The 57671-nt window shown below is 68.0% G+C and carries 51 protein-coding genes (2 of these 51 cut by a window edge); 35 read left to right on the forward strand and 16 right to left on the reverse strand.

Going from position 1 to position 57671, the window contains the following annotated elements:
* The 3 genes from BEP68_RS05945 to BEP68_RS05955 all read left to right on the forward strand — a co-directional run.
* A protein-coding gene (locus BEP68_RS05945; protein ID WP_157538147.1) for a DUF5684 domain-containing protein crosses the window boundary here: on the forward strand, positions 1-588 show its 3' portion. The gene continues 192 nt to the left of window position 1, outside the view; 588 of the gene's 780 nt are visible here — the last part of the coding sequence; its start codon lies off the left edge, out of view; the stop codon is at positions 586-588.
* Positions 589-830: 242 nt separating this feature from the next.
* Positions 831-1649: a PP2C family protein-serine/threonine phosphatase gene (locus BEP68_RS05950; RefSeq protein ID WP_053095767.1), complete on the forward strand. Its 819-nt coding sequence runs from the start codon at positions 831-833 to the stop codon at positions 1647-1649.
* A 57-nt stretch (positions 1650-1706) separates the two neighbouring features.
* Entirely contained in the window at positions 1707-4481 is a 2775-nt protein-coding gene (locus BEP68_RS05955; RefSeq protein ID WP_187249491.1) for an FtsK/SpoIIIE domain-containing protein, read from the forward strand.
* 19 nt (positions 4482-4500) lie between these two features.
* On the opposite strand, the gene BEP68_RS05960 is transcribed toward BEP68_RS05955, so the two are convergent.
* The gene (locus tag BEP68_RS05960; RefSeq protein WP_187249492.1) at positions 4501-5496 is read right to left on the reverse strand and encodes an asparaginase; all 996 of its coding nucleotides are present in this window, start codon (positions 5494-5496) and stop codon (positions 4501-4503) included.
* A 79-nt stretch (positions 5497-5575) separates the two neighbouring features.
* On the opposite strand from BEP68_RS05960, the gene BEP68_RS05965 reads away from it, so the two are divergent.
* Positions 5576-6070 (forward strand): OsmC family protein, encoded by a 495-nt coding sequence (locus BEP68_RS05965; protein WP_187249493.1) that lies wholly within the window; start codon positions 5576-5578, stop codon positions 6068-6070.
* A 12-nt stretch (positions 6071-6082) separates the two neighbouring features.
* Here BEP68_RS05965 and BEP68_RS05970 read toward each other — a convergent pair whose 3' ends face one another.
* On the reverse strand, positions 6083-6862 hold the full coding sequence (locus BEP68_RS05970) for a lysophospholipid acyltransferase family protein (RefSeq protein ID WP_187249494.1): 780 nt from the start codon (positions 6860-6862) through the stop codon (positions 6083-6085).
* Positions 6863-6985: 123 nt separating this feature from the next.
* On the opposite strand from BEP68_RS05970, the gene BEP68_RS05975 reads away from it, so the two are divergent.
* Positions 6986-7975: an FKBP-type peptidyl-prolyl cis-trans isomerase gene (locus tag BEP68_RS05975; protein ID WP_056278410.1), complete on the forward strand. Its 990-nt coding sequence runs from the start codon at positions 6986-6988 to the stop codon at positions 7973-7975.
* 36 nt (positions 7976-8011) lie between these two features.
* On the forward strand, positions 8012-9094 hold the full coding sequence (gene dxr / locus BEP68_RS05980; RefSeq protein WP_187249495.1) for a 1-deoxy-D-xylulose-5-phosphate reductoisomerase: 1083 nt from the start codon (positions 8012-8014) through the stop codon (positions 9092-9094).
* An 84-nt stretch (positions 9095-9178) separates the two neighbouring features.
* Here the strand turns inward: dxr and BEP68_RS05985 are convergent, their stop codons facing one another.
* From BEP68_RS05985 to BEP68_RS05995, 3 genes are all read right to left on the reverse strand, one after another.
* Positions 9179-10801, reverse strand: coding sequence for a Mur ligase family protein (locus BEP68_RS05985; protein WP_187249496.1), 1623 nt, complete (start codon positions 10799-10801; stop codon positions 9179-9181).
* Positions 10802-10890: 89 nt separating this feature from the next.
* Complete coding sequence (locus tag BEP68_RS05990; protein ID WP_187249497.1) at positions 10891-11586, reverse strand: YcnI family protein; 696 nt, start codon at positions 11584-11586, stop codon at positions 10891-10893.
* A gap of 88 nt (positions 11587-11674) precedes the next feature.
* A complete protein-coding gene (locus BEP68_RS05995) occupies positions 11675-12247 on the reverse strand; it encodes a hypothetical protein (protein WP_056278422.1) in 573 nt (190 codons plus the stop codon).
* A gap of 82 nt (positions 12248-12329) precedes the next feature.
* Here BEP68_RS05995 and BEP68_RS06000 point away from each other — a divergent pair, with 82 nt between their 5' ends.
* On the forward strand, positions 12330-13646 hold the full coding sequence (locus BEP68_RS06000) for a M50 family metallopeptidase (protein WP_150115054.1): 1317 nt from the start codon (positions 12330-12332) through the stop codon (positions 13644-13646).
* Positions 13647-13689: 43 nt separating this feature from the next.
* Here the strand turns inward: BEP68_RS06000 and BEP68_RS06005 are convergent, their stop codons facing one another.
* Positions 13690-15573, reverse strand: coding sequence for a chorismate-binding protein (locus BEP68_RS06005; protein ID WP_053095777.1), 1884 nt, complete (start codon positions 15571-15573; stop codon positions 13690-13692).
* Positions 15574-15803: 230 nt separating this feature from the next.
* Here BEP68_RS06005 and ispG point away from each other — a divergent pair, with 230 nt between their 5' ends.
* Both ispG and BEP68_RS06015 read left to right on the forward strand, forming a co-directional pair.
* Positions 15804-16955, forward strand: a complete 1152-nt coding sequence (gene ispG / locus BEP68_RS06010) for a flavodoxin-dependent (E)-4-hydroxy-3-methylbut-2-enyl-diphosphate synthase (RefSeq protein WP_187249498.1) — start codon at positions 15804-15806, stop codon at positions 16953-16955.
* Between the two features lie 83 nt (positions 16956-17038).
* Positions 17039-17905: a hypothetical protein gene (locus tag BEP68_RS06015; protein ID WP_187249499.1), complete on the forward strand. Its 867-nt coding sequence runs from the start codon at positions 17039-17041 to the stop codon at positions 17903-17905.
* A gap of 7 nt (positions 17906-17912) precedes the next feature.
* On the opposite strand, the gene BEP68_RS06020 is transcribed toward BEP68_RS06015, so the two are convergent.
* Positions 17913-18605 (reverse strand): nucleotidyltransferase domain-containing protein, encoded by a 693-nt coding sequence (locus BEP68_RS06020; protein WP_187249500.1) that lies wholly within the window; start codon positions 18603-18605, stop codon positions 17913-17915.
* 40 nt (positions 18606-18645) lie between these two features.
* Entirely contained in the window at positions 18646-20061 is a 1416-nt protein-coding gene (locus tag BEP68_RS06025; protein WP_187249501.1) for an RNB domain-containing ribonuclease, read from the reverse strand.
* Positions 20062-20224: 163 nt separating this feature from the next.
* Between BEP68_RS06025 and BEP68_RS06030 the strand changes: the two genes are divergently transcribed.
* Both BEP68_RS06030 and BEP68_RS06035 read left to right on the forward strand, forming a co-directional pair.
* Entirely contained in the window at positions 20225-20995 is a 771-nt protein-coding gene (locus BEP68_RS06030) for an isocitrate lyase/phosphoenolpyruvate mutase family protein (RefSeq protein ID WP_053095782.1), read from the forward strand.
* A gap of 43 nt (positions 20996-21038) precedes the next feature.
* Entirely contained in the window at positions 21039-22796 is a 1758-nt protein-coding gene (locus BEP68_RS06035) for a proline--tRNA ligase (protein ID WP_187249502.1), read from the forward strand.
* A gap of 63 nt (positions 22797-22859) precedes the next feature.
* On the opposite strand, the gene BEP68_RS06040 is transcribed toward BEP68_RS06035, so the two are convergent.
* Entirely contained in the window at positions 22860-23363 is a 504-nt protein-coding gene (locus BEP68_RS06040; RefSeq protein WP_053095784.1) for a pyridoxamine 5'-phosphate oxidase family protein, read from the reverse strand.
* A 124-nt stretch (positions 23364-23487) separates the two neighbouring features.
* On the opposite strand from BEP68_RS06040, the gene BEP68_RS06045 reads away from it, so the two are divergent.
* On the forward strand, positions 23488-24528 hold the full coding sequence (locus BEP68_RS06045) for a TIGR00730 family Rossman fold protein (RefSeq protein WP_053095785.1): 1041 nt from the start codon (positions 23488-23490) through the stop codon (positions 24526-24528).
* Here the strand turns inward: BEP68_RS06045 and BEP68_RS06050 are convergent.
* Entirely contained in the window at positions 24497-25852 is a 1356-nt protein-coding gene (locus BEP68_RS06050; protein ID WP_082586622.1) for a flavin monoamine oxidase family protein, read from the reverse strand. The two genes, BEP68_RS06045 and BEP68_RS06050, sit on opposite strands and share 32 nt — an antisense overlap.
* A 131-nt stretch (positions 25853-25983) precedes the next feature.
* Here BEP68_RS06050 and nusA point away from each other — a divergent pair, with 131 nt between their 5' ends.
* The 5 genes from nusA (at position 25984) to BEP68_RS18360 (ending at position 32953) form a co-directional block, all read left to right on the forward strand.
* On the forward strand, positions 25984-26967 hold the full coding sequence (nusA, locus tag BEP68_RS06055) for a transcription termination factor NusA (RefSeq protein WP_187249503.1): 984 nt from the start codon (positions 25984-25986) through the stop codon (positions 26965-26967).
* Positions 26968-27026: 59 nt separating this feature from the next.
* Positions 27027-27281, forward strand: a complete 255-nt coding sequence (locus BEP68_RS06060; RefSeq protein ID WP_072591126.1) for a YlxR family protein — start codon at positions 27027-27029, stop codon at positions 27279-27281.
* A gap of 95 nt (positions 27282-27376) precedes the next feature.
* Entirely contained in the window at positions 27377-30184 is a 2808-nt protein-coding gene (gene infB / locus BEP68_RS06065; protein ID WP_187249504.1) for a translation initiation factor IF-2, read from the forward strand.
* Positions 30185-30255: 71 nt separating this feature from the next.
* Positions 30256-30690 (forward strand): 30S ribosome-binding factor RbfA, encoded by a 435-nt coding sequence (gene rbfA, locus BEP68_RS06070; RefSeq protein ID WP_053095788.1) that lies wholly within the window; start codon positions 30256-30258, stop codon positions 30688-30690.
* Between the two features lie 64 nt (positions 30691-30754).
* The gene (locus BEP68_RS18360) at positions 30755-32953 is read left to right on the forward strand and encodes a helix-turn-helix transcriptional regulator (protein WP_187249505.1); all 2199 of its coding nucleotides are present in this window, start codon (positions 30755-30757) and stop codon (positions 32951-32953) included.
* A gap of 9 nt (positions 32954-32962) precedes the next feature.
* On the opposite strand, the gene BEP68_RS06080 is transcribed toward BEP68_RS18360, so the two are convergent.
* The gene (locus BEP68_RS06080) at positions 32963-33862 is read right to left on the reverse strand and encodes an A/G-specific adenine glycosylase (protein ID WP_187249506.1); all 900 of its coding nucleotides are present in this window, start codon (positions 33860-33862) and stop codon (positions 32963-32965) included.
* A 104-nt stretch (positions 33863-33966) separates the two neighbouring features.
* Between BEP68_RS06080 and truB the strand changes: the two genes are divergently transcribed.
* From truB to BEP68_RS06110, 6 genes are all read left to right on the forward strand, one after another.
* On the forward strand, positions 33967-34860 hold the full coding sequence (gene truB, locus BEP68_RS06085; RefSeq protein ID WP_187249507.1) for a tRNA pseudouridine(55) synthase TruB: 894 nt from the start codon (positions 33967-33969) through the stop codon (positions 34858-34860).
* The gene (locus BEP68_RS06090; protein ID WP_187249508.1) at positions 34857-35225 is read left to right on the forward strand and encodes a hypothetical protein; all 369 of its coding nucleotides are present in this window, start codon (positions 34857-34859) and stop codon (positions 35223-35225) included. Before truB ends, BEP68_RS06090 begins: the two co-directional genes overlap by 4 nt.
* Positions 35226-35278: 53 nt before the next feature.
* Positions 35279-35725, forward strand: coding sequence for a hypothetical protein (locus BEP68_RS06095; RefSeq protein ID WP_261987734.1), 447 nt, complete (start codon positions 35279-35281; stop codon positions 35723-35725).
* Positions 35722-36675 (forward strand): bifunctional riboflavin kinase/FAD synthetase, encoded by a 954-nt coding sequence (locus tag BEP68_RS06100; protein ID WP_053095794.1) that lies wholly within the window; start codon positions 35722-35724, stop codon positions 36673-36675. The genes BEP68_RS06095 and BEP68_RS06100 overlap by 4 nt, the downstream gene beginning before the upstream one ends.
* A gap of 209 nt (positions 36676-36884) precedes the next feature.
* Complete coding sequence (locus BEP68_RS06105; RefSeq protein ID WP_053095795.1) at positions 36885-39029, forward strand: DEAD/DEAH box helicase; 2145 nt, start codon at positions 36885-36887, stop codon at positions 39027-39029.
* Between the two features lie 222 nt (positions 39030-39251).
* Entirely contained in the window at positions 39252-40280 is a 1029-nt protein-coding gene (locus BEP68_RS06110) for an ATP-dependent 6-phosphofructokinase (RefSeq protein ID WP_053095796.1), read from the forward strand.
* Between the two features lie 73 nt (positions 40281-40353).
* On the opposite strand, the gene BEP68_RS06115 is transcribed toward BEP68_RS06110, so the two are convergent.
* Positions 40354-42453: a S9 family peptidase gene (locus BEP68_RS06115; protein WP_187249509.1), complete on the reverse strand. Its 2100-nt coding sequence runs from the start codon at positions 42451-42453 to the stop codon at positions 40354-40356.
* Between the two features lie 159 nt (positions 42454-42612).
* On the opposite strand from BEP68_RS06115, the gene BEP68_RS06120 reads away from it, so the two are divergent.
* Positions 42613-43992: an inorganic phosphate transporter gene (locus tag BEP68_RS06120; RefSeq protein WP_187249510.1), complete on the forward strand. Its 1380-nt coding sequence runs from the start codon at positions 42613-42615 to the stop codon at positions 43990-43992.
* Entirely contained in the window at positions 43989-44324 is a 336-nt protein-coding gene (locus BEP68_RS06125) for a peptidase (RefSeq protein WP_187249511.1), read from the forward strand. The genes BEP68_RS06120 and BEP68_RS06125 overlap by 4 nt, the downstream gene beginning before the upstream one ends.
* 25 nt (positions 44325-44349) lie before the next feature.
* Here the strand turns inward: BEP68_RS06125 and BEP68_RS06130 are convergent, their stop codons facing one another.
* Positions 44350-44916, reverse strand: a complete 567-nt coding sequence (locus BEP68_RS06130; RefSeq protein WP_053095799.1) for a TetR/AcrR family transcriptional regulator — start codon at positions 44914-44916, stop codon at positions 44350-44352.
* Between the two features lie 80 nt (positions 44917-44996).
* On the opposite strand from BEP68_RS06130, the gene BEP68_RS06135 reads away from it, so the two are divergent.
* Together BEP68_RS06135 and BEP68_RS06140 are read left to right on the forward strand one after the other, a co-directional pair.
* Positions 44997-45911, forward strand: coding sequence for a metallophosphoesterase (locus BEP68_RS06135; protein ID WP_187249512.1), 915 nt, complete (start codon positions 44997-44999; stop codon positions 45909-45911).
* Positions 45912-46004: 93 nt separating this feature from the next.
* Positions 46005-47465 (forward strand): aspartate ammonia-lyase, encoded by a 1461-nt coding sequence (locus BEP68_RS06140; protein ID WP_053095801.1) that lies wholly within the window; start codon positions 46005-46007, stop codon positions 47463-47465.
* A 72-nt stretch (positions 47466-47537) separates the two neighbouring features.
* Here BEP68_RS06140 and BEP68_RS06145 read toward each other — a convergent pair whose 3' ends face one another.
* Complete coding sequence (locus tag BEP68_RS06145; RefSeq protein ID WP_053095802.1) at positions 47538-48404, reverse strand: fumarylacetoacetate hydrolase family protein; 867 nt, start codon at positions 48402-48404, stop codon at positions 47538-47540.
* Between the two features lie 88 nt (positions 48405-48492).
* Between BEP68_RS06145 and BEP68_RS06150 the strand changes: the two genes are divergently transcribed.
* The 4 genes from BEP68_RS06150 (at position 48493) to BEP68_RS06165 (ending at position 51866) form a co-directional block, all read left to right on the forward strand.
* Positions 48493-49833, forward strand: a complete 1341-nt coding sequence (locus BEP68_RS06150; protein ID WP_083569320.1) for a PrsW family intramembrane metalloprotease — start codon at positions 48493-48495, stop codon at positions 49831-49833.
* A 12-nt stretch (positions 49834-49845) separates the two neighbouring features.
* Entirely contained in the window at positions 49846-50541 is a 696-nt protein-coding gene (locus BEP68_RS06155; RefSeq protein ID WP_187249513.1) for an alpha/beta fold hydrolase, read from the forward strand.
* Positions 50542-50761: 220 nt separating this feature from the next.
* A complete protein-coding gene (locus BEP68_RS06160) occupies positions 50762-51130 on the forward strand; it encodes an FKBP-type peptidyl-prolyl cis-trans isomerase (protein ID WP_053095804.1) in 369 nt (122 codons plus the stop codon).
* Between the two features lie 181 nt (positions 51131-51311).
* Complete coding sequence (locus tag BEP68_RS06165; protein WP_187249514.1) at positions 51312-51866, forward strand: YceI family protein; 555 nt, start codon at positions 51312-51314, stop codon at positions 51864-51866.
* Between the two features lie 27 nt (positions 51867-51893).
* Here BEP68_RS06165 and BEP68_RS06170 read toward each other — a convergent pair whose 3' ends face one another.
* Positions 51894-53186 carry an MFS transporter gene (locus BEP68_RS06170; RefSeq protein ID WP_187249515.1) on the reverse strand — a complete coding sequence of 431 codons (1293 nt, stop codon included), beginning with the start codon at positions 53184-53186 and terminating at the stop codon, positions 51894-51896.
* A gap of 185 nt (positions 53187-53371) precedes the next feature.
* On the opposite strand from BEP68_RS06170, the gene rpsO reads away from it, so the two are divergent.
* Positions 53372-53641, forward strand: coding sequence for a 30S ribosomal protein S15 (rpsO, locus tag BEP68_RS06175; protein WP_017203073.1), 270 nt, complete (start codon positions 53372-53374; stop codon positions 53639-53641).
* Between the two features lie 108 nt (positions 53642-53749).
* Here the strand turns inward: rpsO and BEP68_RS06180 are convergent, their stop codons facing one another.
* On the reverse strand, positions 53750-54754 hold the full coding sequence (locus tag BEP68_RS06180; protein WP_187249516.1) for an isopenicillin N synthase family dioxygenase: 1005 nt from the start codon (positions 54752-54754) through the stop codon (positions 53750-53752).
* Between the two features lie 155 nt (positions 54755-54909).
* Between BEP68_RS06180 and efeU the strand changes: the two genes are divergently transcribed.
* The 3 genes in view from efeU to efeB are tightly spaced (at most 22 nt apart) and all read left to right on the forward strand, a layout consistent with a single transcriptional unit that may run on beyond the window.
* Entirely contained in the window at positions 54910-55860 is a 951-nt protein-coding gene (gene efeU / locus BEP68_RS06185; RefSeq protein WP_082297787.1) for an iron uptake transporter permease EfeU, read from the forward strand.
* Positions 55857-57089 (forward strand): iron uptake system protein EfeO, encoded by a 1233-nt coding sequence (efeO, locus tag BEP68_RS06190; RefSeq protein WP_187249517.1) that lies wholly within the window; start codon positions 55857-55859, stop codon positions 57087-57089. The genes efeU and efeO overlap by 4 nt, the downstream gene beginning before the upstream one ends.
* A gap of 22 nt (positions 57090-57111) precedes the next feature.
* Positions 57112-57671, forward strand: the start of a protein-coding gene (gene efeB, locus BEP68_RS06195) for an iron uptake transporter deferrochelatase/peroxidase subunit (RefSeq protein ID WP_053095810.1). The gene runs 754 nt beyond the window's last position; only the first 560 of its 1314 coding nucleotides appear in the window; it begins with the start codon at positions 57112-57114; its stop codon lies beyond the right edge, outside the window.

Here is a 57671-nt window from a genome sequence, read left to right on the forward strand (position 1 = left end):
CTGGGTGACATCTCGCCGTGGGTCGTCCTCATCGGCATCGGTCTCTCGTTCATTCCGTACCTCAACTTCCTGACCGGCATCGCTCTCGCCGTGGTGCTCGCTCTGGCCGCATGGCGGGTCGGACTGAAGCTGCAGAAGGATGCCGTCTGGGTGGTCCTGTTCGTTCTGCTCTCGATCGTCTGGTACGGCATCAACGCGTTCGACAAGTCGCGCTGGAACCCGAACATCGTTCCCGCACCGTGGGCAGGAAACAGCTTCCTCGCCGATTCCACCGTCTGGGATGGCGTTCCTGTGCAGCCGCGTCCGGCAGCAGGTCCCGGCTACGGCGCTCCGCAGGGCTACGGCGCTCCTCAGCAGGGCTATGCACCCCCCGCTCCGCAGGGATACGCACCGCCCGCGCAGCCCGGCTACGCTCCGCCCGCGCAGCCCGGTTACGCTCCGCCCGCGGCCCCGTCGACCACCGGTGCTCCGCCGGCTGCTCCGTCGACGCCGCCCACGGCACCGCCCACCGCTCCGCCGGCTCCGCCCGCAGCGCCTCCGGCCGCTCCGCAGGTTCCGCCCACGGATCCCACGCAGCCTCCGGCCTGATCGCATACCGCACAGAGCCCTCGACTTCGGTCGGGGGCTCTGTGCTGTATGGGGCGCTCGCGGCGTGGTGAAGAGCAACGGTGGAAGACGATAACGTGGAGGCATGCTCATGTCGCAGCCCAGAGTCGGCGCCGCAGGACTCCGCGTGATGGCCGGGGGTGCGCGTGCGGCCGTCGCGGCGTCCACTACGATATGTGAGTGTCCTGGGGTAGCCCGAACCGCAGGAAATCCGGAGGCGACGAGTGGCTGAGACGACGACGAAGACGCGCCGCGTCACGGTTGCGCAGCGTCAGCTGCTCCTTTCCTGGGCAGGCGTCACCGACGTGGGTCGGCGACGTGAGACGAACCAGGACGCGTTCTTCGCGGACTATCCGCTCTTCATCGTCGCGGATGGCATGGGTGGCCATGCGGGCGGCGAGATCGCGAGCCGCAGCACGGTGAAGCGGCTCGACGCCGTGGTCGCTGCCGGCGCGGTCGATCGCGGCGCAATCGAGGGTGCGTTGGAGATGGCGGTGGCCGACATCGCCGACCATCCGGAGACCACGGACGAGGGTACAGGGACGACGCTCACCGGAGTCTTCCTCGAGTTCGAGGGCGACGAGCCGCATTGGACGTCGCTCAACATCGGCGACTCGCGCGTGTACCTCCTCAGGGACGACCGCCTGGTTCAGATCACCACCGACCACTCGGTCGTGCAGGAACTCATCGCGGCAGGCAAGATCAGCCCTGAAGAGGCCGAAGGTCATCCGTACAGCAACGTGATCACACGAGCGGTCGGGGCGAGCGAGCTCACCGCTCCCGACTACGTCACGCTCGATGTGCGCCCGGGAGATCGTTTCGTGATCTGCTCTGATGGACTCACGAAGGAGCTGACCGACTACGGCATCCAGCATTTCCTCCGCGAGAACGCCGATCCGGCTGCCGCCGTCGATGCGATGCTCGCTGCGGCACTCGAGAATGGCGGTCGCGACAACGTGACGCTCGTCATCGTGCAGATCGCGGACGAGTCGCCCTCGGTGCCGGACGAGTCCTCCTCCACAACGGACGAGTCCTCCGTCTGACGTCCTTTCACTGTGGAGGGCTGATTCTGAGCCCCGCATGTGCGGTCCACTGGAGGCATGGACTCTCTGCCGATCGCGATCCCTGCCGCCCCCGCACCGGCTCGTAGGCCCCCGACGCCGTTCGTCGCGGCACTCGTCCCCATGGCCGCTGGGGTGGTTCTCTGGCTCGTCACCGGGTCGCTGTTCTCCCTGTGCTTCGCGGTTCTGGGTCCCCTGATGATCATCGCGTCGCTGATCGACGGGTCACGATCCCGACGCAAGGCATCGCGGGTGGCTGCGACCGACAGCGAGGCTGCGTGGTCGCTCGTCGAAGCTCAGTTGACGCAGCTTCACGATGATGAGCGTCAGCTGCGGTGGCATCGACATCCCGACGCAGCGGCAGCCCTGGCGCAGCCGCCGCTGCGCGGCCTCGATCCACCCGCCGCCGCCACTCAGGTCGTCGTCGGCAGCGGTACCGGCGACAGCGGCGTGCGCGCTTCGGGCGGGGATGGGGAGCGCGTACGGGACTTCCGGATGCGATGCGCGAGGGTCGAGCGGGTGCCGGTGACGGTGCCCCTCAGCGGTGGCATCGGACTGCGCGGCTCGTATCCTCTCGTCGCCGCCGCGACGCGGGCGCTCGCGGTGCAGCTGTGTCTCAGATTCGGCACCGCCCAGATGTCCATCGTCGGCTCCCGTCTTGAAGAGCTGGGGCTCGCGGGGTTCCCGCAGGCCCACGCCGCGCGGCGCGGCTCGTTCCGGGTGGCCGTGGTGCAGGGCGCTGATCCTCGACCGACGGCCGACGCCGTGATCTGGCTGCTGGATCGGGATGACGATGTTCCGGAAGGGATCACGACCGTCATCGACATCACCGAGCCGCACCGGGCGCGCGTCCGCACGGCGCAGGGGATCGTCGAGGTCGACGCCGAGTTCATGTCCCGGGATCAGACGATCGCGATCGGGGTCAGTCGCACAGGAGAGGGAGAGGAACTCGATTCTGTCCCCGCGTCGGTGGCGCTCAGCGACCTGCTGCAGCCGGAATCGCTCGACGGTCTGCCGGCCGCAATCGGCCGTGGTGAGCGGGAGGACATGCTCCTCGACATCGTCGATGACGGGCCGCACGCCATCGTGACCGGCACGACCGGAACGGGCAAGAGCGAGCTGCTGGTCTCGTGGGTGACGGCCATGGCGAGCCGCCATGGACCCGATCGAGTGACATTCGTCCTCGCCGATTTCAAAGGCGGCACAGCCTTCGAACCGCTTCGGATGCTCCCGCAGGTGGCTGCAGTGATCACGGACCTCGATGAGGAGGGGGCGCGGAGGGGCGTCTTCAGCCTGACCGCCGAGCTGCGGCGCCGCGAGTCGGTCCTCGCCGAGGCCGGCGCACGAGACGTCCGTGAGGTCGGCATGGCGAGGCTGGTCATCGTGGTCGACGAGTTCGCCGCGCTGCTCCAGGATCATCCGGACCTCGGGGCTGTGTTCACGGACATCGCCGCTCGGGGAAGGGCGCTGGGCATGCACCTGGTCCTCGGGACGCAGCGCGCGTCCGGCGTGATCCGCGATGCGTTGGCGGCGAACTGTCCGCTGAGAGTGAGCCTGCGTGTTGCGGACGCCGCTGACAGTCGGGCCGTCATCGGTGCCGACGACGCGGCTGAGCTCCCGGGCGGCGTCGAGTCGAGGGGCTTGGCTCTGGTTCGGCGCCCGCAGGACGCTGCGCCGATCGCGATGCGAGTAGCGCTGACCGGCGTCGCCGATCTCAGGGCGATCGCGCTGAGATGGGCTGACGCCGACATTCCGGGCAGCCCGTGGCTGCCGGTGCTGCCGCGGATGCTTCCTCTCGCGGAGCTTCAGGCTGAGACACGCAAGGAGGGCGAAGTCATCCTGGGCCGCGCGGACGATCCGCAACGTCAGGAGCAGCCACTCGAGCGGCTGTCGATCGGATCCGATCGAGGAATCGCCTTCCTCGGAGGACCCGAGTCGGGGCGCAGCTCGGCCTTGCGTGCACTGGCCAAGCAGCATGGGCATCCACTGTGGATACCGAGCGATCCAGAGCATTCGTGGGACGCCGTCGTGGCTCTGGCGGAAGGGGGAGTTCCGCGCGGAGGGCTCGTGCTGTGCGACGACATCGACGTCCGGATCGGCGAGCTGTCCGTCGAGTACGGCCAGCATCTGGCGCAGCTCTGGGAGCAGATCCTCCGCAACGGGGCCGGAGGCACGATCGCGATCACGGCGACGAGAGCATCGGGGCCTGTCGGGCGGCTTCTCGACGCGCTGCCGCGTCGGGGGCTGCTCAGGATGCCGAGTCGGGTCGATCACCTTGCTGCGGGTGGGGACTCCGCAGGTTTCGATCCGCAGCGCGGTCCGGGACGGATGCGGATGGGGGATCGGGAGATCCAACTGGTCTGGGTCCCCGAGGAGCGACTGCGGTCGTCGGGTTCATCCAGTGGCACCTCTCGATATCGGGAACGGGAAAGTGACGGCTGGGCTCCGCGGCGTGCCCTCACGGCGCTCATCACGCCGGGGGTGTCTGCGGTGGCGGAGTCAGTGGCGGCTGCGTATCCCGACTGCGACGTCGTCACTCTGAGCGGCGAACCGCGGGATGCTCAGGCACACACGCGTCCCACCGTCCTGCTCGGCGATGCAGACGCGTGGCAGCGCAGTTGGACGCTGTGGCAGCGGGTGCGTCGCGAGGGCGAAGTGCTCATCCGAGCCGAGAATGCCGCGGAGCTGCGGCAGCTCGCCGGTGTGCGAGAGCTCCCGCCGTATTCGCGACCGCATGCGGGCCGGGCGTGGTCGCTGGTCGGCGACTCCGGGCCCCGACGAATCGTGATCCCGGCACTCGCGCCCCGGCGATGAGAAGCGTGTCGTCTCCTGGTCAGATGGCACTGCCGGGACGAACGGCTCCGACCGTCGCCCCACCGCCGAGCACCTCGAGAGGCAGCGCGGCGGCGAGTGTCGCCACGTCCGAATCGGTGAGCCCGCCTGCGCGCGCCAGCATAGTTGCCGCCACGATGGTCGACGCGCGCGCCCCGCCGTCGAGCATCTTCAGCGCGACGGTCGTGCCGTTGGGGGCGACCATGACCATGATCCCTTCGGCACCGCCCTTCGCGAAGACGCCGAGCGTCTCGATCGCGATGGTGTCCGGGCGCCCCGGGCCGTCGATCGTCCACGGGTGCTCACGCACCGCACGCACCAGCGAGCCGGCCACCCGGTGCAGGGCGAAGGGCGAGCGGTCCGAGGCGGTGCCGATCCGGTGGATCGATCGGGCGAGGCCCGTCAGCGTGATCGCGTATACCGGGGCGCCGCAGCCGTCGATGGCCGTGTGAGCGACCTTCTCGCCGGTGAGCCGCTCGATCACGTCGCGGATGTGCAGCTGAAGCGGATGCGCCGGGTCCAGGTAGCTGTCGGTCGGCCAGCCCGTCGCGACGCAGGCACGGAGCATGGCCGCGTGCTTGCCTGAGCAGTTCATGCGGATACGTGTCTGTGCGCCGTGTTCGCGCACGAGCTCATCGCGAGCGGCGGTGTCGCCCGGCCACGCCGGCGGGCAGCCCAGGTGGTCCTCGGTGAGACCGCCCTCGGTGAGCACGTCGCGAACCACGGAGGCATGACGATCCGTGCCGCTGTGGCTCGCGGTCGACATGGCGAGCTGCTCGTCCTCCAGAGCGGCACCCGCGGTGATGCACGCCACGGCCTGCAGCGGCTTGAGGCTCGAGCGCGGAAGTATCAGGGCGTCGGCGTTGCCGTATCGAGCGACGATGTCGCCGTCGGGGGAGAGGACCACCGCCGCCCCCGCGTGGCGGGACTCGATGAACCCGCTGCGTTCGACGACGGCGAGTTCCACGGCATCTTGAACGGTGAGAGTCTCCAGCACCTCCCCAGGATATCGTCGGATGGGTGTCGACCGTGCCACCGGCACATCGTCCGGCAGAGTCGAGTGGCAGACTGTCGATATGGCAGATCGACTCGCGCCGCTCGGCGAGCACCGTTACTCACTCACCTCGACCTGGACCGGAAACTCTGGCACCGGCACCAGCGGCTACCGCGAGTATCGACGCGATGTCACGCTCGAGGTCGACGGCAAGCCCGACATCCTGGCCTCAGCCGATAAGCCGTTCCGTGGCGATCCGTCCCGGTGGAACCCTGAGGATCTGCTCCTCGCCTCCCTGTCGCAGTGCCATCTGCTCTCGTATCTGCACGCGTGCGTGACGGCTGGCGTCGTCGTCGTCTCCTACCGCGATACGGCCTCCGGCATGATGCGAGAGGACGGGCGCGGCGGCGGCGCGTTCGTCGAGGTGATGCTGCGGCCCGAGGTCGTCGTCGCGGACGCCTCGATGATAGAGGCGGCCGAACGTGCCCATGCCCAGGCGAACGCATGGTGCTTCATCGCGAATTCGATGAACTTCCCCGTGCGGCACGAAGCCTCGGTCCGCGCCGAGCAGAGCTGAGCGGCGGCGGCGTCAGCGGCGCTCGTGGGGCAGCGCCTGCTTGATCTTCTCGATGGTGCCCTGCGCGGGAGCCTCGTTGTAGGCGTCCGCCAGTTCCTGCCCGGACAGGGCATGGATCGCGGCCATGATCTCGTCCGTCGCGAGTCTGCGGGCGCGCCCGCTCGTGGCGGGTCCGTGGGGCGAGAGGTCGAGAGGTTCGCCGAAGCGCACGGTGATGCGCTCCTTGAGGGTCGGCATCTTGGCGCCGACGGGCATCACCTTGTCCGTGCCGACGAGGCCGACCGGCACGACCGGCGCACCGGTCTGCAGGGCGAGGAACGCCACGCCGGTGCGTCCCTTGTAGAGGCGTCCGTCCGTCGAGCGCGTGCCCTCCGGATAGAGGGCGACAGCGAGGCCCTCCTCGAGAAGCTGACGCTGCACGTCGAGTGCGTCGAGGGCGGCCTTCCCCGCGCCACGGCGGACCGAGATCGCCCCGATGGACTCGAAGAACGTCTTGCTGAGCCAGCCCTTGAATCCAGGGCCCTCGAAATACGTGGACTTCGCGAGGAAGTGCACGGGCCTCGGTGCGGCGACCGGGATCGCGATCGAGTCGATGAACGACAGGTGGTTGCTCGCGAAGATGACCGGGCCGTCCTTCGGGACGTTCTCCCTGCCTTCGATGCGGGGCCGGTAGATCGTGCGCGCGAGGGGCGTGATGAGGCTGCGACCGAGCGCATAGGCGAAGCCGGCGTGTCGAGGCTTCTCAGTCTCTGCGGGCGAAGTTTCGGGCTCCACGGACTGCTCTGACGTCATCAGAGCAGATTACCCCGGCGATCATGCCCCAGTGGGAATGAAGCGCCGGAGCGAGTCTCCCAGCATCGGCAAAGGGGTATGGGGGATGATGGGGTGTCCCGCCCGCGATCCTGAGGTTCCACTGTGCGCAAGCGTCCGCTTATCGTCCTGTCCACCGTCGCCGCGGCGACCCTTCTGCTGGCCGGGTGCGCCGGAGGCTCGGACCCCGAGTCCACGAGCACTCCTGACCCTGCCGCCGAGACCTCCTGCCTGGCGGACATCGCGTCGGGCGCCGGCTCCGATGCCGTGACTGTCGAGGGATCCGGGGCAGACGCCAAGGTCACGGTGCCGGCGGGCACCGACCTCGCGGAGGCCGAGCGCTCGGTCGTCGTCGAGGGTGACGGCGATGACGTCATGCCCGGCGATCTCGTGTCTCTGCGCTACCAGCTCATCGACGCCACCACCAACGAGGTGCTCAGCACCTCGGAGCGGGGCCCCGACGGGGTACTGTCAGCCCTGCTCGCGGTGCAGCAGCCTCAGCAGATCGTCGACCCGACGCAGTCCACGGTGTTCACGGTGGCGGCCGAGTGCCTCCCGATCGGTTCGAGTGTCGTGCTGACGCTCCCCGCCGCGCAGGAGGGCATGAACCCGAGCGTCCTCTACGTCGAGACGATCGAACAGCTTCCTACGACCGCATCCGGCTCTGATGTCGACGCGACCGAAGGCATGCCGACCGTGAAGCTCGACGACGAGGGCTCGCCGACGATCACGCTCCCGGACTCCGATGCTCCCGCCGAGACGGAGGTGGCCGTCCTCAAGCAGGGCGACGGCGCCGTCGTCGGCGCAGGCGACCTGGTCACTGTGCAGTACCGCGGTGTGAAGTGGTCGGACGGCTCGGAGTTCGACTCCAGCTGGAGCCGGGATGCAGCTCCCTCGCAGTTCCAGACCAGCGGTGTCGTGACGGGCTTCAAGATGGCACTCGAGGGCCAGAAGGTCGGTTCGCAGGTCATCGTCACCATGCCTCCGAAGGATGGCTATGGCGAGGGCGAGATCAACGACACCGATCTGACCGGCGAGACCCTGGTCTTCGTCGTCGACATCCTCGCGACCACGCCGATCGAACAGGCCCAGTAAGACGGAGGCGTCGAGGGCTTGCCATAGGCTGGCGGCATGCGTCGCGTCATCGTCCTCGGCTCCACCGGCTCCATCGGCACACAGGCGCTCGACGTCATCCGGGCGAATCCACGTCGCTTCGAACTCGTCGGGCTCGCGGCCGGAACGAATGCCGAGATGCTCGCAGAGCAGGCTGCCGCTTTCGGGGTCGAGAACATCGCGCTCGGCGCGACCGAGGCCGAGCAGCTCGTGCGTGACGTCGAGGCTGACGTCGTTCTCAACGCGATCACCGGATCGATCGGACTCGGCGCCACTCTCGCGGCGCTGAAGGCGGGAAGAACGCTCGCTCTCGCGAATAAGGAGTCCCTCGTCGTCGGAGGCGAGTTGGTGCGCGCAGCAGCTGCCCCTGACCAGATCGTCCCGGTCGACTCCGAGCACTCGGCGCTCGCCCAGGCGCTGCGAAGCGGCACGCACGCCGAGGTGCGCCGCCTGGTCGTGACGGCATCCGGTGGTCCGTTCCGCGGCCGTTCGCGTGATCAGATGCTCGATGTCGCGCCGCAGGAAGCGCTCGCGCACCCCACCTGGGACATGGGCCGGATGGTTACGACGAACTCCGCGACGCTCGTGAACAAGGGACTCGAGGTGATCGAGGCGCACCTGCTGTTCGATGTCGCCTACGACGACATCGAGGTCGTGGTGCACCCGCAGTCCATCGTGCATTCGATGGTCGAATTCATCGACGGCTCGACGATCGCTCAGGCGTCCCCGCCCGACATGCGTCTGCCGATCTCGCTGGGTCTCGACTGGCCGAGCCGTGTGGGCGGCGTCGGTCGCCCGCTCGACTGGACTCAGGCGACCTCCTGGACCTTCGAGCCGCTCGACAACGACGCGTTTCCGGCGGTCGATCTCGCGAAGTCCGTCGGTCGTGCGGCTGCCACTTTCCCTGCGGTATACAACGCGGCCAACGAGCAGGCCGTCGATGCCTTCCACGAGGGTCGCCTGCCGTTCCTCGGGATCGTCGACACGATCTCTCGGGTCGTCGACTCCCACGAGCCCCCGCAGACGCTGACGGTCGAGTCGCTGGCGGATGCCGAGGAGTGGGCGCGCCGCAAAGCCGACCAGCTCATTGCTCGAGCCTGACCGAACGGTTCTGGGCGGTATTCCGCCCATGCCGCGCGGTCGACCCGGGCGCGGATGCGGTCGTCGACGGCAGCCGCTCCCGGTTCAGTCCTCGTCCGGGTAGGGGACCGGCCAGTGCGAATCGGGCACGGGCCATCCGGCTGCTCGGAGGGCACGACGCGCCAGCTCGCGGGCCGAGTACGGCGTGCGAACGCCCCGGATGTCGCGATAGTCCTGGTGGCCGGGTCCCGCCCACAGGATCGAGTCGCCTTCGCCGACCAGGCCCACGGCCGCCACGATGGCCGTCTCGGGAGGCGAGTACTCATGGATCTGCGCGTCCGGGCGCGCGGCGCGTGCGCCGGCCACGAGAGTGGCTCTGATCGAGTCAGGGTCTTCGAAACGGGGGTGGTGGTCCGTGACGACGAGGATGTCGCTGCCCTCGACGGCCGTGCGCGCCATGTCGTAGCGCTTGCTGGCATCGCGGTCGCCATCGGCGCCGAAGAGCATCAGCACCTTGCCCGGTGTGACACGGCGGACCGCGGCGAGCGTCTTCTCGAACGCGTCGGGGGAGTGCCCGAAGTCGACGAAGACGACCGGGCCGGAGTCGCCGGAGACGAGCTGGGTGCGACCGGGAAGGTGCGCCAGAATGCCACCGTCGCGATCGAGTGCCGTGGCGATTCGATCCCAGGCGTAGCCGCCCTCGAGCAGCATCACGATGGCGAGTGCTGCGTTCGCGGCCATGTGCGGACCGATCACGGGAACCGTCGTCGTGAGCCTGCCTGCCGGGCCGGTGAGAGTGAACGTGGTGCCGGACGCGCGTTCGTCGTCGATCACGACGACCCAGTCGGCACGGGCCGCGGCATCGGGGTCGGCGGCGATGGAGGGCGTGCCGACGGTGACCACGGGGATCTCCGAGCGCTGAACGACCGTGGCGCCCGACGGGGAATCGAGGCATACCACTGCGCGGGTCGCTCGATCCGGACGGAAGAGCGGCAGCTTCGCCTCGAAGTACTCCTCCATGTCGGCGTAGTCGTCGAGGTGGTCATGGCTGAGGTTGGTGAAGCCGGCGACGTCGAAGCGGATGCCGTCGACGCGATGACGTGAGAGCGCCTGCGCGCTGACCTCGACGGCCACGGCTTCGACATCGCGCTCGCGCATCAAGGCGAGGAGCGCGTGCATCTCGGATGCCTCAGGAGTGGTGAGTCTCGACACGATCACCTCGCCGGCGATGTGTCGTTCGGCGGTCGATGAGAGTCCGGTGACGACGCCGAGCTGGTCGAGGATGCCCTCGAGGAGGTGCGAGACACTCGTCTTGCCGTTCGTCCCGGTCGTCGCGAACAGCAGCGGGAGCGGCTCGCCTGCGCCGGTGCCGTAGACCCAGGCGCTGAGCGCGCCGAGGACTGCGCGCGGGTCGTCCACCACGAGCACGGGCAGGCCCGCGGGCTCGGCGATCTCGGCGCCGTCCTCATCCGTGATGATCGCGACTGCGCCCTTCTCCGCGGCGGTGACCGCGAAATCGGCGCCGTGGCGGTTCACGCCTCGGATCGCGACGAACGCCTCGCCGGGGCGGAGATCGGCGGTGGCCAGGGTGATGCCGGACAGGGTGACACCGGTCACCTCGCCACGGACGTCTCGTGCGAATCGAGAGGCGAGTTCGGACAGCTCACGCCGGGGCGGGTTCGCGGGGCGGAGCACGGGAGGCAGGCTCGGTTGTTGTTCAATCGACATGTCCCTTTCATGATCTCACGCCCGCGGCGCGATGACCGGGTGCGGCACGTCTCCCCGGCCGCATGCGATCGGGGAGACGTGCCGGCGCGTCACGCCGCGCGGCGGTACGCCAGTACCGAGACCACGAGCGCGGCGATGCCGGCGACGAGGCCGCCTGCGCCCAGCGCCGTGCCGACCGCATTCGCGGATCCCGCATCGTCGGCCGCGTCCGCACCGGCGGAGTCTGCATCTCCGGCATCTTCGGCAGAGTCATGCTCGCCGTGCCCGCCGGCAGCGGCCGCGGTCACCTCGACCACGGGAGCGGGCGCGTCGAGGCTGTGCGGGTCCTCGCCGTCCTCCGCGAGTTGGGTCCATTCGGTGCTGCCTTCGACGCAGCTCTGGATCACGGGGAAAGCGAGAGAAGCGGGTGTGTTCTCGTCGAGGCCGACCGCCATGCTGACCGCTCCGCGCAGGTCGTTGGGCACCGGTGCGACGGCGGTGTACGTCACGGCGCTGACGAGTCCGTCGTCGCCCTTCTCGATGTCGATCGTCCAGTCGCTGTCCATGGTGGGCGCGACCGACGCGAGCCCCTCCGGCATCGTGACCTTCAGCGAGGTGGTCGGAGAGTTCTCGCAGCCGTGCGCGAACGAGAAGGTCAGAACGCCGTGGTCTCCTGCAGTCAGCTCGTCGGGGCTGACGCTGACGTGTGCGCTGGCCATGGCCGGGATGGCGAGTGCGAGGATGGCACCCCCGATGAGGCCTGCGGTGACGTTGCGACGGGTGGTGCGGGTGTTGGTGGAACGCATGGTGGTACTCCTGTGTGCTGATCTGCGGGCGCGTCGGTGTGCGCGTCGTCCGCGGGAAGGGGAAACGCCTCGGGGAGGCGATGCGAGATCAGACGAGTGCGGGAGGCCCGCGGCGGGAGACCGACGCAGCGAGAAGGTCCTGATCCGGCAGCCGGATCGAGAGTACGGGGAGCGCGGGGGGCTCGGACAGAGGGCGGAACACGGCGACCGCGTGACGAAGGCGAGCCCGCACCCATCCGGCGATGGCCCGCACCGACGATTCGCCGTGGCACAGCAGCGCAGTGGTGAGGATCGCCGCGACGACGTGGCCGATGAGCATGAGGGAGTCGGGGGCGGTCGTCGCGACCACCGGGCCCAGAGCTGCGAGATCGAGGTGGTGTTGATGTCCCGCCGGTGCCGCCGTTCCGGTCGGCGTGCCGAGCAGCTGGAACACCAGGTGGAAGAGCCCCTGGCTGATCAGCACCGTCAGAGCGATCCGCGCGCGAGACATCCCTACGCCGATGAGCAGCGCGGCGAGCGGGACCAGGAGGATCGCCACGGCGACCACGAGGAGCGGATGCGGCGCGGCCCCGCCAGCGGTGGTGTGCGATGCGGCGGCGACGAGAGTCGCAGCACCGGATGCCGTCGCTGCGCGCAGAAGTCGCAGCTGGCGGGAGGTCACGGGACAAGCCTAACCGTGCGACGCGGTCGCCCCGTGCAGCTCTCGGGGCGTATTCCTAGGCGTCGAGCACTAGCTTGGGGGAGTGGAAGCACTGCTCTATCTGGCCGGCATCGTGTTCATGCTGATCGGCCTCGGTCTGTCGATCGGTCTGCACGAGGTCGGACATCTCCTGCCGGCCAAGCTGTTCGGCGTGCGCGTCGGCCAGTACATGATCGGCTTCGGTCCGAGGATCTGGTCCAAGCGAATCGGCGAGACCGAGTACGGGTTCAAGCTGCTGCCGCTCGGTGGCTTCATCTCGATGTCGGGGATGTACCCGGCTTCCGCCGCATCGGGGCCTGCGAAAGGCGTGTTCAGCGCTCTCGTCCAGGACGCACGGACGGCGAATGACGAGACGATCGCCGAGGGTGCTGAGGACCGCGTCTTCTACCGGCTTCCCGTGTGGAAGCGGGTCATCGTGATGCTCGGCGGTCCGCTGATGAATCTGATCCTCGCGGTCGTGATCTTCACCGTCCTCGTCTCCGGGATCGGCGTCCAGCAGGGAACCACGACGATCGCTTCGGTGAACGAGTGCGTGCTCCCCGCCGGTTCATCGGCGACCGAATGCACGCCGGACGATCCGGCCACGCCCGCGGCAGAAGCCGGGATCCTGCCGGGCGACGTCCTCGTGTCCGTGGACGGGCAGCCGGTGTCGACGTTCGCTCAGGCGACGGCCATCGTGCAGGCGGCGCCGGGCGAGACCCTGGAGATGGTGGTGCTGCGGGACGGTGCCGAGGAGACGCTCAGCATCACGCCTATCGAAGCTGAGCGCACCATCACGGATGCGAGTGGGCAGCCCGTCCTCGACGACGACGGGCAACCCGTCGTGCGAGAGGTCGGCTACGTGGGTATGGCCGCTCAGATGGGCTTCGTGCCGCAGCCGCTCTCCGCCGGCCCCCAGATGGCCGCGGACACCGTCGCCCGCGTGGGGTCGATGATCGTCACCCTTCCCGTTCGGATCTGGGACGTGGGCGTCTCACTGGTCACCGGTTCGGAGCGGGACCCGAATGGACCCCTGAGCGTCGTCGGGGTCGGACGCATCGCCGGTGAGGTCGCGGCGACCGATGCGCCGGTCCTCAATCGGTTCTCCGTGCTTCTCGGACTTCTCGGCTCCCTGAACGTGGCCCTGTTCGTGTTCAACCTGATTCCGCTCCTGCCGCTCGACGGCGGTCATGTCGTGGTCGCCCTGTGGGACGGCATCAGGCGCGCCTGGGCGAAGCTGTTCCGTCGTCCGCCGCCCGCGCCCGTCGACGCGACCAGGCTCGTGCCGCTCACGGTCGTCGTCGCCACGCTTCTCATCGCGATGGGGGCCGTGCTGCTCCTCGCCGACGTGTTCAACCCCGTGAAGCTCTTCGGAGGTTGAGCGGCCGGTGCGGCCGATCCACCGGACTGCGCCCGGTCGAGGATCAGCTGAGCGCGTGCGTGACCAGGCGCTCGAGAGTGCGGATGCCGTCGCGGGACAGGATCGATTCCAGGTGCCCCTGCACCGACGCGAAGCGGTCGCCCCGAAGCGCATAGACGTCGCCCGACTCCGGGTCTGCCGACACCTCGACCGAGCCGATCGACGTCGTGCCCGGAGCAACCCTGGCGGTGAAGGTGTTGTAGAAGCCGATCGAGGCGTTCTCGCCGAACACGGGCACCGCCTTCTGCAGCCCCTGGTGCGGCGCCGCGAGGGGTGTCAGTTCGATGCCGAAGCGATCACTGAGGATCTGGTGGCTCAGGCACACCGCGAGCAGTGGCGCCTCGGCGTCGACACGTCGGGACACGACCTCACGCAGTCGAGTGATGCGGTCGCTCTCGACGTCACGGGGATCGCCGGGGCCCGGACCCGCGACAACGAGGTCGGCTGCATCGAGCTCCGCGTCGTCGGCGTCGCTCCAGGCGCGGATCGCGACGTCGAGTCCCAGGTGGCGCAGCTGATGCGCCAGCATCGTGGTGAAACGATCCTCTGCATCGACGACGATCGCCGATCGCCCGGCGAAAGGACCGCTCAGGTCGTCGCCCTGCGGATTCAACCAGAAGTCCGCGAGCCGCGCATTGCGGGACGAGAGGAGCTCCGAGACCGCGGGGTCGTCGGCAAGCGTCTGCGGCCGACCCGGGGCGTCCGCGTCGTCGCGGGCTTCGGCGACGCGGTCTCGGTCGATCGCTCCGATCGCGCCGAGCACTCCAGCGGCCTTGCCATGCGTCTCCGACACCTCGCCGTGGGGATCCGAGTGCCGAACCAGGGTCGCACCCACCGGAACGCTGAGCGATCCGTTCTGCAGATACACGGTTCGGATGAGGATCGGGGCGTCGAGGTCGTGACCGCCGTCGACATTCGGAGTGAACAATGCGGCGACGCCCGAGTAGTATCCGCGGGGCTTCTTCTCGTGCCGGCGGATCACCGCGCATGCGTTCTGCATCGGCGAGCCCGTCACCGTCGGCGCGAACATCGTCTCGCGCAGGATGTCCCGCGGGTCGAGCGTGCTGCGCCCGCGGAGCATGTACTCCGTGTGCGTGAGGCGGGACATCTCCTTCAGATGCGGGCCGGTGATGCGCCCACCGTCGGAGCAGACGGCGCTCATCATCTTGAGCTCCTCGTCCACGACCATGAAGAGCTCCTCGGTCTCCTTGGTCGACGAGAGGAAGTCCACCAGGGTGTCCCGAGTCGCTCCGCCGGCCGGGTGGCGGAAGGTGCCCGAGATCGGGTTCATGGTGACGACGCCGCCTCGCGCGACGACATGCGCCTCGGGGCTCGCGCCGACGGCGATGTGTCCGGGCGTGACGACCGCGAAGGTCCAGTAGGCGCCGCGTTCGTGCGTGAGCAGGGCGCGGAACCAGGTGAGGGCCGCCGTGCGGTCGTCGACGTCGATCTCGGCGGTGAAGTCGCGGCGGATCACGAAGTTCGCGCCCTCGCCCCGTCCGATCTCGTCGGCGATCACGGTCTCGACGATCTGGGCGTAGTCGTCGTCGGCGATGTCGAAGCCGCCGTCACGAAGGGGGACAGGGGCGGAAGGGAGTTCGGCGACCAGTTCGGAAGCCGGGAGATGCAGATGCTCGTCGACCACGATGCATCGCAGCGGCGCGCCGTCGTCCTGGGCGACGAACCCGCGCTCGCGCACCTGGCGGTACGGCACCATGGCGAAGATCTCGCGAGGGGTGCCCTCGATCGTGAGCGGGATGTCGGCGAGCAGGTCGACGTCGACGACCTCGCCTGTGAGCAGCTCGACGGTGTCGGCGCCGTCGCGGGCGATCAGCACGAACGAGGCCGTGGGATCTGCGGTGAGCTCGGCAAGACGTGAGAGGGTCATCGGTGTCTCCTGTGCGTGGCTCCGGCTCGGCTCAACGAAAAGACCGCCCCGGAGGCGGTCTGGATTCGTGGGAACGCGAACACACCGCCTAAGAGGCGGGCCACCAGGTGAAGTTCGCGAGCATGGGCTGAAAGCTATCACACCGAACGCCGCGTTCCCGGTCGTGTGACGCGCATCCGAGCCGGACGACATCCAGCCTGTGTGCATTCAGGCGGCGTAGGCTGGGGGTTGTGCCAGCAGTGAATCTTGGGATGCCGAAGATCCCCGAAGTCCTCGCCCCGCGCCGCAAGTCTCGCCAGATCAAGGTGGGCAAGGTGCTCGTGGGTGGTGACGCTCCCGTCACCGTGCAGTCCATGACGACGACGAAGACGACGGACATCAACGCGACGCTCCAGCAGATCGCCGAGCTGACCGCGTCCGGATGCGAGATCGTCCGTGTCGCCGTCCCTCATCAGGACGACGCCGACGCGTTGAAGATCATCGCCATGAAGAGCCAGATCCCGGTGATCGCCGACATCCACTTCCAGCCGCGCTACATCTACACCGCCATCGATGCGGGATGCGGCGCCGTGCGTGTGAACCCCGGGAACATCCGGGAGTTCGACGGCAACGTCGGCAAGATCGCGGAGGCGGCCAAGGCCGCGGGTGTCTCCCTGCGGATCGGTGTCAATGCCGGGTCGCTCGACCGGCGCATCCTCACCAAGTACGGCAAGGCGACGGCTGAGGCCCTCGTCGAGAGTGCCGTCTGGGAGGCGTCGCTGTTCGAGGAGCACGACTTCCACGATTTCAAGATCTCGGTCAAGCACAACGACCCGATCGTCATGGTGAAGGCCTACCGCCTGCTCGCCGAGCGGGGCGACTGGCCGCTGCACCTCGGTGTGACTGAGGCCGGTCCGGCGTTCCAGGGCACGATCAAGAGCGCCACGGCGTTCGGCATCCTGCTCGGTGAGGGCATCGGAGACACCATCCGCGTCTCACTGTCCGCACCGCCGGCCGAGGAGGTCAAGGTCGGTCACCAGATCCTGCAGTCGCTGAACCTGCGAGAGCGCAAGCTCGAGATCGTCTCGTGCCCCTCGTGCGGGCGCGCGCAGGTCGACGTGTACACGCTCGCCGAGAACGTGACCGAGGGTCTCAAAGACATGACGGTGCCGCTGCGCGTCGCCGTCATGGGATGCGTCGTGAACGGTCCCGGCGAGGCGCGGGAGGCTGACCTCGGGGTCGCCTCGGGCAACGGCAAGGGACAGATCTTCGTCAAGGGCGAGGTCATCAAGACCGTGCCGGAGGCCGACATCGTCGCGACGCTCATCGAAGAGGCGAACCGCATCGCGGCCGACATGGGGCCGGAAGCGCCTCTCGGCACCGCGCAGGTCGTCACGGTCTGACCGCGGAGCGTTCCCTCGCTCGGACTCGAAAGCGGGTCCTGTCGGCGGGGACGGCGACCATCCAGCACACCTCAAGGAGCTCCATGTCCTCGTCAACTGTCGTGTCCTTCGCCGGTGGCGACGTCTCGGGTTCGAGCACCGTCGCGCGAGTCGAGTCGACTCCCGCGGGTGTCGTCGTCGTCGTCGACGCGACGCCCTTCCACCCCGTCGACCACACCTGGCCCGATCAGCCGGGAGACGGCGGCGAGATCGCGCAGGACGGTTCGAGTGTCCGCGTCTCCGAGGCTGTGATGGCAGCGGTCTCCGACGAGGGCGAGTTCGCCGTAGCATCCGACATCCCGGTGAAGCGCGGCGCCGAGGGATGGACATGGCTCGTCGGTCATCCGCTGGAGGGGGAGGCCCCGTCCTGGCTGGTCGAGGGCGCACGTGTCGAGCTGTCGGTCGATTCGTCCCGGCGGGCTGGTCTCAGCCGCGGACATACGGCCTGCCACCTCGCGTCGTTGGCGCTCGACCTGGCTCTCGCCGACCTCTGGCGGAAGGACCCGGGCGAGGATGCTCTGGGCAACCCGAACTTCGAGGGGAAGGCCAATCAGTCCAGCCGCATCCACGTCGACGGTGCTGTGGACGAATACCGACTGGGAAAGAGCCTGCGCCGGGCAGGCTTCGACACGGAGACCTTCGCGACGACGCTCGCTGAGCGCGAGGCGGCGATCAACGCTCAGCTGGCCGAATGGGTGGCCTCCGGCGCATCGAGCAGGGTGGTCACCGAAGGCCCGACGATCGTGGACCGCCGTACTTGGCACTGCGACCTGCCCGAGGGCACGGCCGAGATCCTCTGCGGCGGCACGCACGTGGCGTCCCTCGCCGAGTTCGTCTCGATCTCAGTGACACTCGACTTGACCGATCCGCAGCTGCTGGTCATGACGACGCGGGCCGTGCCTGCATCCTGAGCCCCGCTCAGCGCACGAAGCCGCTCTGCACCCGGCCGCCCGCGCGGATGAGCTCGTCCTCGACCCGGGCGGCGAAGGCGGCGTAGTCGCGCGCGAGCAGAGGGGTGCTGAGGAGGTCGGCACGCTCGCGACTGAGGCTCCGAAGCCGTCGCGGAAGCCACTTGCCCGTCGCCGTCCAGCGTCCTTCGCTCAACAGCATGAGCTCCGCGATCCTCTCGAACAGGATGGCGGCCTCGACCTGCTGCTCCAGCGCATCCGTCGCATCCCTGAGATCGTCGAGCACATCGGTGATGACGTATCGGCGAAAGGCGGACTCCTTCGCGCTCAGGGAGGGGCCGTCGTCGAGCACGCTCTGCCATCGAGCGCGCAGCGCGGAGAGGCGACCGTCGTCTCGGATCGCGATGCCTTCGACGAGCATGTGCACCGTCACCGGTCGATGCTGTGCGACGCCGCGGTCGGCCCACTCGTCGAATCCCGCTGGGGTGTATGCGAAGACCTCGAAGATCTCGCCCTCGAACTCGTGCGTCGAGGCCTCGCTCGTCTGCTCCTCGACCGCGAAGAGGCGGTCGCCGAGAAGCAGCAGATCGATGTCGCTCGATGGTGTCCGCTCTCCGCGCGCGGTGCTCCCCGCCACTACCGCGACGTCTGCCCCGGGATAGTGAGCGTCGACGAATCGTTCAGCGATGGCGAGGTGGTCCACGCCGCCAGCGTAACGTTCCTCCGCGTGCGTTCCCGGTGAGTCAGACGGCGAACTCGATCTCGCCTCGGGTGATGTCCACCCGCTCGACACGGAGGCGCACGATCGCGCCGGGGACGGTGTCGGGCGGCACAGGGGCGGAGGCCGTCACGGCGGGATCGGCGATCTGGACGGTCGCGCGCTCACCGCGCATCTCGATGACGGTCGCGTCGACGGATGCGCCGACCAGCGGTGTCATCAGCGCAGCCTCGACGCAGTTGATCGTCGCGGAATCGAGTCGGGAGGCACGCTGGCCGGACTCCTGCATCAGTGCAGGAAGCTCGGCGAGGGACTCGCGCACCCAGCCCGGAACCTCGCGACCCTCGGACGCGGCGAGGCAGACAGTGAGCGACCAGCGGTCGACGAGACGCCGCAATGGTGCGGTGGCATGAGCGTAGGGGGCGGCGATCGCCGCCTGTTCCGTGTCGGGCGGCACCGGGCCGTCGAAGGTCACGTACCCCGCTCCGCGGAACAGGGACGCCGCAGCTTCGAGGATCGGGAGGGTCATGGGGTCTTCGCGGTCCAGCTCGCGGAGGTAGTCACCATACCTGCCGGTCGTCCACGGCCGGCCGAGGGCCTCGGTCTGGTGGCGGAACGCCTCGAACGATTTCTCGTCGGGCTGGGGCATCGTCCGCAGGATCCCGATGCCTGCGTCGATCATGAGCGACGCGGCTGCCATGCCCGTCATGAGCGACAGCTGAGCATTCCATTCCTCGACAGGAAGCGGATGCCGGCGTTCGATGGCGAAGGTTCCGTCGACGCCCCGCACGACCTCTTCGTCCGGCAGGTTCAGGCTCGCACCGCCCCGCAGCTTCTCCTGCGCGACGCGGAGCGCGCCGATCTCCGGCAGGAGCTCGGCGGGACCCGCCTCGCCCTGATCGAGTGCCGCCTGCGTGCTGGCGTAGTCGAGCTGCGCGCGCGAGCGGATCAGCGCTCGTTCGAGCCGGAACTCCTCGACGACTCCCGCGGAATCCAACGCGAAGGTCCAGACGAGCGCGGGGCGATCCACATCAGCCAGCAGTGACGCACGATCCTCGCTCAACACCTTCGGATGCAACGGGATCGTGCCGTCCGCTGCATACAGGGTCTGACCTCGCCGACGGGCTTCCGCATCGACAGCGCCGCCCGGTCGCACGAAAGCGGGTACATCGGCGATCGCGTAGCGGACGGTGTAGCCGGATTCTCGGCGCTCGAGGTGGAAGGCCTGGTCGAGGTCGCGCGACCCGAGCGGATCCAGGGTGGCGAACGGGATGTCGCGCAGATCGAGCTCTGGGGTGGCAGTATCCGAGGCTGCAGCCTCCGCCAGGACCGCCGCAGGGAAGTCCGTGGGGGCGCCCAGAGATTCCCGAAGGGTGGCGAGCGCGACGGCGAGCTCGGTCTGCGCGGCTGACGGAGCAACGTGGGATCGGCGCTGAGGCATGACCCCACACTAGATCCTTCGCTTTCGCGAGCCGGTGCCGTCGGGGCAGCACCGCGGGAGCCGAGTGGCCGAGCCGTCAGCCGCAGCGATGCGCACCACCCGGAACCTGAGATTCGCGTGTCCGTCCGGCCCTGACCGGAATACTGGGCGTTAGCGTGGGGACATGACCACTGCTGCGAAAGCCCAGACCCTGATCGGACTCTACGAAGCTCCGGAGATCCTCCGCGTCGTGAACGTGTGGGACGTCGTGTCCGCCCGCGCCGTCGCGAAGCTTCCCGAGACGAAGGCGATCGCGACGGCCGGACACGGCATCGCCGCCTCGTTCGGCTTCGAGGACGGCACCATCACCCGCGACATCATGATCGACATGGTCGGCCGCATCGCCGCATCCGTCTCCGTTCCGGTGACCGCCGACCTCGACGACGGATACGGCGACGCAGGAGAGACCACGCGACTCGCGATCGGCGCCGGCGTGGTGGGTGCCAACGTCGAAGACCGCCTGAAGCCGTTCGACGAGTCGGTCGCGGCCGTCGAGGCCATCGTCAAGGCCGCCGAGGCCGAGGGGGTTCCGTTCGCTCTGAACGCTCGTACCGACGCTTTCGTGCGCGCCGGCCACCGTCCTGTCGCCGAGAGCATCGCCGATGCGATCCAGCGCGGCCGGGCGTTCCTCGACGCCGGCGCCACGGCTGTCTTCGTTCCGGGCATGCTCGACGCCAACATCACGCGTCAGCTCGTGGAGGGGCTCGGCGAGGGCAAGCTCAGCGTCATCGGGCTCCCCGGCACCCTCGCCGCCTCGGAGTACGAGAAGCTCGGTGTGGCCCGCATCTCCTACGGCCCGCTCCCTCAGCGGGTCGCCCTGACCGCGGTCCAGGATCTTGCGGCAAGCCTCTACGCGGGCGGCGTGATCCCGAACGGCCTGCCCGCGCTCAACTGACGCATCGCGAAAACGAGCGACCACCGGTCAGTAGACTTGCCCGGTGGTCACTCGTCTATCGAAATTCTTCCTCCGCACGCTCCGTGAAGACCCTGCAGGCGCAGAGGTCGCGAGCCACAAGCTGCTGATCCGCGCCGGGTGCATCCGGCCGCAGGCTGCCGGTATCTTCGCGTGGCTCCCGCTGGGCCTCCGCGTGAAGGCCAAGATCGAGACCGTCGTCCGCGAGGAGATGGCCGCGGCAGGCGCACAGGAGGTGCACTTCCCGGCTCTCATGCCCCGCGAGTCGTATGAGGCGACCGGACGCTGGGACGAGTACGGCGACCTGCTGTTCCGTCTCCAGGACCGCAAGGGCGGCGACTACCTGCTCGCCCCGACGCACGAAGAGGCCTTCACGCTGCTCGTGAAGGACCTGTACTCGTCGTACAAGGATCTTCCCCTCACGCTCTACCAGATCCAGGACAAGTACCGCGATGAGGCGCGTCCGCGGGCAGGACTGCTTCGCGGACGCGAGTTCACGATGAAGGACGCCTATTCGTTCGATTCCTCCGATGAGGGTCTCGATCTCAGCTACCAGGCTCAGCGCGATGCCTACGAGCGCATCTTCCAGCGCCTGGGTCTCGAGTACGTCATCGTCCAGGCGGATGCCGGAGCGATGGGCGGTTCGCGGAGCGAGGAATTCCTGCACCCGACTCCCGTCGGCGAGGACACGTTCGTCCGCAGCGCCGGCGGATACGCCGCCAATGTGGAGGCATTCACGACCGCCGTTCCCGACGCCATCGCGTTCGACGCGGATGCGGCACCGGTGATCTTCGACTCGCCGAACACGCCCACGATCGAGACTCTCGTCGCGCACTCGAACGTGCACCTCGACGGCGACTACACGGCTGCGGACACGCTCAAGAACGTCGTGCTCGCGCTCACGCACCTCGACGGCACCCGTGAACTCGTCGTCGTCGGCATCCCCGGCGACCGCGAGGTCGACGAGAAGCGGGCCGAGGTCGCGTTCGCGCCCGCCGAGGTCGAGACCGCCACGGCAGACGACTTCGAGAGGAATCCGCTGCTCGTCAAGGGCTACATCGGCCCCTGGTCGCCCACGGGAGCTGTGCTCGGCGAGGAATCGGCTACCGGCATCCGCTACCTGGTCGACCCCCGTGTGAGCGAGGGCACGAGCTGGATCACCGGTGCGAACCTCGACGAGAAGCACGCGCATTCGGTTGTCGCCGGACGTGACTTCTTCGCCGACGGCATCGTCGAGATCGCCGACGTCCGCGCGGGCGATCCGGCTCCTGACGGCTCCGGTCCGGTCGAGCTCGCACGCGGAATGGAGATCGGTCACGTGTTCCAGCTGGGTCGCAAGTACGCGGACGCGCTCGGACTCAAGGTGCTCAACGAGAACGGCAAGCTCGTCACGGTCACGATGGGGTCGTACGGCATCGGCGTGACGCGCATCCTGGCGATCATCGCCGAGTTGAACAACGACGAGAAGGGTCTCATCTGGCCGGCATCGGTCGCGCCCTTCGATGTGCAGGTCGTGGCTGCCGGTCGTGACCAGGTGGCCTTCGACGTGGCAGCTGAGCTCTCCGCTCAGCTCGAGTCCGCCGGTCTCGACGTGCTCTACGACGACCGCCCGAAGGTCTCGCCCGGAGTCAAGTTCGGAGACGCCGAGCTCGTCGGCGTTCCGCAGATCGTCATCGTCGGCCGAGGGGCCGCGGACGGTCAGGTCGAGCTGTGGGACCGGCGCACGGGGGATCGCAGCGCGGTGTCCGTCGCCGACGCCGTCGATCAGCTGACCCGGCGCTGACCTCGACGACAGAATGCCGCGCACCTCACCGGGTGCGCGGCATTCTGTCGTTCGGAGCGGACGTCAGCAGACGATCCGGCCGTGGTTCATGATGTCGTCATCGGGCGTGTCCTTGGTCACGAGGGCCTTGAGCGCGCCGGCCGCCATCGCGATCTTGCCCTTGGAGGGCTCCCAGAACTCGGTCACCGTCGGCGTCACCTTGAGAAGTGCGATGCCGGGAGTGTCCAGCCCGTCCTCGAACCAGATGTCGAGCGAGGGCGAATAGAGCTCTTCCATCTTCGCGCGGTCGTGCACCACGGACGCGTTGCCGGCCACCGACACGTATCGCATGCCCTTCGCGTCGCAGTACGAGAGGCCGACCTGTCGATGGGCGCGCGCCTCCTCGACCTTCTCGGTGTCTTCGGCGGTGAAGAACCAGATGTCGCCGGCGTCGTCCATCTGCCGGGTCGACATCGGCCTGCTCACAAGGTTGCCGTCGTCGTCGGTGGTCGTCAGCATCGTGAAGTCGATGTCCTCGACGAGTTCGGTGACGCGTGCCAGTGCTTCCGGTCCAGTGATCTCTGTCATGCAGCCACTGTCCCGCAGGAGACCAGACTTGGCACGGGCATTGACACGGGGACGTGAGCGTGGTGAGGGCGGAGGGCGGCGTTGCGGCGGCCCGCCCGACGCGCTCCCATGACAGGCTGAGGGCATGACCGACGAACCGCTGACGGCGTCGCTGAGCGCCGAGATCAACAACGTCCTCGACGAAGCAGGGGTCAAGACCGATCGCAGACTCGTGATGCGCATGATGCGCACAGCGGTCCTGCTGGGGGAGGACGGCACGAACCGCCTCGATCTCAAGATCGCCTCCGCCGCCCTCGCCGAGATGCGGGACGCCTTCCGCTTGTTCGCACCGTTCGAAGGGGTGCCGAAGGTCACGGTGTTCGGCTCGGCGCGTACCCTCCACGACGATCCGCTCTACGTCCAGGCGCGTGATGTCGCGGCTGCTCTCGCAGCGGACGGATGGATGGTGGTGACCGGTGCAGGACCGGGAATCATGCAGGCTGCCGCTGAAGGTGCCGGCCCCGCGCTCTCGCTCGGCGTGTCGATCAGGCTGCCGTTCGAGGAGAAGGCCAACAGCCTGATCGCGGCGAGCGAGCATGTGGTGGCGATGAAGTACTTCTTCACCCGCAAACTCATGCTCATCAAGGAGTCCAGCGGCTTCATCTGTCTCCCTGGCGGATTCGGCACGCTCGACGAGATGTTCGAGCTGCTGACCCTCCAGCAGACCGGAAAGGCCGAGCCGACGCCGATCGTGCTGCTCGACGAGCCGGGAGGCACGTTCTGGAACGGCCTCAAGCGATTCATCGACGAGGACCTGGCGCCGACAGGGGTGATCTCCGAGGGCGACTTCGATCGCGTGGTCATCACCGACTCCGTCGAGTCGGCAGCCGCCGTGATCGCCGGGTTCTGGCGCAACTACGACTCGTTGCGCTGGGTGGGGGACTCGCTCGTGCTGAGACTGCGTGGAGAGCCGACGGACGAAGAGCTCGAGGATCTCAACGACCGGTTCGCCGGGATGCTGGCGAGCGGACGGATCGAACGGACAGCTCCGCGGTCGCCGGAGGTCGCAGACGACGATCTGCTGCACCTTCCTCGTCTCTCCCTGCATCTCGACCAGCGACAGGTCGGCAACCTGTTCCGTCTGATCGGCGCGATCAACTCGCTGGAGTCCGCTCCCGCGCTGTGATGCCTGCCGCGAATTCCGCCAGGTCGATCGACCGACCGAGAATGCGCTCAGCGGCGCGGTGCCCCGAGTAGTACGCGGCCCCCACGGTCGCCGGCTCGTCGCCCCATGTCGCCTCACCGGCGAAGTGCAGCACTGCGTCGACCGGCCCCGCGAGCTCGTCGTGGTCGTGGTGTGACGAGCCGACCGCGAGATGCGAGTACGACCCGTTCGAGAACTCGTCCTGTCCCCATCGCGTGATCCAGTGCGCGGTGGGGTCGCCGACGGCATCCGGGTAGAGGAACCGCAGGGCGCTCACGACGTCCGCGACGACCTCCTCATCCGACAGATCCTGCATCCGGCGGCCGAACGGGCCGGCGGCGAAGGTCAGCAACGTCGGGATCCCGCTGACCGCCGAGACGTCGTACCAGGAGTGCCAGTGCTCACCGGCCTCGCCGAGCGCCCGGAGAACGTAGCTGTCCTCGCGCCAGAAGCGCTCCGGGAACTGGATGAACACCTTGTTGAACACGCCCATGCCCAGTCGAGCGATCGGTCCGGCGACAGCCTCGGGCAGGGGAGGGGCGAACTCGATCGACTCCGCCTTGAGCACGCCGAGCGGCACGGTCACCAGCGCGTTGCGGGCCGAGAACTCTCCGTTCCGGGTCGACACGGTGACGCCCCGGTCGGTCCGCTCGATGCGGGTGACGACGTGACCGAGTCGGATGTCGAGACCGGCGGCGATCCGACGCGGGAGCTCGTCGTAGCCGCGCGGGAAGATGACCTCGTCGCCGTCGATCGCATCCTCGTCGAGCCCGTGCGCGTCGAGGTCCCCGACCCATGCACCGCACTGCTCCTCGACGCGGTGACGGAAGAACTCGCGGACCTCATCGATGCGCTCCGGCTCGAAGCCCGAGCGGTCGAGCGCGCGCTCCGTGACATCCAGATAGGTGTCGCCGGGGGAGGACCGGGTGATCTCCTCAGCCAACAGTCGATCTGCTTGCTCGACATCGGCGACCCACTGAGAAGTGCTCGCAGGATCCATCGCCCTGCCCTCCCCGTCGAAGTTCTCGATCGGCCTGCCTCCGGCCTGGAAGCTGCCGACGGTGTACTCGAGGGTGGGGATGCCGAGCGCCTGCACGAGATCCCACAGCGGGGAGTCGTCGATGCCGTGGACCCATGACGCACCGCGATCGACGGGAAAACCCGCAGCGCGGTCGGTGTGCATCCTGCCCCCGACGCGATCCCTCGCCTCGAGGACGATGACGTCGGCTCCGGCGTCGTCGAGCATGCGGGCCGCCGTCACACCCGACATCCCTGCCCCGATCACGATGGTGTCGTACGTCGTCACTGAGTCCTCCTGCGCGCTCGGCACCGCGTCGGTGCGGCCGCCTCCGTGGCATCGGGCGGTGGGCACAGGGTATCGTGGTACGGATGTCGCGCGTGAACACCCGCGCGACGAGAGCTGAATAGGGAGTCGTCATGGATATCGAACTGAGTCTGCTGCGTGGGATCGAGAAGGAGAAGGCGATCCCCTTCGATGAGCTGGTCTCGATCATCGAACAGGCCATCCTGACCGCCTACTCCAAGCACGTCTCGGACGACGGCGCCACCCCCGAGGGCGTCCGCGTCGAACTCGATCGTCGCACCGGGCACGTCGCCGTGCTGCAGGTCGTCAAGGACGAAGAGGGCGCGATCATCGGCGAAGAGGACGCGACGCCGAATGACTTCGGACGTATCGCGGCCTTCGCCGCCAAGCAGGTCATCAGCCAGCGCCTGCGGGACATCGCGGATGATGTCGTGCTGGGAGACTTCAAGGAGAAGGAAGGCGACATCGTCGCCGGCGTGATCCAGCAGGGACCGAATCCCCGCATGATCCACGTCGATCTCGGAGCCGTTGAGGCGATCCTTCCTCCGGAGGAGCAGGTGCCGGGCGAGGAGTACACCCACGGGTCGCGCCTCCGCGTCTACGTGACCAGCGTCGCGAAGGGTCTCAAGGGACCGCAGATCACCGTCTCGCGCACGCACCCCGGTCTCGTCCGCAAGCTGTTCGCGCTCGAGGTGCCCGAGATCGCCGCAGGTCTCGTGGAGATCGTCTCGCTGGCTCGTGAGGCCGGCCACCGCACCAAGATCGCCGTCCGTGCGAACGACCCGGCGATCAACGCGAAGGGCGCCTGCATCGGCGAGATGGGCCGACGCGTTCGTGCCGTCACCGAGGAGCTGGCCGGCGAGAAGATCGACATCGTCGATCACGACCCGGAGCTCGCCGCGTTCGTCGCGAACGCCCTCTCGCCCGCCAAGGTGACGAGCTCGTTCATCCTCGACGCGAACACCAGGGCCGTGCGTGCACTCGTGCCCGACTATCAGCTCTCGCTCGCGATCGGCAAGGAGGGGCAGAACGCCCGTCTGGCTGCCAAGCTCACCGGAGCGAAGATCGACATCCAGCCGGACAGCATCCTGGACTGACCGCTCGCCACGTCCGACTCGCGCCAGCCGCGCGAGTCGGACGGGAACACAGGTGTAAGATGGAACCCGTACGAACGTGCGTCGGCTGTCGCACGCGTGCTCCCCGCGCCGCTCTTCTCAGAGTGGTGTCCCAGAACGACATCCTCATCCTCGATGAGCGCGCCGTTCTGCCAGGGCGAGGCGCGTGGGTCCATCCGACACCGGAATGCGTGGATGCCGCTCTGCGGCGCCGGGCTTTCGGAAGAGCACTGCGCGTCTCCAGCGATCTGGACACGCGGATCATCGAACAGCACCCACCAAGAAACAAAGGCTGAACGGCTATGGAAACAAAGTGAACGGCTCGAAATGAGACCCGTCCGCGACTAGTGGTCTGCCCTGTCTGGGTGGACCGACCCCAGACAGGAGAATTGTGGCTGGTAAACCACGCGTACACGAGATCGCCGCCGAACTCGGCGTCGACAGCAAGATCGCACTTGCAAAGCTCAAGGAACTCGGAGAGTTCGTCAAGAGCCCCTCTTCGACCATCGAACCGCCGGTGGCGCGCAAGCTTCGCGCTGCCATCGAGTCGGACGCCTCGCTGAAGGGCTCCGCGGATGCGGCTCCCGCCGCAGCGAAGCCCGGTGCAGCCAAGCCCGGTGCTGCCAAGCCCGGTGCTGCCAAGCCCGGTGCTGCCAAGCCCGGTGCTGCCAAGCCCGGTGCCGGTGCACCGACACCCGGACCGAAGCCCGGGCCCAAGCCCGCGCCCGCGCCCGAGGCACCTGCTGCCGCTCCGGCACCCGAAGCTCCGGCCGAGGCCGCCGCTCCCGCTGCCGCCACGCCGGCAGCTCCCCAGTCCGCAGACAGCGCAGCTTCCAAGCCCGCTGACGGCGGCGCACCCAAGCCCGGCGCCCCGCGCCCGGGCAACAACCCGTTCTCGTCCGCTCAGGGCATGGGTCAGCGGCCCAACGGACCGCGACCCGGCAACAACCCCTTCGCCTCCGCGCAGGGGATGGGCCAGCGCCCGACGCCGGGCAACATCCCGCGTCCGCAGGCTCCGCGTCCCGGCGCGCCGCGTCCGGGTGCACCTCGTCCCGGTTCCCCCCGTCCCGGCGCCCCGCGCGGCGGTCAGGGCGGTCGTCCCGGTGGCGCACCGTTCCAGCAGCGTCCGGGTGGACCCGGTCGTCCCGGCGGTGCCGGTGGACCCGGTGCAGGTCCCGGCGCTCGTCCCGGTGGAGGCTTCGCAGGTCGTCCCGGTGGCGGTGGAGGTCGCGGTCGTGGTCCCGGTGGAGGTACCGCAGGTGCCTTCGGCAAGGGCGGCGGCAAGAGCAAGCAGCGCAAGTCGCGGCGGGCGAAGCGGCAGGAATTCGAGATGCGGAGCGCCCCGGTCGTCGGTGGCGTCAACGTCACCCGCGGTAACGGGGAGATCATCCGTATGCGCCGCGGCGCGTCGATCTCGGACTTCGCCGACAAGATCGAGACGCTGACCGGCTACACGGTCCAGCCCGGAACCCTCGTGACGATCCTCTTCAACCTCGGCGAGATGGCCACGGCCACCGAGTCGCTGGATGAGGCGACGTTCGAGGTCCTGGGTGCGGAGCTCGGATACAAGATCCAGATGGTCTCGCCCGAGGACGAGGACAAGGAGCTCCTCGAGGGCTTCGGTCTCAACCTCGAGCAGGAGCTCGAGGAGGAGAGCGAGGACGACCTCGAGATCCGTCCTCCGGTGGTCACCGTCATGGGCCACGTCGACCACGGTAAGACGCGCCTTCTCGACGCCATCCGTCAGACCAACGTCATCGAGGGTGAAGCCGGCGGCATCACCCAGCACATCGGTGCGTACCAGGTGTGGACGGAGCACGAGGGCATCGAGCGTGCCATCACCTTCATCGACACCCCGGGTCACGAGGCCTTCACGGCCATGCGTGCTCGTGGAGCGCAGGTCACCGACCTCGCGATCCTCGTGGTCGCGGCCGACGACGGCATCATGCCGCAGACGGTCGAGGCGCTCAACCACGCCCAGGCGGCGAACGTGCCGATCGTGGTCGCGGTGAACAAGGTCGACAAGCCCGACGCCAACCCGGCCAAGGTGCGCCAGCAGCTCACCGAGTACGGCCTGGTCGCAGAGGAGTATGGCGGAGATGTCATGTTCGTCGACGTCTCGGCCCGTGCGAACACCGGAATCCAGGAGCTCCTGGACGCGGTGCTGCTCACTGCCGATGCAGGCCTCGACCTGACCGCCAACCCGAACAAGGCCGCTCGCGGTGTCGCCATCGAGGCGAAGCTCGACAAGGGTCGCGGTTCGGTCGCCACGGTGCTCATCCAGTCCGGAACGCTGCGCGTCGGTGACGCGATCGTCGCCGGAACGGCGTACGGCCGCGTGCGTGCGATGGCGGATGAGAACGGCGAGCAGGTCCTCGAGGCCTACCCGTCGCGTCCCGTGCAGGTGCAGGGTCTGAACTCCGTGCCGCGTGCCGGCGACGTCTTCATCGTCACTGAGGAAGACCGCATGGCCCGTCAGATCGCCGAGAAGCGTGAAGCTGTCGAGCGCAACGCGCAGCTGGCGAAGGCCCGCAAGCGCATCTCGCTCGAGGACTTCACCCGTGCTCTCGAAGAGGGCAAGGTCGAGTCGCTCAACCTCATCATCAAGGGTGACGTCTCCGGTGCCGTCGAGGCGCTCGAGGAGTCGCTTCTCAAGATCGAGGTCGACGACTCGGTGCAGCTCCGCATCATCCACCGCGGTGTCGGTGCGATCACGGAGTCCGACGTCAACCTCGCGACGATCGACAACGCGATCATCGTGGGCTTCAACGTCCGTCCCGACACGAAGGCGCGCGAGCGTGCACAGCGTGAAGGCGTGGACATCCGGTTCTACTCGGTGATCTACAACGCGATCGACGAGATCGAGAGCTCGCTCAAGGGCATGCTCAAGCCGGAGTACGAAGAGGTCCAGTCGGGTGTCGCCGAGATCCGCGAGGTGTTCCGCTCCTCGAAGTTCGGCAACATCGCCGGTGTCATCGTGCGCTCGGGAACGATCACGCGAAACGCCAAGGCTCGCGTCATCCGCGACGGCGTGGTGATCGCCGATGGCCTCGCCATCGAGTCGCTGCGTCGCTTCAAGGACGACGTCACCGAGGTTCGCACGGACTACGAGGCCGGTATCGGCCTCGGCAAGTTCAACGACATCCAGATCGGCGACGAGATCGAGACCACTGAGCTGGTCGAGAAGCCTCGCAGCTGATCGAGTTCGATATCTTCGGGCGAGGGTGCGTCATGCACCCTCGCCCGAAGGGTACGTAGAGGGAGAGAACAATGGCTGGTGAACGACAGGCACGTCTGGCCGATCGCATTCGTGTGATCCTCGCAGAGCGACTGGAGAAGGGTCTGCGCGACCCGCGACTCGGATTCGTGACCATCACCGACGTCCGCGTGAGCGGAGACCTGCAGCACGCCTCCGTGTTCTACACGGTGCTGGGCACCGAGGAGGAGCGCCTCTCCAGCGGTGCGGCGCTGACCTCCGCGACCGGCATGCTCCGCAGCGAGGTCGGGAAGCAGCTGAGCACCCGCCTGGTTCCGACGCTCGAGTTCATCCCCGACGCGCTGCCCGAGAACGCCGATCACATCTCGGCGCTTCTTCGCGAGGCGCAGCAGCGCGATGCCGACGTGGCGAAGCTCGCCTCCTCCGCCTCGCACGCCGGTGACGCAGACCCGTACCTGCGCCAGGAAGACGACGACACGCAGGCCTGAATATCGCGCCCTCGTCTGAGGGTGTGAGCAGTCTTGGTAACCTCGGCCTAACGGGCGGTCGCCCGTGGGGACTGGGGAGTTCAGCATCGACGTTTCGCGTGCGCAGAGGACAGCTCCGGTCGCACCGGCAGCTGTCGAGACGATTCTCGAGGAACTCCTCGAGCACGACCTGAGCTGCGCGCCGCATGTCGCGGCGCGACTCGCTGCCGAGCTGTCGGAGGACCCTCCCACGATCCTGGCCGTCGCAGCTCGTCTTGACGGGGCTCAACGGCAGGGGCTCAGGGCGCTCCCCTCACCGTTGCCGATGGTGTCATCGGTCGAGACGCTTTTCGCCCAGCTGGAGCTGGACGACAGCGACCGTGAGGTGCTCATCGCGGTGTCGATGCGCCTCGACGACAGGCTGGATCCGCTGGTCGGTTTCGCCGGTCGTTCTGCCGCGGAGCTCACCACAGGCCCTCTCGGAGCGCTCCTCGACATCCACGCCGGTCGCGTCCGTCTGTCCGACCCCCGCTTGGCGATCTGGTTGCGAGCGACGACGCCCTCCTCCGCGGCTGCTGCAGTGCACCTGCGACTCCACCGACTCTTCGACGAACGCGGCGAGCAGGTGGACGCCGACTGGCACAGCGCTCGAGCTGCGATGCACGGCGAACCGGTGACTGCCGGGGAGCTCACACGGATAGCCAGGGAGCATTCGGAGGCGGGACTCAGCGAGCGCGCCTTCCACCTCGCTGCAGAAGCCGCCGCCCACTCGAGCGGGGTCGAGCAGGACGAGGCGAACCTCGTCGCCGGTGTCGCCGCCATCGCGGCCGGGCACGCGGTCGAGGCGGCGCGACGGCTCGGAAGTCTCTTCCCCGGTGGCGACGAGCTCTATCGGCTCCAGGGGCTCGGCGGGCTGCTCGTCGCCGAGACGCATCTGCGCGGGTCAGTTCCCGAGGTCGACATGAGCGTGATCCGACCGGATCGCGATGACGCGGAGCACTGGTACTCCTGGGCGCGAGCTGCTGCCTTCGCGGCGATGTTGTGCGCCGAACGCGGTGACCGTCGCACGATGCGCTCGTGGCTCGACGCTCTCCGTCACGCGAGCGCGCGCGTCGAAGCCGATCGCGAACTCCGAGATCCGGTCGTCGCACTGGCCTGGCTCGTCATCGGCGACCGCGAGAAGGACGACGTTCGCGGGGCCGGGCCCCTCACCGGCGGCCTGTTGACGGCTCTGCAAGCGGCGGTCGACGGGGACGTCGACCGGGGGCTGAGCCTGCTCGCCGCAGGTGACTCGCCGGTCGGCGTCGAGGTCGACCCGTTCGTGGCCGGCTTCGAGCTCAGTCCACTCGTCGCGGCGTACCGCGCGGTCGCCGAGGTGCTGCTCCTAATGTGGCGTGGAGACATCGGCGCCGCGCGCGACCGGATGCTTCGTGCGGCCGTCGAGCTGCCTGTGGCGCTGCCTTTCGCCGGGCTCGGCGTCGTGATCGCGCGACGCCTCGATCTCGCGGTTCTCGGACATCTGGGGCCGTTCGCCAAGGCTCTCACCGCCGCCCTCCCGGCCCCTCTGCGCATCGATCAGCTGGTGGACAGGGGGATCGAATCATTCCTGTCGGGACACTCGGCCGAAGCCGCGGCGTGCATGCGGCTCTGGAGGGATCGCGGCGCTCCTCAGCCGACCCTGTCGGTGCCGGGGCTGGAGGAGGCGATCGTGGTCACGCATGGCGGATCATGGAGCCCGCAGCGGATCGAACCGCCCGAGATCGCTCTGGCGCAACGGCTGCGCGTGCAGATCACCAGCTGCTCGGACGACGAGTGGCGCCTTGCGCGGCCGGTCGTGGTCGCCGCCGCACGGACCTTGACCTCGCCTTTCTCGCGCGGACGGGTCGAGGCGATGATCGGCACGAGGTCGCTGATCAAGGGAGACGTGGGTCTCGGACGGGAGCACCTCTCGATGGCACGGAACCTGCTCGAGGTCTCCGGTGCGACGGCATGGGCGAGAGCGGTCTCGGTGCGTCTGGAGCAGGTGGAGGCCTCCGGCGGAGCTGCCGCCAGCGGTGACCCGCTCTCCTCGTGCCGGCGAGTGTGGGAGTCGATGCTCACCGCTCGAGAGTTCGAGGTGGCGATGCTGGCGGTCGGCGGAGCTTCTAACCGCGACATCGCGGACGCGCTCCACGTTTCGGTGCGCACCGTGGAGGTGCACCTCGGCCGGGTCTTCGTGAAGCTCGAGGTGAGGACCCGAGTCGAGCTCACGGTGCTCGCTCACCGCATCGGGCAGTTCGTCTGACGGGCGGACTCAGCGGGGAAGCGACAGCAGTTCGCCATCGGCCTCGGCGAGGCCGTCGGCGATGAGCGAGTCGATCGCACGGTCGCGCTGAAGCGGATCGGGCCAGTCGGCCAGCACGGAGTCGATCAGCACCGGGGTGGGCGCGGCGGTTCGCAGCACCCGGAGCACGGCTCCTCGTGCCTGGCGGTCAGAACCCTCGAAGGCGGCTTGGCGTCTGCGGGTGTCACCGGTCTCGGGTCGCCCTGCGGCCAGCCACGCGCATGTGTCGCTCAGCGGGCAGACGTCGCAGCGAGGCGAGCGTGCCGTGCACACCGTCGCGCCCAGCTCCATCGCGGCCGCATTGAACACGGCGGACTCTGCGACATCGGCGGGCAGCAGCGAGTCCATCAGCGCCAGGTCGCGACGCGAGGGCGGTCCCGGCTGTGCGTGGCCGAGGATGGCGCGCGCCATCACACGTCGAGTGTTCGTGTCGACGACGGGGTGCCGGTCGCCGTAGGCGAAGACAGCGACAGCCCTGGCCGTGTAGTCGCCGATGCCCGAGAGCTTGAGGAGGGCATCGATGTCGTTGGGGACGACGCCGCCGTGTCGCTCAGAGATCTCGATGGCCGCGCGATGCAGCCAGAGTGCGCGGCGCGGGTAGCCGAGGTTGGCCCACTGCTGCACGACCTCGGCGGGTGAAGCGGCGGCCATGGCCGCGGGCGTCGGCCACCGGGCGAGCCACGCCTCGAGGTGCGGTATCACTCTGTTCACGGGCGTCTGCTGCAGCATGAACTCGCTGACCAGCGTCCCCCACGCGCCGAAATCCTCGCGGAATTCCGTGCGCCGCCACGGCAGGTCGCGTGCGGCACCCCGGTACCAGTCCGCGAGAGGCTCGGACACCTCGGCGGGTGGATGCGAAGTCGAAGGCACCTCGTCAGCCTAGGCGACCCCCGATCCCGCCGAAGAGCGGCGGACGGTGTCGACATGGGTCGCGACGGGCAGAGGGGAGTTCGAGCGCACCGTAGGCTTGAGAGATGGTCTCGCCCGGCATCCTCCTCGTCGACAAACCAGCTGGGCTGACCAGCCATGACGTCGTCGCACGCACTCGACGTGCGCTCGGCACTCGCAAGGTCGGGCACGCCGGAACCCTCGACCCCATGGCCACGGGTCTGCTCGTGATCGGCGTCGAGGGCGCGACGCGACTGCTCACCTACATCGTCGGAGCGGACAAGACCTACGAGGCGACGATCCGACTGGGACAGACGACGGGCACGGACGATGCGGACGGCGAGATCCTGACCCGAGCCACGGCGGGGTCCTGGGACTCGGTCACCCCCGATCGGGTCGCGGCGGGGATCGAAGCGCTCACCGGCGCGATCTCTCAGGTTCCGAGCTCGGTGTCCGCGATCAAGGTCGACGGACGTCGTGCGTACGACCGTGTGCGGGCCGGCGAAGAGGTCGTGTTGGCCGCTCGTGACGTCACAGTGTCGCGGTTCGAGGTTCTGGCGGAGCGTTCCGGTGACGGGTTCCTCGATCTCGACGTCGTCGTCGACTGCTCCTCCGGCACGTACATCCGTTCCCTCGCTCGTGATCTCGGGGCAGCGCTCGGGGTCGGCGGGCATCTCACGGCCCTTCGGCGCTCGCGAGTCGGCGACTTCGACGTCGCGGATGCCGTGACGGTCGACGGCGTCGTCGAGACAGCGCTGCTGACTCCGGCCGCTGCGGCCGCGAGGGTCCTGGACGTGATGCCGGTGTCGGCAGAGGAAGCGAGAGATCTGCGTCACGGCAAGCGGCTGGTCGGTCAGGCGGATCGGCTGACCGGCTCCCTCGCGGCTGCGATCGACGAGGACGGCGTCCTGGTCGGCGTCGTCGAGAGGCGCGGTGCCGATCTCAAGAGCGCCATGAACATGCCGGAGGCGGCTCGATGATCCTCTGGCTGACGATCGCCCAGGTGGCGGTCGCGACCCTGGCCGGACTGTTCTGCGTGTCACTCGGCCTGGCCGGACGACGTCCGAGCGACTACTCCGTCGGTGCGCTCGCGCTCGTCGAGCTGCTCCTCGTCGTGCAGGTGATCGTCGCCATCGTGGCGCCGCTGGTGGGGAACCCGCCGACGGGCGACCTGCTCGAGTACTGGGTCTATCTCGTCTCCGCGGTGCTGCTCCCCATCGGCGCCGTGATCTGGGCGCTGATGGAGAGGAGCCGTTGGAGCACGGTGATCCTCGGGGTGGCGGCGCTGGCCGTCGCGATCATGATCTGGCGCATGCACGTGATCTGGACCATCCAGGTGGCCTGACCGGTCGGCGAGGCATCCGGGGCTTCCCGCCCGGATCTAGAATGGAGGACGCTATGAGCACCACCGTTCCCACCTCCCGCATGACCGGCATCGGTCGTGTCCTCGTGATCGTCTACGCCGTGATGGCGCTGGCGGCGACCGGGCGAAGCTTCGTGCAGATCTTCCGCCAGTTCGGCGAAGCGCCTCTCGCGTATGCGCTCTCGGCACTCGCTGCCGTCGTGTACATCCTGGCGACGTTGGCACTCGTTCTCGCGAATCGACGCGGCTGGTACGCGGTGGCCTGGGTGGCGATCGTCTTCGAGCTCGCCGGCGTCCTCGTGGTCGGCTCGCTCAGCATCTTCTTCCCCGAGCTTTTTCCGCACGACACGGTCTGGTCGATGTTCGGGCGCGGGTATCTGTTCATCCCGCTCGTGCTGCCGATCTTCGGCATCTGGTGGCTGCGCACGCATAGGCCGGCCCGTGCGGTCGCTTCCGCTCTCCGTGTCGAGGCGAGCGCATGATCGTCTTCCGAGACCCGAGCGAGGTTCCCCCCGGTTTCGGTCCCTCCGCCGTGGCGATCGGCAAGTTCGACGGCGTCCACGCGGGGCACAGAGCGGTGATCGGGCGCCTCAAGGAGATCGCTGCCGAGTCGGGGATCCGCGCCGTGGCCGTCACGTTCGACCGCAATCCGCTCGCCGTGCTGCGGCCCGACCGCTGCCCGGAGAACGTGGTCACGGTCGAGCGGAAGATCGAGCTGCTGAGCGAGCTCGAGCTCGACGCCACGCTGCTTCTGACGTTCGACGAGGAGCTCGCAGCGCGCAGCGCGGAGGACTTCGTCGCCGGCATCCTGACCAGTGCCCTGCACGTGTCCACCGTTCTCGTGGGTGAGGACTTCCGGTTCGGCCGCGGCGGAGCGGGCAACCCCGATCTCCTCCGACAGCTCGGACCGAAGTACGGCTTCACCGTAGAGGTGGTCGACGACGTCTTCCTCGACGGCTCCGACCGTCGGGTCTCGTCCACCTGGATCAGGGAACTGCTGATGGCCGGAGATGTCACCGCCGCCGCGCGTGTGCTCGACCGCAACGTCGACGTGCGCGGGGAGGTGGTGCACGGACTCAAGCGCGGACGCGAGCTCGGCTTCCCCACGGCGAACCTCTCGGCGTCCGTCGACTCGTTCGTGCCGGCCGACGGAGTCTACGCGGGCTGGCTCGTAGACCACGAGACCGGCCTCCGCCACCGGGCTGCCATCTCGGTCGGCACCAACCCCACCTTCGACGACGTACTCGAACGTCAGGTCGAGGCGCACGTGATCGGAGAGACCGATCTCGATCTGTACGGTCACGACGTCACCGTCGAGTTCGTCGAGCGTCTGCGCGGAATGGTCGCGTTCGAGGGGATCGAGAAGCTGAAATCCCAGATGGCCGCCGACGTGACGGATGCCGAGACCGTCCTGTCGCGCGACGCCCGCTGAACTCGCCCTGAACTCTGCGTGTCCTGATCTGCGTGGCTCAGGCGGCATGGCATAGAATGGGCCTCGGTGGTCCCTGATCCTCGCGCGTCCTTCGCTCGTCGACGACCGCCGGAAATACTGTTCGTACGGTCCTGGCTCACGCCACACGCGGACACCGAGAACGGCCGATGCATCCTCAGGGTGTTCCGGCCTTCACGCTCAGGAGGAGCATGCCGACCACGGCAACCGCCGCAACACGGCGCAAGAAGACGTCCCGTCGCGACGATGAGGCACCCCTCATCCCGATCCTCGCCCGCAAGGTGCGTGAGATCGAGGCGAAGTCGCAGCGAGGAAAGCTCGGACCCACCAACCGGGTCAAGTTCCAGGTCATCGCCTTCCTGGTGCGTGAAGAGCGCGCCAGGGTCAAGGCGGATGCCGACATCGCCGATGCCGCCCGCGCAGAGCTTCTCAAGCGACTCGACGGCGTCGCCACGATCCTGGCGAAGACGGCGGCGCGCGACACGTCGCTGATCCAGCTTCTCGAAGCCGATCAGGCGACCTCGCCGGTCGCGAAGCGCATGCGACGCGACTGGCTGCTCGAGTCGGGGGCCGAACTGGCTCCGGAAGAGCTGATCATCGCCGACATCGCGCCCGTCCAGGCACCCGTGGTGTCTGCGGCGATCGCCGAGCGGCAGGTGACCCCGCCCTCTGTCGAGGCGCGTCAGCTGGCGAACCCGTTCCTCGCGCCCGATCTCACCCCGCGCGCCACCACGACTCCGCGTCGACGTCTCGACGGCTGGGAGCTCATGGGCCCGCTCTACAAGGCTTTCGAGACCGGAGCCGGGGGAGGAGCAGCCAGTATGGACCTGCCTCCGGCGCCCGAGTACGACCACCTCTCGCCCAAGGGCCTCGAGGTCATGGTGCATCAGTCCCGCTTCCTCGAAGCGGTGCGAGAGGGGCACAGGAGCTTCCTCCTCGCCGACGAGCCCGGTCTGGGCAAGACGGCGCAGTCGGTGCTCGCGGCGTCCGTGGCCGGGGCCTACCCGCTGCTCGTGGTCGTGCCCAACGTGGTCAAGATGAACTGGGCGCGAGAGGTCGAGCGCTGGACCCCTCAGCGCAGGGCCACCGTGATCCAGGGCGATGGTGATGACATCGACGCCTTCGCGGATGTGTTCATCGTGAACTACGAGATCCTCGATCGCCACATGTCGTGGCTCGCATCCATCGGCCTCCGGGGCATGGTCGTCGACGAGGCCCACTTCATCAAGAATCTCAGCTCCCAGCGGTCGCAGAACGTGCTGTCGCTCGCGAATCGCGTTCGAGAGCGCACCCCCGGCGGCAACCCGCTGATGCTCGCGCTCACGGGAACCCCACTGATCAACGACGTCGAGGACTTCGACGCGATCTGGCGCTTCCTCGGGTGGACGACGGGTGAGAAGCCCGGGCCGGAGTTGATGGAGAAGCTCGACGCGACCGGCTTCACCCCCGCAGACAAGGCGTTCTACCCCGAGGCTCGCGAAGCCGTGATCTCGATGGGTATCGTGCGGCGCAAGAAGAAGGACGTCGCCGCCGACCTTCCCGACAAGCTCATCGCCGACCTTCCCGTGCAGCTGGACGACGAGTTCGGCCGCGGCATCCGTCAGGCCGAGCGAGAGTTGGGCGAGCGGCTCGCCGCCCGCTACCGGCGGATCATCGAGGCGCGAGGGGATCGCGGACTGGCACCCGGAGAGATCGACGACGACATCGTGCGTCTGGTCGCGCAGAACGAGCTCGAGGAGTCGAAGGCCGCTGGCACCGGGGGAGACAACGTCTTCACGATGGTGCGGCGCATCGGACAGGCGAAGGCGCACCTGGCAGCCGACTACGCGGCCCAGCTGCAGCGATCGGTGGGCAAGGTCGTGTTCTTCGCGAAGCACATCGACGTGATGGACCAGGCGGAGGCGCACTTCGCGTCGGCCGGCATCCGTTCGGTCTCGATCCGCGGCGACCAGACCTCGACCGTGCGGCAGCAGTCGATCGACGACTTCAACAGCGACCCCGAGGTCGGCATCGCGGTGTGTTCGCTGACCGCTGCCGGTGTCGGCCTGAACCTGCAGGCCGCATCCAACGTGGTCCTGGCGGAACTGTCCTGGACGGCCGCCGAGCAGACTCAGGCGATCGACCGCGTGCACCGTATCGGTCAGGACGAGCCGGTGACGGCGTGGCGGATCATCGCCGCGCACACGATCGACGCCAAGATCGCGGAGCTCATCGATCAGAAGCAGGGCCTCGCGGCCCGTGCCCTGGACGGCGAGGCCCTCGACGAGGCGGCGGCCGAGCCTGTGCAGCTGGGCGCTCTCATGCATCTTCTGCGGGAGACGCTCGGCGTCGTCTGAGCCTTCTCGAGTCGACAGAAATCGGCGTTAAGAAATCTGTTTCTTGGCGCCGATTTCTCATGTCGGCCGGACGAATCGCGCATTTCTAGCGAATCGTCGCGCAACGGCGGCAAGATCCTCGGTTTTCATCGTCTCGAATGGCGCCCGGTCCGCCCGGAGCGCTAGTGTCGATCGCAGGCAACGTCGCCTGTTCCCCCTTCCCTGAACCCGTCTGAGGCAAGCATGAAGATCGGCATTCTGACGAGCGGCGGCGACTGCCCCGGACTCAACGCGGTCATCCGCGGCATCGTGCTCAAGGGCACCACCACCTACGACCTCGAGTTCGTCGGCATCCGCGACGGCTGGCGCGGCGTGGTCGACGGGGACTTCTTCCCGCTCACCAGACACGAGGTGAAGGGCCTGTCGAAGGTCGGCGGCACGATCCTGGGCACCAGTCGCACGAACCCGTACGAGGGTGAGCGCGGCGGCGCCGAGAACATCGCCAAGACGCTGTACGGACACAAGATCGACGGCATCATCGCGATCGGCGGCGAGGGGACCCTCGCAGCAGCCGACCGCCTCGCCAAGGACGGTATCAACGTCATCGGCGTGCCGAAGACGATCGACAACGACCTGCGCGCCACGGACTACTCGTTCGGGTTCGACACGGCGGTCAACATCGCCACGGACGCGATGGATCGTCTGCGCACCACGGGCGACTCCCACCAGCGCTGCATGGTCGCCGAGGTCATGGGGCGCCACGTCGGTTGGATCGCCCTTCACGCGGGCATGGCAGCGGGCGCTCACGCCATCTGCATCCCCGAAGTGCCCATGTCGATCGACGACATCACCGAGCTCGTCTCGAGCGCGCACGATCGCGGTCGCGCACCGCTCGTCGTCGTCTCCGAGGGGTTCAAGCTGCTCGGTATGGATGAGGCCTACAGCGACAAGGGCCTGGACGCATTCAACCGTCCTCGACTCGGCGGCATCGGCGATCAGCTCGCTCCGGCGATCGAGCGCATCACGGGCATCGAGACCCGCGCGACGATCCTCGGCCACATCCAGCGCGGCGGATCGCCGTCAGCCTTCGACCGCGTGCTCGCGACGCGCCTCGGACTCCACGCGGCCGACGCGATCATCGACAAGGCATGGGGCCAGATGGTCGCGATGCAGGGCACGGACATCGTACGCGTGCCGTTCGCCGAGGCTCTGGGCGAGCTGAACACCGTTCCGCGCAGCCGCTACGACGAGGCGGCAGCGCTCTTCGGCTGAGCCTCGATCGCGTGCAACACAGAGAACGGGCCGATCCCTGCGGATCGGCCCGTTCTCTGTGTTCTTCGAGAGCTCAGCGCGACGCGAGGCCGACCGTGTCGAGGATCCAGGCGAGCTCGAACGCCCGCTCCTTCCACGAGTTGTAGCGTCCGCTGACACCGCCGTGACCGGCGACCATCTCGCACTTGAGCAGGGCGTCGGTCGCACCGGCGACGCGCAGGGCAGCGATCCACTTCGCAGGCTCGACGTAGAGGACGCGTGTGTCATTGAGCGAGGTCACGGCCAGGATGCGCGGGTAGCGCACGCCGTCGCGGACGTTCTCATACGGCGAGTACGACTTCATGTACTCGTACACCTCGGCTCCGTGCAGCGGGTCGCCCCATTCATCCCACTCGATCACCGTCAGGGGGAGGGAGGGGTCGAGGATCGTGGTGAGCGCGTCGACGAACGGCACTGCCGCGAGCACGCCGGCGAACAGCTCGGGAGCGAGGTTCGTCACCGCGCCCATGAGGAGTCCTCCCGCGCTTCCTCCCTCGGCGACCAGGCGCTCGGGCGACGTGACTCCCTGCTCCACGAGGTGCTCCGCGCACGCGACGAAGTCGGTGAAGGTGTTGCGCTTGTTCAGCAGCTTGCCGTCCTCGTACCACTGCCGACCCATCTCGCCACCGCCGCGGACATGAGCGACGGCGAAGACGATGCCGCGGTCGAGTTCCGAGAGCCGCGCGACCGAGAAGCCGGGGTCGATCGAGTGCTCGTACGAGCCATAGCCGTAGAGATGCACGGGGCGCGGGTCGACGCCAGGCTCTCCGAACGATCGCTTCCACACGAGGGAGATCGGCACGCGGGTACCGTCCGACGCCGTGGCCCAGTCGCGCTTCTGGCCGTACTCCCGGGGGTCATACCCGCCGAGGACGGCGACCTGCTTGCGCAGATGCAGCTCGCGGGTGGCGAGATCCATCTCGTAGACGGTTCCCGGAGTCACGAACGACGTGTAGCCGAGCCGGAGGAACGGCGAGTGCCATTCCGGATTGCCGCTGACGCCTGCCGAGTACAGGGGCTCGTCGAAGGCGATGTCGTCGACCGAGTCCGTCGTGTAGTCCAGGATGCCGACCCGTTCCAGGCCTTCACGGCGGTACTCCACCGTCGCGAAGTCGCGGAACGCGTCCATCCCGAGCAGTCGACGACCCGGCTCGTGCGCGAGGACGATGCGGCGCTCACTCTGTGGGTCGGAGGCGGGCACGGAGACGAGCTCGAAGTCCAGGGCCTCATCGTTGTGCAGGATGTAGAGGCGGTCCTCGCCGTCTACCACGGCGTGCTCGAGCGAGTACTCGACGCCTTCGCGGCGCGGCCAGACGATCCGAGGAGCTGCGGTGAGATCTCCGGCGAGATCGACGAGGTACTCCTCGCTGGTGATGCTCGATCCGACGGCGATCACCAGGTACTTGCGGCTGCGGGTGATGCCGGCGCCGAGCCAGTACTTCTCATCGGGCTCGTGGAAGAGCTTCACGTCGTCCGAGACGGGAGTGCCGAGACGGTGCAGCCAGAGAGTGTCGGGCCGCCATGCCTCGTCGCGAGTCGTGTAGAGGATCCCGGTGCCGTCCGGTGTGAAGAACGCGCCACCCGTGTCGGGGATCTCGTCGGGGAGCGTCTCGCCGGTCACGAGGTCGCGCACGTGCACCGTGTAGAGCTCGTCGCCCTCGAAGTCCGTCGCCCAGAGCAGCTTCGTCGCGTCGTCCGAGGTGTCGAACGCTCCGAGGGAGAAGAACTCATGCCCCTCGGCCTCGACGTTGCCGTCGAGCAGCACGATCTCGCCCGGCACCGCCACGCCCGGCTCCAGCACCGGGGGAGTCCAGTCGTCCTCGGCCGCGGCGGTACGGCAGTGGATGCCGTACTGCGCGCCCTCTTCGGTGCGGCTGTAGTACCACCAGGCACCGCGCCGCGTGGGCACGGACAGATCCGTCTCCTGCACACGGCCCTTGATCTCCTGGAACAGAGTCTCGCGGAGGTCGGTCAGATGGGAGAGCTTGGCCTCAGTGTGCGCGTTCTCGGCTTCGAGGTGTGCGATGACCTCGCCGGATTCCTTCTCCCGAAGCCATTCGTATGGATCATCGAAGGTGTCACCGTGGTGCGTGCGAAGGGTGGAGCGGCGGTCTGCGATCGGGGCATCAGTCACGCCTCCCACGCTATCCCAGGTCAAGTTGACCGGCACCCGGGAGGGTGGGAGGATCTACCGGGGCCGGTTAACGGAAGTAAAACCCACGGTGAACTCTTCGTTCGTCACGTCGATCCCGTCGACACCTCTCCTTTCTTCCTCAACGACCGAAAGCGAACGGTGGAAACCGCAGCCCTCATCGTCGTGCTGGTTATCCTGCTGGCACTCTTCTTCGACTTCACCAACGGGTTTCACGACACCGCCAACGCGATGGCCACGCCCATCGCGACAGGCGCGCTGAAGCCCAAGACCGCTGTCCTTCTCGCAGCAGTCCTCAACCTCCTCGGAGCATTCCTGTCGACGGAGGTCTCCAAGACCGTGTCGCACGGGATCATCCGCGAGGACACGATCCAAGGCGACGTGTTCCTGCCGATGATCTTCGCCGGTCTCATCGGCGCGATCACCTGGAACATGCTGACGTGGCTGCTGGGTCTGCCCTCGAGCTCGTCCCACGCGCTGTTCGGCGGCCTGATCGGAGCCACCCTGGTCGGCGTCGGAGTCAACGGCATCGACTTCGGCATGGTGCTCTCGAAGATCATCCTCCCGGCGCTCATCGCCCCGCTGACGGCAGGCATCATCGCCTTCGCGGCGACCAAGCTCGCGTACTCGATCACCCGACGCTACGACGGCAAGCCCGACGGGCGCGACGGATTCCGCTGGGGACAGATCTTCACGTCGTCATTGGTCGCACTCGCGCACGGCACGAACGACGCTCAGAAGACGATGGGCGTGATCACCCTCGCGCTGATCACTGTCGGGTGGCAGAGCAGCGAGCAGGCCGATCCGTATCTCTGGGTCATCATCGCCTGTGCGGTGACGATCGCCCTCGGCACCTATCTCGGCGGGTGGCGCATCATCCGCACGCTGGGCAAGGGGCTGACCGAGGTCAAGCCCGCGCAGGGCTTCTCGGCCGAGAGTTCGACGGCAGCGACGATCCTCGCCTCCAGCGCTTTCGGCTTCGCGCTCTCGACGACGCAGGTCGCTTCGGGCTCGGTCATCGGCTCCGGCCTCGGCCGCCGCGGCTCCACGGTCCGCTGGCGGACCGCCGGTCGAATCGCCATCGGCTGGCTCCTCACACTTCCGGCTGCAGGTGCAGTCGGTGCCCTCGCGGCCCTGCTCATCACCTGGCTCGGCCTCTGGGGCATCGCGATCGACGCGGTCCTTGCGCTGGCCGTGATCATCGGCCTGTTCCTTCGCTCCCGCAAGGATGCAGTGACCTCCGCGAACGCCATGAGCGATGTGGCCGAGTCGGGGCTCGCGATCGAGCACCCCGACACGCCCCCGCCCACGCGTCGACAGCAGCGGATCATCGAGGCCAAGGCCGAGGCCAAGGCTCGTGCGGAGGCGCGCGAGAAGGTCAAGGCTCAGGCCAAGGCGGACGCCAAGGCGAAGGCAGCGGCCAAGGCCGCGAAGAAGGCCCCGAAGACGGGAGCCTCGACGCGGGTCGACGGCCCCGGGGTCGACAGTCCCGAGACGGCGAAGAGCGAGGAGTCGAAGTGAGTGTCGGCATCGACTGGGGCGCATTCGTCCAGGTGTTCCTTGCGGCTCTGATCGGAGCCTGCGCGGTCGTGACGTTCTATGCGTTCGGTCTTCGGCTCCTTGTTCGCAGCGGACACGCGCCGGTCGTGAGCCCGGCGGAGTTCACCGACGCCATCACCGTGATCTCCGAGAAGGAGCTCAAGCGGGCTGCCAAGCAGGCGGCCAAGGCGGCGAAGAAGAGTCCGCTCACCGAGGGGCAGCGACGGATCGCGCTGTTCGGCGCGTACGGATGCTTCGCGCTCTGCGCGGCTGCCGTCGTGGCAGGCATCCTGATCATCGTCGTCGGGCACTGACCGACGAGTCCTGCCCAGGAGGGCGTCAGCGGAGGAGACCGGCGACGAGGTCGTCGACGATCTCGTCGGTGGTGGTGTCCGGATCGATCGGGGTCGTGAGCCGATCGAGCAGCAGGCCGTCGATCGCATAGTGGAAGAGCGCGATCTCTCGGCGACCGCCCGGAAGACCCGCTCCCGCGTTGAAAGCGACGTCCGCGTCGAACCCCGCTCGCTGCCACGCGCCGAGAAGGGCGCCGACATCGGGGCGGCGGCTGCTCTCGAGCCGCAGCTCGAACAGTGCGAGTGTGACGTCGCGGTCATCGGTGAGGCGACGCACGATGTCGCGGATGTACTCGGCGAAGAGCTCCCTGCTCGGCTCCTCCGATGACCGCCGTGCGAGGTCGTCGTCGCTGGGGGCGAGACGCTCGCCGATCCGATCGACGAGGCCCGCGATGAGCGCCTCTCGGCTGCGGAAGTAGTTCGAGGTGGTGCCCACCGGCACGCCCGCGACGATGTCCACGGCTCGGTGGGTGAGACCGCGAGAGCCATCGGTCGCCAGAACGGTCAGCCCTGCATCCGCGATGATCCGTCGCCGTGTCTCGTTCTTCGCCATCCGAGCACTGTATCGCGACTACTACAGCTGCCGTGGAGTCGTCGCCCGTCCGGTGTCGCGCCGCGGCCTAGGCTGAGACCATGTCAGCGCCTTCCGACAGCGGCTTCGTCTTCGGTCGCCATGATCCCGCCTCGCACGTCGTCATCCATGTGAGCGACCCGCACTTCCTCGCGGGTGGAGTGCGGCTCGGCGGACGATACGACGTCGAGTCGAACTTCGCTCGCACCCTTGAGGCGATCAGGGCCGTGCACCCGCACCCGTCGGCGATCGTCATCACCGGCGACCTGGCCGACCTGGGGGAGCCGGATGCGTATCGCCGTCTCCGCCGCGCCGTCGAGCCCGTGGCGCAGGAGCTGGGGACGACCGTCGTCTGGGTTGCCGGCAACCACGACGAGCGGCCGGCGCTGCGCGAGGGGCTGCTCGACCTGCCCGCGACGGAGGAGCCCGTGACGGGCGAATGGGACCTCGACGGTCTGCGCCTGATCGCCCTCGACACGAGTGTGCCCGGATGGCATCACGGCGACCTGGACCCCGGCCAGCTCTCATGGCTGGCGGAGATCCTGAAGCAACCGGCGCCGCACGGCACGCTGCTCGCGATGCACCACCCGCCGCTCCCGAGCCACCTTCCGCTCTTCGACATACTCGAGCTGCGGCACCAGGACGAACTCGCGGAGGTCATTCGTGACACGGACGTGCGCGGTATCCTCGCCGGCCACCTGCATTACTCGTCGCACGGCACCTTCGCGGGCGTGCCTGTCAGCGTGTCCTCGGCGACCTGCTACACGATGAATGTCGCTCGTCCGGCCGCCGATGTGAACGGCATGGATGCGGCGCAGGCGTTCCAGATCGTGCATGTACGACCCGAGACGATCACCCACACCGTGGTGCCCGTGACCGACGCGCCGACCGGCGATCACTTCTCGATGGCGTGGCTGGAGAGAATGGCCCGTCTCAGCCCGGCAGAGCGTCTCGAGGCTTTCTCTCGCAAACGCTGACCCGCCGTCGTATCCCTGGCCGTGCATGCACGCAGGCGTAGACTGGATGCATCCCCCGCACCACACACTCGCCACTACCCACAAGGATGTGACATGGCTTCTGCCGCGCCTGCCCCCACCCGCACCGAGACCGATTCGCTCGGGAGCATGGAGATTCCCGCCGACGCGTACTGGGGGATCCACACCGCCCGCGCCGACGCGAACTTCCCGATCACCAAGCGTCCGATCTCGGTCTATCCGGACCTCGTCGTCGCACTCGCGATGGTCAAGCAGGCCAGCGCCAGAGCGAACCGCGAGATCGGCGTCCTCGACCCCGAGCGTGCGGACCTGATCGATCGGGCCGCCCAGCGTGTCATCGACGGAGAGTTCCACGATCAGTTCACCGTCGGTGTGATCCAGGGCGGTGCCGGCACGTCGACGAACATGAACGCCAACGAGGTCATCACCAACATCGCCCTCGAGCTCGCCGGACGCGAGAAGGGCGACTACGCGTTCCTCTCGCCGATCGATCACACGAACCGCAGTCAGTCGACCAACGACGTCTACCCGACGGCGGTCAAGATCGGTCTCTCTCTGACACTCCGCTCGCTGCTCGAAGAGCTCGATCTGCTGCGCATCTCGTTCCTGCACAAGTCGCACGAGTTCCACGATGTGCTCAAGGTCGGACGCACGCAGCTGCAGGACGCCGTGCCCATGACTCTGGGTCAGGAGTTCCACGGCTTCGCTTCGACCCTCGGCTACGATCACACGCGCCTCACCGAGAACGCCTCGCTGATGTTCGAGATCAACATGGGTGCGACCGCCATCGGCACCGGCATCACCACGCACGTCGACTACGCACCCGCTGTGCTGAAGCATCTGCGCGAGATCACCGGACTCGACCTGGTGACGGCCGGCGACCTCGTCGAGGCGACCAGCGACACCGGCTCGTTCATGTCGTTCTCGTCGACCCTGAAGCGCAACGCCATGAAGCTGTCGAAGATCTGCAACGACCTGCGACTGCTGTCGTCGGGTCCGCAGGCGGGCTTCGGCGAGATCAACCTGCCGGCGATGCAGGCCGGTTCCAGCATCATGCCGGGCAAGGTGAACCCGGTGATCCCGGAGGTCGTCAACCAGGTGGCGTTCGCGGTCGCCGGCGCGGACATGACGGTGACGATGGCGGCCGAGGCCGGGCAGCTCCAGCTCAACGCATTCGAGCCTGTGATCGCCCACTCGATCTTCCAGTCCATCACCTGGATGCGACAGGCGATGTGGACGCTGCGCGTCAACTGCGTCGACGGCATCACCGCGAACCGAGACCGCCTCGGCGCCATGGTCGGCGCTTCGGTCGGCGTCATCACAGCACTCACGCCGTTCATCGGATACGCCGCCGCGGCCGCGCTGGCCAAGACCGCGCTGCTGACGAACAGGAACGTCGCCGACCTGGTCGTCGAAGCCGGACTGATGTCTCGCGAAGAGGTCATCAAGCAGTTGTCGCCCGCGCGTCTGTCGGGACTCGAGGCCATCACGGCCGCGATCCCGGTGATCGGGTCCGAGGACCTCATCGAGATCTGACTCCGAGCACACGGAAGGGCCCCGGCGACATCTCGCCGGGGCCCTTCCGTGTGTCACAGAGTGAGCGGGTGATCAGTCCAGCACGCGACAGTGGGTGGTGAGCTCGCCGATGCCGTCGATGCCGACCGTCACCGTCGAACGATCCCGGAGGAAGATTTGGGGGTCTCGAGAGTATCCGGCACCGCCGGGGCTCCCGGTGGAGATCAGAGTGCCGGGAAGCAGCGTCAGGGACTGCGAGAGATGCGCGATGAGCTTCGCGACCGACCGCACCATCTGATCCGTGCTCGCGTCCTGGACGGTCTGGCCGTCGACGATCGCCCAGATGTGCAGGTCCTGCGGGTCGGCGACCTCGTCGGCCGTGACGGCGAAGGGACCGGTCGGGGTGAAGCCGTCGAACGACTTGCACCGTGACCACTGCGCTTCAGAGAACTGGACGTTCCGCGCGGTGATGTCGTTCACGACGGTGTAGCCCCAGACGTGCGAGAGCGCGTCGGCCTCTGCGACATCCTTCGCCGGGGTGCCGATCAGCACACCGAGCTCCGCCTCGTAGTCCACAGCCTCGCTCAGCGAACGCGGCCACGACGTCGTCTGCTCGTGGCCTGTCAGCGAGTTCGGCCACAGGGTGAACACGGTCGGAGCGGCGTCGGTCTTCAGACCGAGCTCGCTCGAGTGAGCCGCGTAGTTGAGGCCGACCGCGAGGACCGCCGGGGGAGCGATGACCGCTGAGGCGAAGCTCCACCCGTCGAGCGGGTGCCGCGGGGCATCGCCGTCGAGGGCCGAGCGAAGAGCGGTGAGCGTCTGCTCGCCCCCTTCGATCAGCTGCTGAAGCGTCGCAGGGGGGTCGGGAAGGAGATCGGAGACGAGGATGGCATCGGCACCCTCCACCACTGCGAGATGCGCAGCGGGAGAGTCGGCACGACGCAGATGAGCGAACCGCATGCTCCTACGCTATCCGCTGCTCGGCTCGATTGCCTGGAGGAAGTCGCCAGACCCGGGCGAAGTTGGTTGTTCGCCATATGCTTTGGCTATGAGTTCCGGAGGACCGTCCCAGCCATCGCCGTACACGCCGCCGCCCGCGCAGCAACAGCCGCCGACGTATCCCCAGCAGCCGCCGACGTATCCCCAGCAGTATGCTGCGCAGCCCCCGCAGTATTCGGCGCAGCAGTACGCGCAGTCGAACTACGCCCCGCCGCAGTTCTCCCAGCGTCCTCAGTACGCCTCGGTCCTCGCTCAGCCGACCCCGTATTCGCCTCCCGCTCCGGCCGCACCCTCGCCTGCCCCCGGTCTTCCTGCCCTGCCGGCGGCACGCCGAGGCGGACGCGTCGCGCTGTTCGCGCTGTTCGGCTTCCTCGGTCTGCTGATGCTCGGGCTCATCGCCTACTTCGGTCTGTTCCTGGGTCCGCTCGCATCGATCATCGGCCTCGTCCTCGCGCTCGTCCCGCTCGCCATCGTCTTCTTCGTCGTCCGTATGATCGACCGGTGGGAACCCGAGCCCAAGTCGCTGGTGTTCTTCGCGATCGCCTGGGGTGCGATCGCCGCCGTGGGACTCACGCTCCTCGTCGACCTCGGGCTGACCGCGCTCCTGGGGTTCCGGGGAGAAGTGGCGGGCGCCGTCATCCAGGCGCCGATCGTCGAGGAGTTCTGGAAGGGTTTCGGAGTCTTCCTGATCTTCCTCATCGCGCGTCGCTCGTTCGACGGTCCGGTCGACGGGGTCGTCTACGGGGCGCTGGTCGGTGCCGGCTTCGCGTTCACCGAGAACATCCAGTACTTCGCGATCAGCCTCATCGAGGGCGGCGGCGAGCAGCTGACGGTGACCTTCATCCTCCGGGCGATCATGTCGCCCTTCGCCCACGCGATGTTCACATCGCTGACGGGTCTCGCCATCGGCCTGGCCGCTCGACGGCACGCGTCGACAGGGGCCGCACTCGGGTTCGGTCTGCTCGGGATGCTGGGGGCGATGGTGCTCCACGGCCTGTGGAACGGATCGTCCTTCGCGAACTTCTTCCTCCTCTACTTCGTCCTCCAGGTGCCGCTGTTCGTAGGGTTCATCGTGGGGATCATCGCGTTGAGGCGCGAGGAGTCTCGCCTCACGAAGGCCCGTCTGGGCGATTACGCGGCCGCCGGGTGGTTCACCCCCGAGGAGGTCACGATGCTCGCGACTCCCGCCGGGCGCAAGACCGGCCTGGCATGGGCGTCGCAGCTTCGGGGCGATCGGCGTCCGCTGATGCGCGAGTTCATCAAGGACGCCACCATGCTGGCATCCGTCCGTCAGCGCGCGATAACGGGGCGCGACCCTATGGCACCGGCGGACGAGCAGGCGCTGCTCGCCCGAACCCGCGCCACTCGGGCTGCTCTGCTGGCCTACTGAGACCCGCTGATCATGGCCCTCTTCATCCTCGTGCACGGAGCAGGAGACACGGGGTGGTCATGGCATCGGCTCGCCGCCGTCCTGCGGGAGCGCGGACATGAGGTGATCGCACCCGACCTGCCGGGCGATGACGAGTCCCTCACTCTCACCGACTACGCGGACGCCGTCGTGGCCGCGGCAGACGCGAGACGGGGCGGTGTCGTGGTCGGCCATTCGTTCGGGGGATTCACCGCACCGATCGTCGCTGAGAGATTGGCGGCGGACGTGCTCGTGATGCTGGCGGCGATGATTCCCGACCCGGGGGAGCGTCCGGACGAGTGGTGGTCCAACACCGGATTCGAGGATGCCGTGGCGGCGCAGGCAGCCCGCGACGGAGGCCTCACCGGCAACGATGATCCGCACATCGGCTTCTATCACGACGTGCCGCGAGCGCTCGCCGACGAGGCGATCGGTCGGGGGAGGGCACATCCGTCGGTCGCATCGACGGCCGTCCCGTGGCCGCTCACGGCCTGGCCCTCTATCCCCACTCGGTTCATCGTCTGCACGGAGGACAAGTTCTTCCCGCCCGCATTCCTTCGAGACCTCGCCCGGAAGCGCCTGGGCATCGTCGCCGACGAGATCGAGGGGAGTCACTGTGTCGCCCTCAGCCGGCCCGAAGAGCTCGCATCGATGCTGATCGCCTACGCGCAGGAGCAACAAGCGTCATGATGCTCGAGCCGTCAAGCAGGTTCCGTACCAAGACTCAGCGCCCGGTGCTGCGGCGATGCCTGCATGTCTACCGGGCGCTGAGTTGATCTGTAAACAGGGTGCACCCGGTGTGCGCGGGTGTCAAGGGCTTAGGGGGCAGTCGACGGGCGGCATCGCCGTTTCGCCCTCAGCGGAGCGATCGCGTTGACCCGCGCCGGGCGACTCGGGTTTGATGGAGGACATGACTGATCGCACAAAGCCTGAGTTCGACGCCCCCACCGGACCCGCCCCCGCGGAGCTCGTGATCCGCGACATCATCGAGGGAGACGGAGCCGAGGCCAAGCCCGGCGACACGGTCACCGTGCACTACGCCGGTGTCGAGTTCGAATCGGGCGAGGAGTTCGACTCGTCGTGGGGTCGCGGCGAGACCATCCAGTTCCCGCTTCGCGGCCTGATCCAGGGGTGGCAGGACGGCATCCCGGGCATGAAGGAAGGCGGACGGCGCGAGCTCGTCATCCCGCCGCACCTCGCATACGGCCCGGTCGGAGGAGGCCACTTCCTCTCGGGCAAGACCCTCATCTTCATCATCGATCTCGTCGCCGTCGGCTGACCCGATCGACGCCGGAAGGCGCCGGGCCCACTGCGGGCTCGGCGCCTTTTCGTCGCCCGAGGAAATATCCGCATTCAGGGGAATACATGCATGTGCATGTAAGTTGTTACGCGTGACGCCGTGAACACGGCCCCTCATCCGTTGCCGCACACATGCGGCTGATGTCTCCAGAGGAGAAACCATGAACAGCATCGACATTCCCGGCTACCGTCCCGGCACCTGGGTGCTCGACCCGTCGCACAGCGAGGTCACGTTCAGCGTGCGCCACATGATGATCTCGAAGGTGCGCGGCACGTTCGGCGTCAAGAGCGCGACGCTGATCGCTCCCGAGAACCCGCTCGAGGCCCGCGTCGAGGCGAGCGTCGACGTCACCTCGATCGACACCAAGGACGAGGGGCGCGACACGCACCTGCGCTCCGGCGACTTCTTCGACACCGAGAACTTCCCCACGATGGAGTTCGTGTCGACGGGTGCGCGCGCCGAGGACGGCGAGCTCTTCGTCGACGGCGACCTGACGATCCGCGGCATCACCAAGCCCGTCAGCTTCGAGCTCGACTTCGGTGGCTTCGGCTCCGACCCGTGGGGCAACTACAAGGCCGGCGCATCGGCCAAGACGGTCATCAACCGCGAGGACTTCGGCCTGACGTGGAACGCCGCGCTCGAGACCGGCGGCGTGCTCGTCGGCAAGGACGTCACGATCAGCCTCGACCTGCAGGGCGCTCTGCAGCAGGACTGATCACCTGATCTCGAGAACCCCGGGCCCTCAGGGCTCGGGGTTCTCTGCGTCGTAGCCGCGGAATCCCGGGCTGCGCCGTGCGAGCAGGGCGACCAGGGTGATCACCAGCAATCCGCCCAGCAGCGGCGGGAACCACAGGGTCGTGAGGGTCGCGAGCGTGCCCGCGTAGAGGGCGCCGATTCGGGGGCCGCCGGCGACCACGATGATGAAGACCCCCTGCAGTCGACCGCGCATGGCGTCGGGCACGGCCGCCTGCATCATCGTGTTGCGATAGATCGAGCTGATGTTGTCGGATGCGCCGGAGAGCGCGAGCGCGATGCACGAGGCGATGATCAGCCCGACGTCCGGCGTCGCCTCGGTCGCCCCGGCAGAGACGGCTCCGATGACCAGGACCACGCCGAAGAGCAGGATGGACGCGCCATAGGCCTCGACCGCGCGCTCGATGCCGCGTCCGTGCCAGCGGTACTGCACGACCCGACCGGAGGAGAGGCTCGATGCGAATGTGCCCGCGGCGACAGCTGCGGTGAGGATGCCGGTGGTCACCGCTCCGCCGCCCAGCAGAAGGGTGCCGAGTGCAGGGAAGAGCACGAGGGGCTGCCCGAATGTCATGGCGATGATGTCGACCACGTATTGCATTCGGATGTTGTTCGCGCGGCGCAGGAACCTCCACCCGTCCACGAGTGATGCGAACCCCGGCCGCACGATGTCCCCTTCCGGCCGCAGCGGAGGGAGACTCCACAGGCCGAGGAACATCGACAGCATCAGGATGACGTCGAGTGTGTAAGTCCACCCGTAGCCTGTCAGCGCGACGAGTATGCCGGCTACCGCGGGGCCGGCCATCACGGTGAGGCCGAACGCCACTCCGTTGAGCGCGGACGCGGCGGCCAGCTTGTCGCGGGGGATGAGCCGTGGCACGATCGCGGTCCGGGTGGCCATGCCGACCGAGTTCGCGGCGGAGTTGACGATGCTCAGCACGTAGAGCCACCAGATCGTCTCCGCACCGGTCCAGGTGAGCGCGGCGAGCAACGCGGTCGAGGCGAAGGTCACCGTGGCCGCGACCAACGCCACGCGGCGGCGGTCGAACGCGTCCGCGAGCATCCCGCCGTAGAGGCCGGCGAGGATCATGGGGACGAGTCCGGCGACCGCGATCATCGATACCGCGAAGGTGCTTCCGGTGAGCGCGAAGACGTGCAGCATCACCGTGACGATCGTCAGCTGCCCGCCGATCCCCGCGAGCACCGAGCCGATCCACATGCGTGCGAATGCAGGGCTGGCCCGCAGGGGGCTGAGATCGATCAGATGGCTGCGTGCAGCGCTCACGCCGCGTATCCGTCATGCATGATTCGAGAGTATCCGAGGTGCCGTCGGGCGGGCGTGGGCACGGTCACCCAGCGGCATCGAGTCCTGGTAGACTCTTCAGGTTGCCGTTTGATCGGCCGCGGATAAAGAGAGCTCACGCATCAGGCGTCGGGCACCGCGCAACAAGCAGAGAGGGGATCGAATCTATGGCACTGGAAGCAGACGTCAAGAAGGCGATCATCGAAGAGTACGCGACGCACCCCGGTGACACCGGATCCCCCGAGGTGCAGGCCGCGATGCTGACGCAGCGCATCAAGGACCTCACGGAGCACCTGAAGGAGCACAAGCACGACCACCACTCGCGTCGTGGCCTGTTCCTGCTCGTGGGTCAGCGCCGTCGTCTGCTCGGCTACCTCCAGAGCGTCGACATCGAGCGTTACCGCTCGCTGATCGCACGCCTGGGTCTCCGCCGATAACGCGGAGCGAGCCAGCGTACAATCGCGCAGAACATTCTTGAGAAGGCCGCCCCAGGTGTGGGGCGGCCTTCGTCATGTTCGGGGGGAGGCGTGCGGCGCCTCCCCGGGTCAGGCGTTCGTGCCGACCAGGTCCGGGTGGTGGATCGCCGCCACGTCGGGGTGCGCACGCAGTCGCGACTTCATGGCGTTCTCGCCATAGGTGGCATGGATGGGGTTGCTCGGGTCCTCGGTGATGCCGGTCGCCGCCGCGGCGAGATCTGCGGGAAGCTCGAGAAGCGGCAGCTGCTGATCGAGCGCGGGGTTGAAGAAGAACGGGATGGAGATGCGCTCTTCGGGTGCCCGAGGGGAGATGACGCGGTGGTTGGTCGCCTTGAGGTAGCCGCCGGTCGCGTACTCCAGCAGCTCGCCGATGTTGACGACGAACGCGCCCGGGACGGACGGGGCTGACACCCACTCGCCGTCTCGTTCGACCTGCAGGCCGCCCTTGCCGGGCTCGACCCAGAGCAGGGTCAGCACTCCGGAGTCCTTGTGCGCTCCGACGCCCTGCTGCGGCTCGGGTTCGTGGGTGCCGGGGTAGCGGACGATCTTGATCAGCGTCGACGGATCACGGAAGGGCTCGTCGAAGTACGACTCGTCCGCCCCGAGCGTGACGGCCCAGGCGCGCAGGAGCTTGCGGGCGACCTCGGTCAGCGTGTCGTGCCACTCGGTGATCACCGCTTTGAGCTCGGGCTGTGCGGAGGGCCACAGATTCGGGCCGACGAGTCGATTGAAGGCCGGACCGCCCTCGACAGGCTCGCGCTCGGGGCCGATGTCGATCTGCTCGCGCCAATCGACCTTGCCCTGCGTCCGCTCGCCGCCGACCCGCGTGTACCCGCGGAAATGAGGACTCTTGACGTTCTCGATCGCGAGCTTCTCGTCGTCGGGCAGCGCGAAGAAATCGAGCGCCGCGCGGTGCAACCTCGCCTCCAGCTCGGGGGAGACGCCTGTGCCGGTGAGATAGAAGAAGCCCACGTCGTGCGTGGCCGCGCGAAGGTCGTCGCGGAACCGAGCAGCGGCTTCGGGACCGGCATCGAGCTGGGACAGGTCGAGGATGGGAAGCGAGAGATCAGCCATTCACCGAGCGTAGATCGGGTCTGGGCGAGTGCGGTTCAGTGTTGCGCCGAATTACCGAGAGGCGATCGCGTGTGTGCGAGGCCCGAGCGGAAGGGGTGCTAATGTCTCTGAAGTAAGGGATGCCTTACCTCAGTCTTTCCCAGAGAGTTCCCTCCGTGCTCGCCACTTTTCTCATCGGTCTTCGTGAAGGCCTCGAAGCCGCGATCGTCGTCGGCATCCTCGTCGCCTACCTGCGCAGGCTCGGTCGCGGTGACGCGTTGCCCAGGCTCTGGGCGGGGGTCGGCCTGGCGATCGCCCTCGCACTCGGCATCGGGGCCGTCCTGACCTTCGGTGCGTACTCGCTGACCTTCGAGGCTCAGGAGCTGATCGGCGGACTGCTGTCGCTGCTCGCGGTGGGCATGGTGACCTGGATGATCTTCTGGATGCAGAAGGCCGGGCGCACGATGAAGGCGACCCTCGAGGGCGGACTCGACCGCGCGCTCACACAGGGCGGCGTCTGGGCGCTGATCGCGATCGGCTTCGTTTCGGTGGCACGCGAGGGGATCGAGACGACTCTTCTGCTGTGGTCGATGGTGCAGTCCTTCGGCGATGCTCCGTCGGCGCTGCTCGGCGCGGTGCTCGGGCTTCTCGCCGCCGTGGTGATCGGCTGGGCGCTCGCCCGCGGCGCCGTCCGGCTCGACCTTCGCCGGTTCTTCACCTGGACCAGTGGGTTCCTCGTCATCGTCGCAGCCGGGGTGCTCGCCTACGCGATCATGGACCTCCAGGAGGCCGGCGCGTTGCCGGGACCGTTCACCGCGGCGGCACCGATCGACGCGGCCACCGGGGCGGTCGCTCTCGGCTGGGTGGCATTCCCCTTCGGCTGGGCCTTCGATGTCACGAACGTGATCGCGCCCGACAGTGCCTGGGCGACCATCCTGCAGGCGACCGTCGGCTTCATGCCACGGATGACGTGGCTCCAGGTCACGGCTTGGACCGTGTACATCGTCGTCGTCGGGCTCTTCTTCATCCGGGGGCTCCGGTCACGCCGGTCCGCCTCCCCACATGTGCAGACGTCCCCTGGCCGGGACACGTCGGCATCCACTCTCACCCAGCAAGGAGCAGCATGACCACCTCTCGCCGAATCCTCGGTGCCGTCGCCGCAGCAGGCGCGGCAGCACTCGTCCTCAGCGGGTGCGTCGCCAAGAGCGATGTCGCCGCGGGTGCATCCTTCGACGTCTCGTCGACCGACTCGGCGTGCGCCGTCTCGGCTGCGACCGCCAAGAGCGGCACACTCACGTTCGATGTGAAGAACGACAGCGCGCAGACCTCGGAGTTCTATCTGCTCGCAGAAGACGGCCTCCGCATCGTCGGCGAGGTCGAGAACATCGCGCCCTCAGCGTCGCGGACCCTCACGGTGGTGGCTCAGCCGGGGGAGTACTTCACGCTGTGCAAGCCGGGCATGATCGGCGAGGGGGTCGGCAAGTCCGCGTTCACCGTGACCGGCGACCGGGTCGCGGTCGACGGCGAGGATGCCGATCAGAAGCAGCAGGCCGTCGACCTCTACGCCGCCTTCGTCAAGGACCAGGTCGGTCAGCTGGTTCCGTCGGTCGACGATTTCGTCACCGCCTATGAGTCCGGCGATGATGAGGCCGCGCGAGCGCTGTTCCCCCAGACGCGCGCGTTCTACGAGCGCATCGAGCCCGTCGCCGAAGCGCTCGGGACGCTCGACCCCCGCATCGACTACCGCGAGGTCGACGCTGTGGCGGAGGGCCTCGACTGGACGGGCTTCCACCGCATCGAGAAGGACCTCTGGGTGCCGGCGCAGGACGCCCTCAACGCCGACGGCGAGACGCCCGCATGGCAGGACTGGGCACCGTCGACGACGCAGGAGCGCGCCGAGTACGGCGACCAGCTGATCGCCGACGTGCAGGAGCTCTACGACTACGTGCACTCGGACGACTTCACCGCGGCTCTCGACGACCAGGGGATCGGCGGCATCTCGAACGGCGCGATCGCGCTGCTCGACGAAGTGGCGACGGGCAAGATCTCCGGCGAGGAGGACTGGTGGTCCGGCACCGACCTGTACGACTTCGCCGCGAACGTCGAGGGGTCGAAGATGGCGTTCTCGCTCGTTCAGGATTTCGCCACGGCACAGGGGGATGAAGGCGCGGAGCTCGTGACCGAGATCGAAGGCGGATACTCCGCTCTCGAGGAATCCCTCACGGCGCACGGCTCGCTCTCCGACGGCTTCGTCGGCTACGCCGAGCTCACCGATGCGGACAAGCGCGAGTTCACCGATCTCATCAACGCCCTCGCAGAGCCGCTCTCGCAGCTCACCGGCACCGTCCTCGACTGATCCGACGGACACGGTCTCGCACATGAACGACAGCGCGAAGGACGCTGCAGCTGCCGACTCCCTCCCGGAGTCGGCGGCCGCGGCATCCTCGGCCACGGGTCTCAGCCGGCGCGGACTCCTCGGACTGGCACTCGGCGGCGGCGTCGCGTCCCTCGCCGTCGGAGTCGGCGCCGGACTGTCGGGGGGAGTCGCGCTCGGACGCGCGAGAGCAGAAGCGGACGCCCAGCGTGCGTACGACTTCTTCGGCGCCCATCAGGCGGGAATCACGACGCCCGTGCAGGAGCATCTGCATTTCGCCTCCTTCGACATGATGCCTCGCACCGACCGCGAAGACCTGGTCTCGCTGCTGCAGGATTGGACGTATGCCGCCTCGCGGATGACGCAGGGGCTCGAGGTGAGTGCCACCGGCGCTGTCGGGGGCGATGCGGAGGTGCCGCCGGATGACACGGGCGAGGCTCTCGGGCTGACGGCAGCCGGCCTCACGATCACGTTCGGCTTCGGCCCGACCCTGTTCGAGAACGACGAGGGCGACCGGTACGGCATCGCCTCCCTGCGTCCCGAGCGGCTCGAGAGGCTTCCCGC

The sequence above is a fragment of the Microbacterium sp. 4-7 genome (genome assembly GCF_014332665.1).
GTDB lineage: Bacteria > Actinomycetota > Actinomycetes > Actinomycetales > Microbacteriaceae > Microbacterium.

Coding starts and splice junctions, on each gene's coding strand:
- BEP68_RS05955 (WP_187249491.1), top strand. CDS start 1,707: ATGGACTCTCTGCCGATCGCGATCCCTGCCGCCCCCGCACCGGCTCGT.
- BEP68_RS05965 (WP_187249493.1), top strand. CDS start 5,576: ATGGCAGATCGACTCGCGCCGCTCGGCGAGCACCGTTACTCACTCACC.
- BEP68_RS05970 (WP_187249494.1), bottom strand. CDS start 6,862: ATGACGTCAGAGCAGTCCGTGGAGCCCGAAACTTCGCCCGCAGAGACT.
- dxr (WP_187249495.1), top strand. CDS start 8,012: ATGCGTCGCGTCATCGTCCTCGGCTCCACCGGCTCCATCGGCACACAG.
- BEP68_RS05985 (WP_187249496.1), bottom strand. CDS start 10,801: ATGTCGATTGAACAACAACCGAGCCTGCCTCCCGTGCTCCGCCCCGCG.
- BEP68_RS05990 (WP_187249497.1), bottom strand. CDS start 11,586: ATGCGTTCCACCAACACCCGCACCACCCGTCGCAACGTCACCGCAGGC.
- BEP68_RS06005 (WP_053095777.1), bottom strand. CDS start 15,573: ATGACCCTCTCACGTCTTGCCGAGCTCACCGCAGATCCCACGGCCTCG.
- BEP68_RS06015 (WP_187249499.1), top strand. CDS start 17,039: ATGTCCTCGTCAACTGTCGTGTCCTTCGCCGGTGGCGACGTCTCGGGT.
- BEP68_RS06025 (WP_187249501.1), bottom strand. CDS start 20,061: ATGCCTCAGCGCCGATCCCACGTTGCTCCGTCAGCCGCGCAGACCGAG.
- BEP68_RS06030 (WP_053095782.1), top strand. CDS start 20,225: ATGACCACTGCTGCGAAAGCCCAGACCCTGATCGGACTCTACGAAGCT.
- BEP68_RS06040 (WP_053095784.1), bottom strand. CDS start 23,363: ATGACAGAGATCACTGGACCGGAAGCACTGGCACGCGTCACCGAACTC.
- BEP68_RS06045 (WP_053095785.1), top strand. CDS start 23,488: ATGACCGACGAACCGCTGACGGCGTCGCTGAGCGCCGAGATCAACAAC.
- nusA (WP_187249503.1), top strand. CDS start 25,984: ATGGATATCGAACTGAGTCTGCTGCGTGGGATCGAGAAGGAGAAGGCG.
- BEP68_RS06060 (WP_072591126.1), top strand. CDS start 27,027: ATGGAACCCGTACGAACGTGCGTCGGCTGTCGCACGCGTGCTCCCCGC.
- rbfA (WP_053095788.1), top strand. CDS start 30,256: ATGGCTGGTGAACGACAGGCACGTCTGGCCGATCGCATTCGTGTGATC.
- truB (WP_187249507.1), top strand. CDS start 33,967: ATGGTCTCGCCCGGCATCCTCCTCGTCGACAAACCAGCTGGGCTGACC.
- BEP68_RS06090 (WP_187249508.1), top strand. CDS start 34,857: ATGATCCTCTGGCTGACGATCGCCCAGGTGGCGGTCGCGACCCTGGCC.
- BEP68_RS06095 (WP_261987734.1), top strand. CDS start 35,279: ATGAGCACCACCGTTCCCACCTCCCGCATGACCGGCATCGGTCGTGTC.
- BEP68_RS06100 (WP_053095794.1), top strand. CDS start 35,722: ATGATCGTCTTCCGAGACCCGAGCGAGGTTCCCCCCGGTTTCGGTCCC.
- BEP68_RS06105 (WP_053095795.1), top strand. CDS start 36,885: ATGCCGACCACGGCAACCGCCGCAACACGGCGCAAGAAGACGTCCCGT.
- BEP68_RS06110 (WP_053095796.1), top strand. CDS start 39,252: ATGAAGATCGGCATTCTGACGAGCGGCGGCGACTGCCCCGGACTCAAC.
- BEP68_RS06130 (WP_053095799.1), bottom strand. CDS start 44,916: ATGGCGAAGAACGAGACACGGCGACGGATCATCGCGGATGCAGGGCTG.
- BEP68_RS06135 (WP_187249512.1), top strand. CDS start 44,997: ATGTCAGCGCCTTCCGACAGCGGCTTCGTCTTCGGTCGCCATGATCCC.
- BEP68_RS06140 (WP_053095801.1), top strand. CDS start 46,005: ATGGCTTCTGCCGCGCCTGCCCCCACCCGCACCGAGACCGATTCGCTC.
- BEP68_RS06145 (WP_053095802.1), bottom strand. CDS start 48,404: ATGCGGTTCGCTCATCTGCGTCGTGCCGACTCTCCCGCTGCGCATCTC.
- BEP68_RS06150 (WP_083569320.1), top strand. CDS start 48,493: ATGAGTTCCGGAGGACCGTCCCAGCCATCGCCGTACACGCCGCCGCCC.
- BEP68_RS06155 (WP_187249513.1), top strand. CDS start 49,846: ATGGCCCTCTTCATCCTCGTGCACGGAGCAGGAGACACGGGGTGGTCA.
- BEP68_RS06160 (WP_053095804.1), top strand. CDS start 50,762: ATGACTGATCGCACAAAGCCTGAGTTCGACGCCCCCACCGGACCCGCC.
- BEP68_RS06165 (WP_187249514.1), top strand. CDS start 51,312: ATGAACAGCATCGACATTCCCGGCTACCGTCCCGGCACCTGGGTGCTC.
- rpsO (WP_017203073.1), top strand. CDS start 53,372: ATGGCACTGGAAGCAGACGTCAAGAAGGCGATCATCGAAGAGTACGCG.
- BEP68_RS06180 (WP_187249516.1), bottom strand. CDS start 54,754: ATGGCTGATCTCTCGCTTCCCATCCTCGACCTGTCCCAGCTCGATGCC.
- efeO (WP_187249517.1), top strand. CDS start 55,857: ATGACCACCTCTCGCCGAATCCTCGGTGCCGTCGCCGCAGCAGGCGCG.